General features: G+C 59.1%; 79 protein-coding genes, 1 tRNA gene and 1 pseudogene. 1 reads left to right on the top strand and 80 read right to left on the bottom strand.

The genetic code is table 11. The annotated features are described in order from the left end of the window. Positions 1 to 684: 684 nt before the first annotated feature. The 29 genes from IB265_RS33090 to IB265_RS32950 all read right to left on the bottom strand — a co-directional run bounded on the left by IB265_RS33090 (position 685) and on the right by IB265_RS32950 (position 12,374). Entirely contained in the window at positions 685 to 966 is a 282-nt protein-coding gene (locus IB265_RS33090; protein ID WP_192495897.1) for a hypothetical protein, read from the bottom strand. Beyond that, positions 963 to 1,217, bottom strand: a complete 255-nt coding sequence (locus IB265_RS33085) for a hypothetical protein (protein WP_192495896.1) — start codon at positions 1,215 to 1,217, stop codon at positions 963 to 965. The genes IB265_RS33090 and IB265_RS33085 overlap by 4 nt, the downstream gene beginning before the upstream one ends. A 184-nt stretch (positions 1,218 to 1,401) precedes the next feature. Then, the gene (locus IB265_RS33080) at positions 1,402 to 1,782 is read right to left on the bottom strand and encodes a hypothetical protein (protein WP_192495895.1); all 381 of its coding nucleotides are present in this window, start codon (positions 1,780 to 1,782) and stop codon (positions 1,402 to 1,404) included. Positions 1,783 to 1,904: 122 nt separating this feature from the next. Beyond that, positions 1,905 to 2,114, bottom strand: a complete 210-nt coding sequence (locus tag IB265_RS33075; RefSeq protein ID WP_192495894.1) for a hypothetical protein — start codon at positions 2,112 to 2,114, stop codon at positions 1,905 to 1,907. Then, positions 2,111 to 2,512 carry a hypothetical protein gene (locus tag IB265_RS33070; protein WP_192495893.1) on the bottom strand — a complete coding sequence of 134 codons (402 nt, stop codon included), beginning with the start codon at positions 2,510 to 2,512 and terminating at the stop codon, positions 2,111 to 2,113. Before IB265_RS33070 ends, IB265_RS33075 begins: the two co-directional genes overlap by 4 nt. After that, positions 2,512 to 2,964 carry a hypothetical protein gene (locus tag IB265_RS33065; RefSeq protein WP_192495892.1) on the bottom strand — a complete coding sequence of 151 codons (453 nt, stop codon included), beginning with the start codon at positions 2,962 to 2,964 and terminating at the stop codon, positions 2,512 to 2,514. The genes IB265_RS33070 and IB265_RS33065 overlap by 1 nt, the downstream gene beginning before the upstream one ends. Before the next feature lie 77 nt (positions 2,965 to 3,041). After that, positions 3,042 to 3,539, bottom strand: coding sequence for a hypothetical protein (locus IB265_RS33060; RefSeq protein WP_192495891.1), 498 nt, complete (start codon positions 3,537 to 3,539; stop codon positions 3,042 to 3,044). A gap of 98 nt (positions 3,540 to 3,637) precedes the next feature. Further along, positions 3,638 to 3,922, bottom strand: coding sequence for a hypothetical protein (locus IB265_RS33055; RefSeq protein WP_192495890.1), 285 nt, complete (start codon positions 3,920 to 3,922; stop codon positions 3,638 to 3,640). A 491-nt stretch (positions 3,923 to 4,413) separates the two neighbouring features. Further along, positions 4,414 to 4,806 carry a hypothetical protein gene (locus IB265_RS33050; protein WP_192495889.1) on the bottom strand — a complete coding sequence of 131 codons (393 nt, stop codon included), beginning with the start codon at positions 4,804 to 4,806 and terminating at the stop codon, positions 4,414 to 4,416. 218 nt (positions 4,807 to 5,024) lie between these two features. Beyond that, positions 5,025 to 5,213, bottom strand: coding sequence for a hypothetical protein (locus IB265_RS33045; protein ID WP_192495888.1), 189 nt, complete (start codon positions 5,211 to 5,213; stop codon positions 5,025 to 5,027). Beyond that, entirely contained in the window at positions 5,210 to 5,452 is a 243-nt protein-coding gene (locus IB265_RS33040; RefSeq protein WP_192495887.1) for a hypothetical protein, read from the bottom strand. The genes IB265_RS33045 and IB265_RS33040 overlap by 4 nt, the downstream gene beginning before the upstream one ends. A 2-nt stretch (positions 5,453 to 5,454) precedes the next feature. After that, a complete protein-coding gene (locus tag IB265_RS33035; protein WP_192495886.1) occupies positions 5,455 to 5,664 on the bottom strand; it encodes a hypothetical protein in 210 nt (69 codons plus the stop codon). After that, entirely contained in the window at positions 5,664 to 6,074 is a 411-nt protein-coding gene (locus IB265_RS33030; protein WP_192495885.1) for a hypothetical protein, read from the bottom strand. The genes IB265_RS33035 and IB265_RS33030 overlap by 1 nt, the downstream gene beginning before the upstream one ends. After that, positions 6,074 to 6,445, bottom strand: a complete 372-nt coding sequence (locus IB265_RS33025; RefSeq protein WP_192495884.1) for a hypothetical protein — start codon at positions 6,443 to 6,445, stop codon at positions 6,074 to 6,076. Before IB265_RS33025 ends, IB265_RS33030 begins: the two co-directional genes overlap by 1 nt. Before the next feature lie 14 nt (positions 6,446 to 6,459). Then, positions 6,460 to 6,873 carry a hypothetical protein gene (locus tag IB265_RS33020; protein ID WP_192495883.1) on the bottom strand — a complete coding sequence of 138 codons (414 nt, stop codon included), beginning with the start codon at positions 6,871 to 6,873 and terminating at the stop codon, positions 6,460 to 6,462. Between the two features lie 108 nt (positions 6,874 to 6,981). Continuing rightward, positions 6,982 to 7,533, bottom strand: coding sequence for a hypothetical protein (locus IB265_RS33015; protein WP_192495882.1), 552 nt, complete (start codon positions 7,531 to 7,533; stop codon positions 6,982 to 6,984). Continuing rightward, positions 7,530 to 8,084, bottom strand: coding sequence for an HD domain-containing protein (locus IB265_RS33010; protein ID WP_192495881.1), 555 nt, complete (start codon positions 8,082 to 8,084; stop codon positions 7,530 to 7,532). The genes IB265_RS33015 and IB265_RS33010 overlap by 4 nt, the downstream gene beginning before the upstream one ends. 43 nt (positions 8,085 to 8,127) lie before the next feature. Next, positions 8,128 to 8,385: a hypothetical protein gene (locus IB265_RS33005; RefSeq protein ID WP_192495880.1), complete on the bottom strand. Its 258-nt coding sequence runs from the start codon at positions 8,383 to 8,385 to the stop codon at positions 8,128 to 8,130. A gap of 1 nt (position 8,386) precedes the next feature. Further along, complete coding sequence (locus IB265_RS33000; RefSeq protein ID WP_192495879.1) at positions 8,387 to 8,701, bottom strand: hypothetical protein; 315 nt, start codon at positions 8,699 to 8,701, stop codon at positions 8,387 to 8,389. A gap of 2 nt (positions 8,702 to 8,703) precedes the next feature. Continuing rightward, positions 8,704 to 8,916, bottom strand: coding sequence for a hypothetical protein (locus IB265_RS32995; protein WP_192495878.1), 213 nt, complete (start codon positions 8,914 to 8,916; stop codon positions 8,704 to 8,706). Between the two features lie 93 nt (positions 8,917 to 9,009). Then, positions 9,010 to 9,357: a DUF3768 domain-containing protein gene (locus IB265_RS32990; RefSeq protein WP_192495877.1), complete on the bottom strand. Its 348-nt coding sequence runs from the start codon at positions 9,355 to 9,357 to the stop codon at positions 9,010 to 9,012. Then, the gene (locus IB265_RS32985; protein ID WP_192495876.1) at positions 9,357 to 9,584 is read right to left on the bottom strand and encodes a hypothetical protein; all 228 of its coding nucleotides are present in this window, start codon (positions 9,582 to 9,584) and stop codon (positions 9,357 to 9,359) included. The genes IB265_RS32990 and IB265_RS32985 overlap by 1 nt, the downstream gene beginning before the upstream one ends. After that, complete coding sequence (locus IB265_RS32980) at positions 9,584 to 10,288, bottom strand: hypothetical protein (protein ID WP_192495875.1); 705 nt, start codon at positions 10,286 to 10,288, stop codon at positions 9,584 to 9,586. Before IB265_RS32980 ends, IB265_RS32985 begins: the two co-directional genes overlap by 1 nt. Next, the gene (locus IB265_RS32975; RefSeq protein WP_192495874.1) at positions 10,285 to 10,521 is read right to left on the bottom strand and encodes a hypothetical protein; all 237 of its coding nucleotides are present in this window, start codon (positions 10,519 to 10,521) and stop codon (positions 10,285 to 10,287) included. The genes IB265_RS32980 and IB265_RS32975 overlap by 4 nt, the downstream gene beginning before the upstream one ends. Then, on the bottom strand, positions 10,518 to 10,823 hold the full coding sequence (locus IB265_RS32970) for a hypothetical protein (protein WP_192495873.1): 306 nt from the start codon (positions 10,821 to 10,823) through the stop codon (positions 10,518 to 10,520). Before IB265_RS32970 ends, IB265_RS32975 begins: the two co-directional genes overlap by 4 nt. A 58-nt stretch (positions 10,824 to 10,881) precedes the next feature. Continuing rightward, positions 10,882 to 11,139, bottom strand: a complete 258-nt coding sequence (locus IB265_RS32965) for a hypothetical protein (protein ID WP_192495872.1) — start codon at positions 11,137 to 11,139, stop codon at positions 10,882 to 10,884. A 1-nt stretch (position 11,140) separates the two neighbouring features. Continuing rightward, complete coding sequence (locus IB265_RS32960; RefSeq protein ID WP_192495871.1) at positions 11,141 to 11,452, bottom strand: hypothetical protein; 312 nt, start codon at positions 11,450 to 11,452, stop codon at positions 11,141 to 11,143. Between the two features lie 259 nt (positions 11,453 to 11,711). Beyond that, the gene (locus IB265_RS32955; protein ID WP_192495870.1) at positions 11,712 to 11,933 is read right to left on the bottom strand and encodes a hypothetical protein; all 222 of its coding nucleotides are present in this window, start codon (positions 11,931 to 11,933) and stop codon (positions 11,712 to 11,714) included. A 36-nt stretch (positions 11,934 to 11,969) separates the two neighbouring features. Then, a complete protein-coding gene (locus IB265_RS32950) occupies positions 11,970 to 12,374 on the bottom strand; it encodes a hypothetical protein (RefSeq protein WP_192495869.1) in 405 nt (134 codons plus the stop codon). 281 nt (positions 12,375 to 12,655) lie between these two features. Between IB265_RS32950 and IB265_RS32945 the strand changes: the two genes are divergently transcribed. After that, positions 12,656 to 12,862, top strand: coding sequence for a hypothetical protein (locus IB265_RS32945; protein ID WP_192495868.1), 207 nt, complete (start codon positions 12,656 to 12,658; stop codon positions 12,860 to 12,862). Here the strand turns inward: IB265_RS32945 and IB265_RS32940 are convergent. The 51 genes and pseudogenes from IB265_RS32940 to IB265_RS32690 form a co-directional block, all read right to left on the bottom strand. Continuing rightward, the gene (locus tag IB265_RS32940) at positions 12,817 to 13,125 is read right to left on the bottom strand and encodes a hypothetical protein (RefSeq protein WP_192495867.1); all 309 of its coding nucleotides are present in this window, start codon (positions 13,123 to 13,125) and stop codon (positions 12,817 to 12,819) included. The two genes, IB265_RS32945 and IB265_RS32940, sit on opposite strands and share 46 nt — an antisense overlap. A gap of 359 nt (positions 13,126 to 13,484) precedes the next feature. Then, positions 13,485 to 14,069, bottom strand: a complete 585-nt coding sequence (locus tag IB265_RS32935) for an NUDIX domain-containing protein (RefSeq protein ID WP_192495866.1) — start codon at positions 14,067 to 14,069, stop codon at positions 13,485 to 13,487. Positions 14,070 to 14,143: 74 nt separating this feature from the next. Beyond that, complete coding sequence (locus IB265_RS32930; RefSeq protein WP_192495865.1) at positions 14,144 to 14,998, bottom strand: SPFH domain-containing protein; 855 nt, start codon at positions 14,996 to 14,998, stop codon at positions 14,144 to 14,146. A 113-nt stretch (positions 14,999 to 15,111) separates the two neighbouring features. Then, complete coding sequence (locus IB265_RS32925) at positions 15,112 to 15,252, bottom strand: hypothetical protein (protein ID WP_192495864.1); 141 nt, start codon at positions 15,250 to 15,252, stop codon at positions 15,112 to 15,114. 77 nt (positions 15,253 to 15,329) lie between these two features. Beyond that, positions 15,330 to 16,775 (bottom strand): nicotinate phosphoribosyltransferase, encoded by a 1,446-nt coding sequence (locus tag IB265_RS32920; protein WP_192495863.1) that lies wholly within the window; start codon positions 16,773 to 16,775, stop codon positions 15,330 to 15,332. Between the two features lies 1 nt (position 16,776). Next, the gene (locus tag IB265_RS32915) at positions 16,777 to 17,814 is read right to left on the bottom strand and encodes an NUDIX domain-containing protein (RefSeq protein ID WP_192495862.1); all 1,038 of its coding nucleotides are present in this window, start codon (positions 17,812 to 17,814) and stop codon (positions 16,777 to 16,779) included. Then, entirely contained in the window at positions 17,814 to 18,005 is a 192-nt protein-coding gene (locus IB265_RS32910) for a hypothetical protein (protein ID WP_192495861.1), read from the bottom strand. The genes IB265_RS32915 and IB265_RS32910 overlap by 1 nt, the downstream gene beginning before the upstream one ends. 90 nt (positions 18,006 to 18,095) lie before the next feature. Then, entirely contained in the window at positions 18,096 to 18,506 is a 411-nt protein-coding gene (locus IB265_RS32905; RefSeq protein WP_192495860.1) for a hypothetical protein, read from the bottom strand. Positions 18,507 to 18,517: 11 nt separating this feature from the next. Further along, complete coding sequence (locus tag IB265_RS32900) at positions 18,518 to 20,521, bottom strand: hypothetical protein (RefSeq protein ID WP_192495859.1); 2,004 nt, start codon at positions 20,519 to 20,521, stop codon at positions 18,518 to 18,520. A gap of 111 nt (positions 20,522 to 20,632) precedes the next feature. Then, positions 20,633 to 21,487, bottom strand: coding sequence for a hypothetical protein (locus IB265_RS32895; protein WP_192495858.1), 855 nt, complete (start codon positions 21,485 to 21,487; stop codon positions 20,633 to 20,635). After that, entirely contained in the window at positions 21,488 to 21,802 is a 315-nt protein-coding gene (locus IB265_RS32890) for a hypothetical protein (RefSeq protein ID WP_192495857.1), read from the bottom strand. Next, the gene (locus IB265_RS32885; RefSeq protein ID WP_192495856.1) at positions 21,802 to 22,164 is read right to left on the bottom strand and encodes a hypothetical protein; all 363 of its coding nucleotides are present in this window, start codon (positions 22,162 to 22,164) and stop codon (positions 21,802 to 21,804) included. Before IB265_RS32885 ends, IB265_RS32890 begins: the two co-directional genes overlap by 1 nt. Further along, positions 22,161 to 22,595, bottom strand: a complete 435-nt coding sequence (locus IB265_RS32880) for a hypothetical protein (protein WP_192495855.1) — start codon at positions 22,593 to 22,595, stop codon at positions 22,161 to 22,163. The genes IB265_RS32885 and IB265_RS32880 overlap by 4 nt, the downstream gene beginning before the upstream one ends. Before the next feature lie 124 nt (positions 22,596 to 22,719). Then, a complete protein-coding gene (locus IB265_RS32875) occupies positions 22,720 to 23,508 on the bottom strand; it encodes a hypothetical protein (RefSeq protein ID WP_192495854.1) in 789 nt (262 codons plus the stop codon). Between the two features lie 79 nt (positions 23,509 to 23,587). Then, positions 23,588 to 24,154 (bottom strand): 3'-5' exonuclease, encoded by a 567-nt coding sequence (locus IB265_RS32870; protein ID WP_210334663.1) that lies wholly within the window; start codon positions 24,152 to 24,154, stop codon positions 23,588 to 23,590. Between the two features lie 145 nt (positions 24,155 to 24,299). Then, positions 24,300 to 24,845 (bottom strand): HNH endonuclease, encoded by a 546-nt coding sequence (locus IB265_RS32865; RefSeq protein WP_192495853.1) that lies wholly within the window; start codon positions 24,843 to 24,845, stop codon positions 24,300 to 24,302. Beyond that, entirely contained in the window at positions 24,842 to 25,138 is a 297-nt protein-coding gene (locus IB265_RS32860) for a hypothetical protein (RefSeq protein ID WP_192495852.1), read from the bottom strand. The genes IB265_RS32865 and IB265_RS32860 overlap by 4 nt, the downstream gene beginning before the upstream one ends. Continuing rightward, positions 25,098 to 25,349, bottom strand: coding sequence for a hypothetical protein (locus IB265_RS32855; RefSeq protein ID WP_192495851.1), 252 nt, complete (start codon positions 25,347 to 25,349; stop codon positions 25,098 to 25,100). Before IB265_RS32855 ends, IB265_RS32860 begins: the two co-directional genes overlap by 41 nt. Positions 25,350 to 25,382: 33 nt before the next feature. Further along, on the bottom strand, positions 25,383 to 26,060 hold the full coding sequence (locus tag IB265_RS32850; protein WP_192495850.1) for a hypothetical protein: 678 nt from the start codon (positions 26,058 to 26,060) through the stop codon (positions 25,383 to 25,385). 9 nt (positions 26,061 to 26,069) lie between these two features. Continuing rightward, the gene (locus IB265_RS32845; protein WP_192495849.1) at positions 26,070 to 26,681 is read right to left on the bottom strand and encodes an RNA ligase family protein; all 612 of its coding nucleotides are present in this window, start codon (positions 26,679 to 26,681) and stop codon (positions 26,070 to 26,072) included. 91 nt (positions 26,682 to 26,772) lie between these two features. After that, positions 26,773 to 28,323: a hypothetical protein gene (locus tag IB265_RS32840; protein WP_192495848.1), complete on the bottom strand. Its 1,551-nt coding sequence runs from the start codon at positions 28,321 to 28,323 to the stop codon at positions 26,773 to 26,775. Then, complete coding sequence (locus IB265_RS32835; protein ID WP_192495847.1) at positions 28,320 to 30,728, bottom strand: ATP-binding protein; 2,409 nt, start codon at positions 30,726 to 30,728, stop codon at positions 28,320 to 28,322. The genes IB265_RS32840 and IB265_RS32835 overlap by 4 nt, the downstream gene beginning before the upstream one ends. 90 nt (positions 30,729 to 30,818) lie before the next feature. Further along, positions 30,819 to 30,894: transfer RNA gene (locus tag IB265_RS32830), tRNA-Cys, on the bottom strand. Positions 30,895 to 31,319: 425 nt separating this feature from the next. Further along, positions 31,320 to 31,511 carry a hypothetical protein gene (locus IB265_RS32825; RefSeq protein ID WP_192495846.1) on the bottom strand — a complete coding sequence of 64 codons (192 nt, stop codon included), beginning with the start codon at positions 31,509 to 31,511 and terminating at the stop codon, positions 31,320 to 31,322. Positions 31,512 to 32,060: 549 nt separating this feature from the next. After that, positions 32,061 to 32,510, bottom strand: coding sequence for a hypothetical protein (locus IB265_RS32820; RefSeq protein WP_192495845.1), 450 nt, complete (start codon positions 32,508 to 32,510; stop codon positions 32,061 to 32,063). Positions 32,511 to 32,705: 195 nt separating this feature from the next. Then, positions 32,706 to 33,326 (bottom strand): AAA family ATPase, encoded by a 621-nt coding sequence (locus IB265_RS32815; protein ID WP_192495844.1) that lies wholly within the window; start codon positions 33,324 to 33,326, stop codon positions 32,706 to 32,708. A gap of 1 nt (position 33,327) precedes the next feature. Beyond that, complete coding sequence (dut, locus tag IB265_RS32810) at positions 33,328 to 33,789, bottom strand: dUTP diphosphatase (RefSeq protein ID WP_375293104.1); 462 nt, start codon at positions 33,787 to 33,789, stop codon at positions 33,328 to 33,330. Positions 33,790 to 33,801: 12 nt separating this feature from the next. After that, positions 33,802 to 33,993: a hypothetical protein gene (locus tag IB265_RS32805; protein WP_192495843.1), complete on the bottom strand. Its 192-nt coding sequence runs from the start codon at positions 33,991 to 33,993 to the stop codon at positions 33,802 to 33,804. Positions 33,994 to 34,001: 8 nt separating this feature from the next. Next, positions 34,002 to 34,256, bottom strand: coding sequence for a hypothetical protein (locus tag IB265_RS32800; RefSeq protein ID WP_192495842.1), 255 nt, complete (start codon positions 34,254 to 34,256; stop codon positions 34,002 to 34,004). Next, positions 34,253 to 35,254: an FAD-dependent thymidylate synthase gene (locus IB265_RS32795; RefSeq protein WP_210334662.1), complete on the bottom strand. Its 1,002-nt coding sequence runs from the start codon at positions 35,252 to 35,254 to the stop codon at positions 34,253 to 34,255. Before IB265_RS32795 ends, IB265_RS32800 begins: the two co-directional genes overlap by 4 nt. Before the next feature lie 90 nt (positions 35,255 to 35,344). Further along, a complete protein-coding gene (locus tag IB265_RS32790) occupies positions 35,345 to 35,563 on the bottom strand; it encodes a glutaredoxin domain-containing protein (RefSeq protein ID WP_192495841.1) in 219 nt (72 codons plus the stop codon). A gap of 3 nt (positions 35,564 to 35,566) precedes the next feature. Continuing rightward, complete coding sequence (locus IB265_RS32785; protein ID WP_192495840.1) at positions 35,567 to 37,249, bottom strand: ribonucleotide-diphosphate reductase subunit alpha; 1,683 nt, start codon at positions 37,247 to 37,249, stop codon at positions 35,567 to 35,569. 17 nt (positions 37,250 to 37,266) lie between these two features. After that, complete coding sequence (locus tag IB265_RS32780; protein ID WP_192495839.1) at positions 37,267 to 38,235, bottom strand: ribonucleotide-diphosphate reductase subunit beta; 969 nt, start codon at positions 38,233 to 38,235, stop codon at positions 37,267 to 37,269. A gap of 97 nt (positions 38,236 to 38,332) precedes the next feature. After that, a complete protein-coding gene (locus IB265_RS32775) occupies positions 38,333 to 38,905 on the bottom strand; it encodes a hypothetical protein (RefSeq protein WP_192495838.1) in 573 nt (190 codons plus the stop codon). Next, entirely contained in the window at positions 38,905 to 39,375 is a 471-nt protein-coding gene (locus IB265_RS32770; protein ID WP_192495837.1) for a hypothetical protein, read from the bottom strand. Before IB265_RS32770 ends, IB265_RS32775 begins: the two co-directional genes overlap by 1 nt. A 63-nt stretch (positions 39,376 to 39,438) precedes the next feature. Continuing rightward, positions 39,439 to 39,687, bottom strand: a complete 249-nt coding sequence (locus IB265_RS32765) for a hypothetical protein (RefSeq protein ID WP_192495836.1) — start codon at positions 39,685 to 39,687, stop codon at positions 39,439 to 39,441. Beyond that, positions 39,684 to 39,884: a hypothetical protein gene (locus IB265_RS32760; RefSeq protein ID WP_192495835.1), complete on the bottom strand. Its 201-nt coding sequence runs from the start codon at positions 39,882 to 39,884 to the stop codon at positions 39,684 to 39,686. Before IB265_RS32760 ends, IB265_RS32765 begins: the two co-directional genes overlap by 4 nt. Beyond that, positions 39,881 to 40,045 carry a hypothetical protein gene (locus IB265_RS32755; RefSeq protein WP_192495834.1) on the bottom strand — a complete coding sequence of 55 codons (165 nt, stop codon included), beginning with the start codon at positions 40,043 to 40,045 and terminating at the stop codon, positions 39,881 to 39,883. Before IB265_RS32755 ends, IB265_RS32760 begins: the two co-directional genes overlap by 4 nt. Continuing rightward, positions 40,042 to 40,422, bottom strand: a complete 381-nt coding sequence (locus tag IB265_RS32750; protein WP_192495833.1) for a hypothetical protein — start codon at positions 40,420 to 40,422, stop codon at positions 40,042 to 40,044. Before IB265_RS32750 ends, IB265_RS32755 begins: the two co-directional genes overlap by 4 nt. Continuing rightward, positions 40,419 to 40,631, bottom strand: a complete 213-nt coding sequence (locus IB265_RS32745; protein WP_192495832.1) for a hypothetical protein — start codon at positions 40,629 to 40,631, stop codon at positions 40,419 to 40,421. The genes IB265_RS32750 and IB265_RS32745 overlap by 4 nt, the downstream gene beginning before the upstream one ends. Then, complete coding sequence (locus IB265_RS32740) at positions 40,628 to 42,565, bottom strand: AAA family ATPase (RefSeq protein ID WP_192495831.1); 1,938 nt, start codon at positions 42,563 to 42,565, stop codon at positions 40,628 to 40,630. Before IB265_RS32740 ends, IB265_RS32745 begins: the two co-directional genes overlap by 4 nt. Further along, positions 42,562 to 42,786, bottom strand: a complete 225-nt coding sequence (locus tag IB265_RS32735) for a hypothetical protein (RefSeq protein ID WP_192495830.1) — start codon at positions 42,784 to 42,786, stop codon at positions 42,562 to 42,564. The genes IB265_RS32740 and IB265_RS32735 overlap by 4 nt, the downstream gene beginning before the upstream one ends. Continuing rightward, a complete protein-coding gene (locus IB265_RS32730) occupies positions 42,786 to 43,127 on the bottom strand; it encodes a hypothetical protein (RefSeq protein ID WP_192495829.1) in 342 nt (113 codons plus the stop codon). The genes IB265_RS32735 and IB265_RS32730 overlap by 1 nt, the downstream gene beginning before the upstream one ends. A 58-nt stretch (positions 43,128 to 43,185) precedes the next feature. Then, the gene (locus IB265_RS32725; RefSeq protein WP_192495828.1) at positions 43,186 to 44,277 is read right to left on the bottom strand and encodes a metallophosphoesterase; all 1,092 of its coding nucleotides are present in this window, start codon (positions 44,275 to 44,277) and stop codon (positions 43,186 to 43,188) included. A gap of 4 nt (positions 44,278 to 44,281) precedes the next feature. Then, on the bottom strand, positions 44,282 to 45,262 hold the full coding sequence (locus IB265_RS32720) for a hypothetical protein (RefSeq protein ID WP_192495827.1): 981 nt from the start codon (positions 45,260 to 45,262) through the stop codon (positions 44,282 to 44,284). An 88-nt stretch (positions 45,263 to 45,350) separates the two neighbouring features. Further along, on the bottom strand, positions 45,351 to 45,740 hold the full coding sequence (locus IB265_RS32715; RefSeq protein ID WP_192495826.1) for a hypothetical protein: 390 nt from the start codon (positions 45,738 to 45,740) through the stop codon (positions 45,351 to 45,353). Beyond that, positions 45,673 to 46,218, bottom strand: a complete 546-nt coding sequence (locus IB265_RS32710; RefSeq protein ID WP_192495825.1) for an ASCH domain-containing protein — start codon at positions 46,216 to 46,218, stop codon at positions 45,673 to 45,675. Before IB265_RS32710 ends, IB265_RS32715 begins: the two co-directional genes overlap by 68 nt. Before the next feature lie 68 nt (positions 46,219 to 46,286). Next, entirely contained in the window at positions 46,287 to 46,532 is a 246-nt protein-coding gene (locus IB265_RS32705; protein ID WP_192495824.1) for a hypothetical protein, read from the bottom strand. Continuing rightward, entirely contained in the window at positions 46,532 to 47,695 is a 1,164-nt protein-coding gene (locus IB265_RS32700) for a hypothetical protein (protein WP_192495823.1), read from the bottom strand. The genes IB265_RS32705 and IB265_RS32700 overlap by 1 nt, the downstream gene beginning before the upstream one ends. Positions 47,696 to 47,714: 19 nt before the next feature. Next, entirely contained in the window at positions 47,715 to 48,665 is a 951-nt protein-coding gene (locus IB265_RS32695) for a 5'-3' exonuclease H3TH domain-containing protein (RefSeq protein WP_192495822.1), read from the bottom strand. Between the two features lie 114 nt (positions 48,666 to 48,779). Then, a pseudogene (locus tag IB265_RS32690) lies at positions 48,780 to 49,778 on the bottom strand (hypothetical protein); the annotation flags it as partial.

Raw genomic sequence — 49,778 nt, 5'->3', positions numbered from 1 at the left:
GTGGAGAACCGCGGCGCGGCTTAACACCTCCTCCCGACGATTCCGACGATTGCGCTCTCCTGTCTCTCCCTATGGTGCGACGTTGCTCTCTATACGGCGTGACGGTGCGATAGCGCTCTCTACCCCTCTATGTGCGTTACCCTCTCTGTGGTGCGCTCTATGGGTAGGTGTCTGTCTGTCTCTCTATGGGTGATGGGTGCGAATATGTATTCACCCTTACCTGGTCGAGCGTTGGTGCCTTCTCTCATAGAAGCTCTGTGAGCGCGTGGGTTTGTTTGCGCGTCTCTGTGTTCATCTCTCTATGAGGGATCGCGTCAGTGACTCGCTCTGTTCGATTGTCAGCATCAGGTGAGCGCGTTCTTTGCTCGTCTGTTTGTCGAAAAAGTCGAAATCGGGTGTTTCTGTCAAGGAACTGACAACTTTCGGTAAAGGTCAGTCCCGGAAATGCTGGGTTTTGGTCAAGGTCGCACCTTTACATCGGTCTGGCCGGAATATGTGTTTATGGCCTGATTTCGCCTGGCCTGGCCGGGAATGTAAAGGTGCTGTCAACGTGTAGGTAAAGGTCGGTCTACAACCTTAAGGGTATGAGCGGGCGGATCCCGTTGCCCTTGGTTAGCTCTCTATCTACCTAGCTAGGTGTCTATGTGGCTACCCTTGAGCCTGGTTTAGGCAAAAGAAAAGGCGCTACGAGAGCGCCTTGGTTCTATCCTGGATGATCCGGTGAGTGCCGTCTGTCTCTATCACTTCTACCCTGTCGCAGTGAGCCAGGATGCCGGGTGATATGCCGCTTCTATCTTGACGGCCGAGATAAGGCCGTTTGTTGCGGTCGACGACGAGGTGAACCTTTACTCCTCTCTCCTTCAGGCCCCAGAGCTTCTCGATGATCCTTTGGGTCTTATGGGTCGGCGACGCGGTTGGTTCGGCCGGGATCTGGTCGTAAAGTTCGTGGAGCTGGTAGGTGTTCATATCTTCACCTCTTTGAAGAACTCGCCGGCTCGGTAGGCTCGTCGTGCCTCATCCTTGTCGTCCGGTTCGAGGAGCACGTCCTTCCTCACCGAGGCCGCGTCCTGGACCTCGTAATCTTCCGGGGTCATGGTGTCGTGGAGCGCGAAGGCTTTCATCGCTGCCTCCTTCCGGTCCTTAGCATAGAGCCGGATCGTGGTCGTGACGGTGAACAGCTCATCGTCCGGATTCATGCGGTCGTCGCGGTCTTGCATGGTTCAAGCCCTCCTTTTCCGTCCGAGGTGTATTCGACCATCTTTCCCTCCTTATCGAAGGTTATGCCGTAATGCCAGAATATCGAGGCTCTCATTGGCACCGAGGGACCACACCGGGAGCAGAACGTGCCGTGATTGTCCTCATAGAGGCTATCATCCTTGCTGCAGCCTGAGCAGACGATCTTCATGTCGCCTGCTCCTTTGCCGTAGCGAGGACATTGCTGAAATTCATGGCGTCGGTCTTGTTCAGATACCCGTCCTTGCGAAGGGCCGACGGAACATTGAGCTTCAACCACGTTTCGATCAGACGATGGTCCACGACCTGACTGGTCGGGTCGATGAACAGAATCTTGCATCCGTCCACCGTCGCCGTGAGGATGCTGATGCAGACGGGCATACCGGCGAGCGTGCCAACCGTCGGTCCATAGCCGTGACCGGTCGAGACCCAGGTCTTGCCGTTATCCCTCCACCTCTGCCACAGGCACATGGTTTCGAAGCTGTTCGCCTCTACGATGCCGGTTACGCCTTCGAGGTAGGTTTTTACCTCATCACTCGTCTTCGTCATGGCTTTCTCCTAGAAGCGAACGCAGTGACCGACGCGGCCCACGCGGTAGAGCGGCGTCCAGGCGCCGCGGATCTCGATACCCGACCACCAGAAGCCGTCAGGAAGGGCATAGGCTCGCCAGGTCACGTCGGCCTCCCTTCGCAGCAAGGGCAGGCGTCCCACCACTTGCCGTCGGCGTCATACTGCTGCATCGCCGTGGGTCCGGTGCTCTCCTTGTCCTCGAGGCACGGATCACCCTTGCAGAAGGCGCAAGTGCCGTCTGGACCTCGGGCATAGTCGGAGATGTGCGAAACCTCGCACTCGTAACCCATGATTTTGATCTTCTGGGTCATATCAGTTCCTTCTGTCCTGTGACGGCGTGCCAGTAGTCGAGGCGATCGCCGATTTGATAGCGGTGGAAGTGTAGGCGCGAGCAGATGCGCGCCATATCGTCGTTGCACCCGCAGAAATGCAGGAACTTGATCGGGATCCGCGGGGCAGGGTCGCCCTCAAGGATGATGCGGATCATCTCAGTGGCGTTGCCCTGGCGTGAGAAGTCGGGATGAATCCAGAACTTGGTGATGGTCAGCACCTGCGGCACTGCCGCAGCGTTACCGAGACGCCTGTCGCCGAAGGTGTAGACTAGGTTGAAGCGACTGTTGGATATATGGCCGCTGCGGCCGCGGTCGGCGCTCCAGAGGTAGAAGGAATCTTCGAGCGCCTTGATGATGCTAGGAGCCATCGCGCCCATCAGTGCGCTCCCTTCTTGCCCATGATCGAGCGGATGAACGCCGCGGGCTCGATCCAGAAATCGACGGGCAGTTTGTCGGTCATGCCGGCCGTGCCGTCGAGACGCGCATCCTCGTCCGCGTTCTTCTCGATGTTCATGTCGAGGAAATACTGGTCGCCCCTGAGTTCCAGGTTCCAGTAGAAGGAGTTGACCTGCTCCCTGACGTTGCCGAATGCCCACAGCACCTTGTCCTTCTGGACCTCGCCTTCGACCACTTCGATCTTATGCTGCCCGATCGTGTAGCGACCGCCGAAGCACCATTCGTGCTCGCCAAGGACATAGAGACGGTGCAGCGCCTCGATCAGTGGCTTGAGCTGCTCGGCGTAGGAGACGATGCGGACATGATACATGCTGTCGTCCATCGCCGCATTGATGTGGACGGACAGGCGAAGGTCGTTGGTCTGAAGGCTCATTAGATTGCTCGCTTTCTGCGTTGCTGATGATTTGTTTTAGCAACGCAGCGCTTGGAGTTCGGCAGGTGATGAGCGGATCAGATCGAGCGGCTGCGCTCCATCACGTCCTCAATGTTCTCGTCGCACATGCAGGGCTGCCGGCTGTCGGACAGGTGAACGCCGACTGCGAGGTGATTGCCGGCCGCGTCCTCGTAGATCCAGTAGCCCGAGTTGACGCCATTGCGGCGACGCCGGCGTGGCGCCTCCTTGATGAAGTCGCGGAGCTGGCGCTGCTGGTCCGGATTGACCTCGCCCTCGTGCTCAACGTCGATGATGGAATAGTAGCGATCCCAAAGCCGGCTCATCTGGTCACGGCTGATGATCATGTCCGGCGCCTGGCGCACCTGGTCGAAGGTCTTGCCGATCAGGCCCCAGATGATGCCCTCTTCCTCGGAGCCTTCACCGACAGGCTGAACGTCCTCGAAGCGCTCCATCGTGCGCTGCGCGGCCGTGCGGGCATCGGCGCCGTTCTGGATGGCGTCGAGGACAGCAACCACGAGTTCGTGCTGCTGGTTCGTGAGGTGCAAGGTCTTCATGGCGTTTCTCGTTCTCGCGTTGCTGATGATTTGTTTTAGCAAGCGCGCGCTTGGAGAGCGGCAGGTGACGAGTGGTGAAGACCAGGGCGGGATCCGCCCTACGCCAGCAGCTCCGACAGCCTGGTCCCGCCGTAGTCGGCGATCTGCTCTTCCGGGTCCATCGAGGCATCGTTCACGATGACGACCGAGCCCACACCGAAACCGGCAGCGTCGGTGATGCCGAGGTGCATGATGTCGCAGGCCTCAAGGGCTTCGAGCGCCTTACCCTTGTCCTTACCCTCATAGTCAGGCTCAGCCGGATCCTCGTAGAAGCATTTGAAGGACCAGCCCTCGGCTGTGCCATGAGCCAGCAGCTCCTTGAGGGTTTTGATCGGTGCGGGCATCGGTCTCTCCTTTGGCGATCGACAGGTGAATGCGGCGACGGATTCGAACCGTTTGCCAGCGGGCAGAGCAGGACCATGTGCGCACATTCTGCAGCCGCACCCATCTATCGATCGCAAATACCAAGTGTTCATTGATCTCGCACCGCGTGGTCCATCGGTTCACAACACGGGCTACATTCTTCACCACGAAGGGTGCGGATCGTGAGCACTCAAGCAGATCCCCTGACAACGGATGCAGTCGGTCGAGCCGAGCTATTCGAGGCATAGGGGTTGAGGTGTTTTCACCCAGATTAACCTGACGGTCGGGCGACAAATTCGGATCGTATGGCCGGGAGGTAGGGCGCTTAGCCTTGCCCATCTCCTATTTAGCGGTCCACCTACCGTATGTGAGTGACGGCATGTCTCAGCCGGGCTATTTGCGGTCGAGGTAGCCACCCTCGGATCTAACTCCAGGTCATTTGCTGCACTCCGGGTTGTCGGTTCTTCAGCGGTCAGATGTTGTCGAAATACGACAGGTTCGAAAGGCGAGTGACGATCGCGTCGAGAACGGCTTTGGCCTCGGCGAACGTGCCGAAGTAGGCGTATTCGCCGACAGTTTCAGCGCGCTCGATGCCGTCTTCGAGCCAAGACCACTCTACCTTCGAGCGATCGACTTCGACGGACCAGAAGGTTCCGGCGTCAGTCTGGTAGAGCCAGATGCCGAGGTAGACCGGATACATCACGGCTTCGAAGCGCGGCGAGCAATCGGCGTCGGCTTCAGGATTGGACACCTGGTTCTCAGCGGCCTTCAGGATCGCGGCGATCTCGGTGAGCGCGATCTGCTTGTCGGCTTCGAGCTGCGCTTTGCGCGCTTCGATGGCGTCAGAGGTGTTCGGATCGATCATTTTCGTCTCTCGCTTTGTGCGTTGCTGATGAACACGTTTTAACAATCGAGACGTTGGAATACGGCAGGTGATGAGCGAACTGACGCGGTTAACAAACGGTTGAAATTGTAGGTTAATTTTCTCTTAATGGCAGCAAAAAGCCCCATAGCTTCCACTACAGGGCTGTTTTATAGAACGGTGTTCTCACTAACGATAACCTTCAAGTATCGATAGTGATCTTATTCCCGCCGACTCCATTCAATTTCGTCGTCGGTCCACTGCCCGAAGCCGTCATGCCAGGCTTCCGCCTCGGCGCTGTCTGCGGGATAGGGACAGGGCTCGGTGTCTCCACCATCGCAATAGGATGCGGAGTTCATGCCTTCCTCATAGGGCGTGGTCGGCGTTTCGAACGGCTTCTGGTGGCTCATTCTACCTCTAGGTCAAAAGCTGCCCGTTCCTGAAAACGGGGACGACGGTTAGCCCGCTTCTCGCGGCGCTTGGTGTTCGGGTGACGGCCGTCACGATTGGCGCCGTCAAAGCCGTGAGCGCTCTCACGCCGCGGCATCTCACAGAAGAAGGGTTCGGTGTCGCCGAGACCGCGCCAGGTGCGCTCCATCGGCTGCGGTTTACCTGCGAACCACAGGACTGTGCGGCGCGTCCGGCTCATCCTCACTTCTCCTTCGTGGGCCGATAGTCGTTCTTGGTGAGGTATTCCGCGACCTCGACCTTTGTGCCGATGATCATGACCCGTCCGGTTTCAAGGACGATGACGACCGCGGGGTGACGCCAGTCGTTCGGATCAGCGCCGATCATGCATTCCATGTCTCGCCAGACACGACGACCGGCGCGAATGTCGCCCTCGTCCCATGTGACCTTCATCAGTCGACACTCCATAGTTCGACCAGCTGCTCGATGGTCCCGAACACCTCTTCAGTGCCCTCTTCGGTAATAACGGTCAGAAGATCGCTCTTCTTGATCCGCCCAAAACGCGCATGGCCTGACTTCTCCGTAATCCAGGGCTGCGATTTGACGGGCAGGGTGGATTGAGGCCACAGCCATGGCGAGGAGATCCTTTTCGCGTCATCGCGGGTCCGCGTCGCCCTGTAAGCCTCTTTGATATCCTTCCTGCGCTTGCCGCGCTTGTGCAGCTCCTCGGTCAGCCAGGTAACGGGATCCTCGGCGTGAAGGGCAAGCTCGGTCAGCTGCGAAACGTCAGCGGCCGAGAGGACGATAAATGGCACCAGTTCCGGATCCAGCTTCACCTGGCTCCAAGGTGACTTCTCGATCATCAGTGCGCCCTTCCTTCGATCGCCGTGCCCTGCGGCCGGTAGGAGTCGTCAATCGGAGCATTTGCCGCGGCCAGTTGCTCCATCATCAGCTTGCGCGTGCCAAAATCCCGAGGGCCGGGCAGGGTGATCTCGTCCGAATCCTCCTCGACGAACTCCGTCGGGTGATCCTGGAAGTAACGCTCGACCACTTCCTCGTCGGTCATGGCGTCGATTTCAGCCTGGCTCTTGGGCTTGTAGGAGCCGATCCACTCTTCCGGCCCGCCCTGCAGCTGGACGTAAGCGGCGAGCTTGTCGAGCAGTTCCTTCTTGGAAGCGCCGGCATAGAGGTTTCGGCCGTGCTTATGGGTGACGGCAGCGAGATACACCTTCATGAAAATCTCCTAATTTAGGCTGCGATGTGGCTTTCGCCTTCAAACCAGAGGACATCGCCAGTCTGGATGAGGCGCTCAAGAACCTCGATCATGTGATCGACGGGAATCCACTCAAGCGAGAGGCCGACGGGCAGATCGAAGAACAGGGCGTCGGCCTGCTCATCGCTCAGTCCGAGGTAGAGCTGGGCGACGTGCTCGATTTCGTCGGGGTCTTCCTGCGTTGCCTGCTCGAAGGGGCAGCCGGTCTCAAGGACGTAGGCGTGACCGCCTACGCAGGCGACCCAGGGCAGGTTCCTGCCCGAATGATCGGGAAGGCCCAACTCGGTCGGGTAGACATACACGCCCATGTTGAAACCTAGATCCTGCGTCTCAGGCAATTCGCCTTTGATCGACGCAATAACGCGCTGGATAGCCGGCACGTTCATCATCGCTGCGCTCCTCTCGAATACATCATTAGCTTGCATTTTAGTTTTAGCGCGTAACGTGTTGGAGTGCGGTAGGGTATGAGCGTGCGGATCTGGTCTGTGTCACAATCCTTAGAAGGCGCCGAAGGTTTCGAGCGACCCGAGCTGGTTCATCATGATCTGCTCGGACTCGATCTTCTCCTTCACCATGACCCGCTTGCAGGCGACCCGAATGATCGCGTTCCTCCAGTCGGTCTTGCCGTCAGCTGCGACGTAGATCTCCGCGGCGAAGTTCTTGAACTCCGGATCGGCCATGAACCTGTCGCGCACGGCCGTCGCCTCGTCGGTGCCAACCTGACAGGTCGCTAAGTGGCTGTGCATCTCGTAGTAGACCTCGACCCACGTTCGCGCGGGAGCCGCGGCGTCACCGACCTCACCGAAGCCGATCTGCACCGTGGGTGCTTTGTAGGGCACGACAATGCCGAGCGTGCGCAGGGTATTGCGCCAATGGGCGTAGGCCTGCGGGTAGTCCTCAAATGGCGTGTCGGCATAGTCGCCGCCCGGCTCGGCCAGCCGGACATAATATTCCTGGCCGGCCAGCGTGTCCTCGATCGATATGACCTGCAGGGTGGAGCGCCCGTCAGGGAGCGTCTCCACGTCGTAAACCATGATATCCTTCATCATGCGTAGCCCTTCTCAAGGCTGAGCGCCGCATTGCCGAGCTGCTCGTAGGTGAGCTGCCACAGAACGCGGTCAGCGCCACGCAGCACTTCGAGCGCCTGCGCCTTCTCCTTCAGGTAGAGCCTGGCGAAGTTCGGATCATACTTCACGATGGTCTTGGTGTTGTCGTAGAGATCCGCGACCTTGACCGTCTTCACCCAATCCGGGGCGTTCGACAGCTTGAGCAGGTTCAGTTCGAGCCGCTTGGCTCGGTTGCCCATCTCCTTCGGCACGTTCGTCAGATGCATGACGCCCATCGCAATCTCGCCACCGAAGATATCGGAGATCGTCGTGCTATCGACCTCGGTGTCTTCCACGACATCATGGAGCCAGGCGCAGCAGAGCATCTGCCAGGTGTGCGTCGGCACCGTCTCGACGATCGAGGCCACGGCTTCCGGATGAACGATGTAGGGCTCGCCTGTATACTTGCGGACCTGAGCGATCGCGCCGTGCGCGGCAGTGGCGAAGGCGCGTGCCATCTGCACTTTGTTGGCGCCTGCTTGAGAATAGCCCATGATGGCTCCTTTCGATGTTGCTTATATTCTTGTTTTACAGCGATCAGCGTTGGGATACGGGAGGATCGTTGCGGTTCTGCGCGATCAAGCCGACTGCTCTGGCCGCGCCCATAAGGTCACGCTTGACGTTCTTGGCATCGCGGTGATCAGAGGCGGTGCAGGCGCAGAAAACCTTTCGGGAGCCCTGTGGTCCGTTGATGATGATGACCAGGTGCGATCCGCCTGTGTGTTCGACTGTCGCGGAAGGACAGATTGTGTGGGCGAGCTTCAACAGTTCGCGTTTGCGCTTTTGGACACTCATGTCAGAATCTCGCGTAGTAAGGGTGATCTTGGTAGTGCGGCGCGCTTTCCACTGGCTCAGGGACCGCAAATGCGGCCTGGGCCATTTCATCGATAGCAGCGGCACTAAGCTCAGCGGCCCGCCTTTGCCGGGTCTCTTCCCGTCCGACGACCTGCGTGAATAGGTATTGGGCTCTTTCCGCGTTTCGCTCCTCGTCCTTCGATAGGTATTCGTTGGTCCGAGGTCGGTAGCGGTAGACGATCCAGGTGTTTTTCGATGGGTCGGGGTTTTTCATAACCCCGATCTCAACGTCACCAATCTTCACGCGGTTTTTCATGGCTAGGCCTGCCTGGTCTGACCGCGCTCCGGCTCCAGGTGTGCAACCAGGCGATAGGTATTGCCGTCAGACAGCTCCACCAGCACATCAGAGGTTGAGGAGGGGCCGTGGGCGCCGTTGAAGTGGCGCTTGGTGAAGCGTGTGTTCTTGGGAAAGAACTCATATTCGAGCGCGGCCTCAACCAGCTCGTCGAGAATGTTCTGGGGCGGTGCCATCAATGTCTCCTTGGTCTAAGTAAGCACTTACTTATTAGTTATAGCGCAAAGCACGACGGAGTGCGCTCGGCAATGAGCGCCACTTGTCGGAGCTTAGTAGTCGCTGGCGTAGAAGATCGACATGACCCGGATGGTCACGTTGGGATCCTCCGGGTGGTCCGACAGCACTTCCTCATTGAGGGCGTAGTAGTCGAACTTGAACATGAACTCCTCGTCATCGACGGTGATGCGGCCATAGTCGCGCTCACCGTGGGGATCATTGGCCTCGCTGAAGTCGGAGAAGTCCCTGATAGCGTCAAGGATCTTGGTCATCTTCAGACTGTCGCCGGTCTCCTCAATCAGCGCACCGGTTACGATGATCTTGCCGTTGCGCGCCTTGCGCCGCGTGCGCAGTTCGTCGTTCAGCTCCGCGATGCGGGCTTTCTTTTCGTCTTCGGTCATCAGAGATCCCCTCGTTCGCCGGTAACTTCGCGCATCTTGCGCTGGACTTCCTTCAGGCGCTCCTTGAGCACCGCTTCCTCCACCATCAGAGGACCGAGCTTCTCAAGCCGCTGGATCACACCGTTGGCGATCAGGCTATGCTCGAAGCTGCCCACACTGTCCTCGACCGCGGTCGAAAACTCGATACGGTGCTGCATCGAGACAGGTGCAAACTCATGGGCGGTCATCAAAATCCTCCAAACGAAGGCAGCGCCTTCAACTTCGCGTCATTCTCCGCGGCAACCAGGCGTGCTGTCTCGACCGCGATAATCGCTTCCAGCTCGGATTGCTCGCGGCGCTTCTTGATCCCTGCGATCGTCTGCAGGTGCATCGCCTTCGCACGAGCCTCGCCCTGGGTGCGGTTCTTGACCTGGATCCGCTTATGACCCTGCAGCACGAACCAATGCTTCTGCGTGCCTGCTGCGGGGTTAGGGTGGCGTGGATCCTTCTTGTCGAGCTTTTCCAGCACCAGGTAGGTGTCGGCATCCGGAAATTCCGCGTCCTTGAACGACGCCTTCACGTCGCTGAGGAAGATCCATTTGTCGCCGACCTCTTCCATCAGCGGCATACGCTTGGGCTGAAACTCAGCCCAGAGTGACCTCAGACCGTCAAACGACGCCTCATGATCGAAATGGATCTCTCCACTCCGAGCCGTCGTCGGGCGCAGCTTATCGGCCGTGATCGTGCCGGAGCCGATCTCGTCAAGGACGATCGTGTTCGCAGTCGTGCCGTGATAGCGCGGCGCAGCCGAGGTCGTGGTGAAGGGAGGCTGCACAAGCTGCATGTAAAGGTCTTGGAAGACCGACTTGCCGAAGGACCGAGCGGACACGATCGACAGTTCACGGGGCTCCCACCCGCCCTTCAGCTTGTCGTAGAGAGATTGGAACGTCACGCCGCTTTCTCCCAACGCGGGCTCACAGCCTCGATCGACTCCGTGCCGACCAGCACCGTCCAAATCTTATGGCTGATGCCGTCCTTGACCTCGATCTCGACCGTGCCGTTCGGAACGTCGATCGTGCCCAGGTTACCCTCAAAGGAGCGCCCGGACTTCATGTAGACGATGACCGGCCTGGTGTGCCGGCTCTTGCCCATCTCGGCGATCTGCTTAACCAGGCGCGAACTCATGCCCGACCTCCCTGCACGACCGACAGAGACGGCCGCTGACGCGCAGGACGCTGAACCGGCAGCGGCACAGGCTCATCAGCCAGAACCTTCTCCTGGGACTCGCTGACGGCCGCTACAGCCTCTTGAAGCGTGGCCGGCATGTCCGGCGTGCGGGACATCTGATAGACCGCCTCTTTCGGAATCTTGGCGAGGATGACGACGGCTCCGAGCTTCCGGGTCACGAGCTTGACGTTATCGCCGTCCTCTTCGAGGAGAAGCGTGCCGGCGCTGAGCGCCATATTCATCAACATGGGCAGAATCATTTCAGCCTCCTAAGTAACTGCTTACTTATGTTATAGCGCAAATGAGTTTGGAGCTGCATCAGGACGCGCGCGGCAACTCTTCTTCCCTCCTTGCGAGCCAGGCCGCAAAGGCAACGTCGGTATCGGCCCCGGCATACTGAATGGACTTCTGCACGCCGGCCATGAGCGCCGACCGCTCGTTCTCGGGGTAGTCGGCAAGGTTCTTGATGGGGCAGGGATCCTCGGGGTGGAGCTTGGCCCACTGCTTGCGCATCTCCGCGAGGAAGCCAGCGGTTGCAAACTCCAACCGCTGCCTGTTCGTGACGTTCGGCGCCATATCAGTGCCGCGTCTTCATAGCGGTGAGCGTGTCGAAATCCACAACGTCCGGATCGGACGCGATATCGAGCAACACCTTCATGAGCTTGGGATGACCGAGGGCGAAGACGAGTGCGAACAGCTTCTTGCCCTGCTCGATCATAGCGCGGTCTTCATCCGTCCAGGCCTCTTCCGGCTGATTGAGCCGATTGCGGTCATAACCGAAGGTCAGCGCCTGGACTGCACCATCTGCCTTAAGAACCAGCGCAACGTCGCCCGCGTCGATCGGGGCAGACGCATTGAGTTCGATGGCAGAGGTCAAAGCGTTGGTCATTGTATGCTCCTTGAGAACGGTCAAGCTCTTGCTTTCGCGTCATTTCGTTATGAATGAATTATAACAGGAGCAGAGCGGAAGCGCACACGTTCCACCAGAACGTTTACCTTAAGGACGACAAAGCCGTGCCTGCGGCACTTTAAACCTTTCGTATGTTCTTACGTTTGGATAGGAAACCCTTGGGAAGTAAAGCAGTATTGGACTACCGCATATGCCTACGCCAGATACGAAAAAGGCCCGACGGGGCGGGCCTTTTGTTTCAGAGATTGTCCAGGTCACGCCTGAACTTCTTGGGGTCAATCGGCGCGCACACATAGGTTTGCGAGATGATCTTGCGGCCCGTCACGTCGTCAACCAGCGAAGGTGGCATGTCCGTCATGGTCTTCACCCTGAACGCACAGTCCTCTTTGGTCGTGATGCCTTGCGCGACGACTCGGGTCTCGGGCGCATTGCCGCCCAGGACCAAGATCAGCGTCACCATGTATGCGATTTCCATATGCCTGCCTTGCCGGTTTGTTTAAGCTGCGGCCTTTATACCGAGCTGCCGGGTAACAGTCGAGACGGTGCAACCGAAAATGCGCCCGTCATGACAGCGCTTGATCTGCACCGTATACTTCGGCGCGTTCGGCTTGATGCCGACGATCTCGTAGGCCGTCCGGTCGATAACCACGGCCTTGCCGAACCAGTCCGGCTGCATTCCATACATCGCCGCGTAGCGCCTGAACGACGCCTCGGCGCTCGTCATACCGGAACCATTGTCACGCACAGAGACGGCGATCTTGATGTGCGGATTGTGGTCCCCATATAGCCCTCCACCGCACGACAGGTCGACGCCAAAATCGTCCGCAACCTTGCCTAGCGCCGCCTCGATGGCGCGCGACAGGCGGGTATGCTCGGCACGGGTAAACGAGGTGATTTTCATGAACGTTCTCCTTGTTGTAGCGGACGGCGCAATCCCTTGCGCACAAAGCGTTTCTAGTCATACTAATCACGAAAACGTGAGCGGTTTTCCACATAGCTATTTAGCTAATAATCCGCGCGAAATTCCCGTCACGCTCTTGTGTATTCGTGAGTTTATATATATCTGCAGCAAGCTTGGATTGCGGCAGGCTTTTTATCCCCAAAACATGAAACCCTTGACGGTATACAACCTAGGCGTAGGAATGTATTCCTATAGAACGTAACAGGAACAGAGAGAAGAAAATGACGCACTTGGATTTCACACACCACGCCTTGGATCTGCGCTCCGCAGTCATCGCTGCGATTGAGGTCTACATGGTTCGACAGGGGCTGGCGTTTAACCGTGTCAGTTTCATCGAGCAGAAGGAAACCGATCTGATCCAGCTCGGTAAAGAGGCGCTGTTTTACGGCGCGGAGGTGGTCCCAGAAGACCTGGCGTTGGCATCTTGACGCCACGCTTTAATCAGTTTTTCCTTTTCCTTCTGAACGAACGCAGCCTCGTAGCGAGGATGGCGCTCCCAGAATTTCAGCTTCTTCTCGCAGATCAAAAGCTCCTTCTCTACGGAGGCTCTCTCTTCGCGGGTTCCGCGTTTAGAAACGAACATTAGAAACAGGTAATTCGAAAAGTGTTCGAGGTATTTCATTGACCCGTTCATCTTCCAGACATCGATGTCCGCAAAGTTTCTCGGCGCAGTGTCGCTGTAGAAATACATGTCTGTCTCCGTCTTGTTGCTGACAGAGACATAATCTCATCTCAAAACTTGGAATTCGGCTGGTGATCAGTGGCTATTGACGATAGGCAGAGCGGCGCCTATCTTTGCGGAGTGGACCCAGGAGCGCTAACTCCCAGGTCCGTTTGCCTTACCCTACGAAATTAACCCGGACGGTCACTGACCAGCTCGTCCGGGTTTTCCGTATCTGCAAGGTGATGCCAAATGGTATCAACCACATGGGCATTCCTCCGTATCAAGAGCGAGGCACTCGCCGATGCTGACGCGGCCCATCCTCGCCAGCACGCCGGCTGGTCTCGGCGTATGCTGCTTTCGCTCGTGATTCGAAACTTATAGCAGCGTCAGTCCTGGTTGTCGGCAGGCATGAGCACGTTCTTGAAGGCGTTGAAGTAGCGATCGATCTGCTCGGCGTGCGTCGGAAATGCAATCTCCGCGGGATCCGGCGCCTTGGTAGCGAGCAGGATCTGCGAGACCTCGCCCGGCTGCGGCTTGATCTTCTCAACGTCGGTGACGACCTTGAACAGGTGCGCGCAGAACAGCAGATTCACCTTACCATCCTGGACCGTGACGACCTGGGTGATTGCCAGATCCTCCGCACGGATCTCGACGCCGGTTTCCTCAAGCACTTCACGCGCGCCAGCCTCCTGCCAGGTCTCGCCGAGACCCTGGTAGCCACCCGGAAGGGCAAGCTTGCCAAAGCCGTCTGCGAGCGCACGCCGGATCAAGAGCAGCCCACCGTTGACGTTGACCATCGGCACGACGACCGTGCCCGGGTTGTCGAAGCACTTGTCCAGCGCGGCCGCGACCTGTTGAACCGTGCGGCGCAGATCGCCATAGCCTTCGCCATACTTGTGCCAGTCGTCTGCGGTGCTGGCGTCTCCGAGGCCCTTCTTGAGGGTTGCTGCTGCGGTTTTGTAATTGGTCATGTCTTTCTCCATAGCCTCTAACCAGAAAAGGCGCCACAAGGGCGCCTTCTCCGTTTATGTCGCGGGATCCGCGGTTACTTGATGTTGACGAACGGGATAGCCGAGCCAGGCACGAAGCTCGTCGGCAGCTTACCGTCCCAGCGCTCGGCCTTCGTCAACTCGACCAGGTTGGGCGACTGAGCGAGAGCGTCGGACTTCGCCTTGATGGCAGAAGCTTCGGCTTCACCTACGGCGCGGATACCATCGGCACGAGCCCGTTCCTTCGCGAGATTGGAGTCCGCTGCAGCCTGGGCGGCAGCAACGTCGATCGCGTTCTGAATAACCGCCTTCTTCTGCTCCTCGCGCTTGGTGTTGGCCTGCATTTCAGCCATCGCACGATCCTCGGCCGCCTGTTCGACCGCATCGGAGAAGTTGATGTTCTCGATGTTGACGCCCTCGATCCGGATCAAACCATTGCCGAGCGTGCCGATCGCCTTGACCACCTCGTTGTTCAGACGCCCACGCTCGCGGATCGCGGTCTCAGCGGTGAACTGACCAAAGACGTTCTTGATCGCTTCCTTGATGTCGCGCTTGAGGAGACGATCCTCGAGCCCTTCAAGCGTCTGGAACTCGCGGTAAATCGAGGCGACTTCCTGATCCGTGCTGACGGCCGCGTAGTTGACCGAGAAGGTCACGGTCGCGGTCTGACGGTCGCCAGTGTAGACCGGCTCTTCCGGGAACTCGACGACCCGCGTGCGCAGCGAGATCGTGTTGGCGTGATCGATGAACGGCTTCTTCCAGTGGAAGCCGGCAGGCGAAACGCCGGCAATCTTGCCCTGGCTGACGACAACGGCGCGCTCGCCTTCATCGACGGTGTAGAACGACCCGCCGAAAATCGACAGAACGACGATGGCGACGAGTGCGCCGAGGATAAGGCCAATCTTGCCCATTTACTTCTTCTCTCCTTCAGAGTGGATCCGCTTGCGGATCAGTTCGAGCGCCTTGACGACGCCCATTGCGATGATGATGGCGACGATCAGAGCGCCAATTGCGTAGAGGACCATCAGAAAAACGTCCCGATCGCCTTTGCAGCCGTGACGATGGCGAACGCAGCCACGAACAGACCGGCGATGAGGATCGCACCGCGGTTGCCGTTGAATGCCTTGCCGTTCGAGTTCAGGGTGTTCATGTCTTCGGGACGCATCTGTTTGCCTCGCTCTGATTAAGTAATGAATTACTTATAACGCTGTTGTCGTTGGAGTGCGTGAGGGAGTGAGCGGCTTATGCAGCCGCTGCCTGCTCCTCCTCGGTGCGCTTCCTGACGACGTTGCAGAAGTTGACCAGCTGCAGGTGTGAGTAGGCCGTGAGTTCGTCCCAATACTCGGTCTGCAGCAGGCGGCCGTCCTTGTAGACGGTGCGAAGCTCGTTAATGAGATCGCCGAGATCCTCCTCGCGGATCGCTTCCAGCTCGCCGTCGTTGAGGACCACGGCCTGCCGGCCAGCCTTCGACGCCTTCGAGGGATCGGTCGCCGGCTTCTTCTGGACATCGACCCAGCCAGAGCCGAAGTCGATCGCGTTCGCCTTCATCGCGAACCGCATATCGTCGCGCATGTGGCCCTGCAGCAGCCCACCGCCCATACCAAAGGCAATGTTGTCGATCGAGAAGCCTTCAGCGACCAGCGCCGTCACCAGGCGGCCAATGGAGTCGCCATTCATGCCGTCGCCCTGGATGACGCCGACCTTCGGATTCAGAACCTTGTAGCCCTTCGAGTTCGTGGTCCCGCCGAAGATCTCCCAGAGCTTCTTGACGACCGCGACCGGCGTTGCGACGGGATCGCCACTGTCCGGACGAATGACGAGCTTGCCGTCGAGTTCGAGGATCTTCCCCTTCAGCCTGTCGCCGAAGATGTTCTCGATCGCATTGAACAGGTCGTAGCTGTCGGAGACGATCGAGAACAGGCCATGCCCGAACTCGTCCATCATGTTCTCGTAGGCTTCAGCTTCCTGCTCCTTGCCCCACGAGGTCATCGTGGAATGCTCGGATGCGGGGATCGAGAAGCCGGCCGTATCGCTCGGATAGTAGAAGCGGTCGATGAACTGCAGGGCTTCGAGCGTGTCCGTGCCCTTGAAGTTCAGAAGGTGAGCAGCACCACCGATGCCAGCGGACTCGCCAGACGATACGCCGCGCGCGCCGAAGTCGTGCAGCTTGAACGGGATCTGACCATCCGGATCGTCCGACGTGCGCTTCAGGGCGTCATAGATGATCGCCTTGGTGATAAAGGACAGCGTTGCGACAGAGGACGGATACCAGATGGCGCGCAACAGTGCCGTCTCGACAAAGCTCGTGAGCCACGGGAAGCGCGGATCGGTGTTGCGCACCTGGATCATCGGCGTGCCGCGCGGAACAATCGCACCTTCCGGCAGCGCCTGGATCTCGATCGGCAGGAAGCCGCGGTGTTCGTCCAGAATAATCGCCCAGTCGCTATCATTGAACGGCAGACCGTGACCTTCGAGCTGAGCAGCGGCCTCAAAGATCATATCTTCGGTGATCGGCTTCATCAGGTATTCCTTGATGAACGCCTGCAGGCCGAAGAACTGCGTGATCTGCTTCTTGTCGGAGCCGCGCCGCGCCTCGATGTAGGAGGACACGAACTGCGCACCATGCGGATACTGCAGAAAGTGGCTGTGCTTGTAGCTGTCCGTGGACAGAATGATGTTCTTGGTCATGTTACTCCCCGTTGAGAATGTTGGAAATGAGGGTGTGGTGATCCTCGTAGAAGCGGTCGGTGCCCAGCTCCTCGAAGTCGAACCAGGCCGCGTCAGAGGCGTCGTCGCCAGCTTCCGGCGTCTTGACCTCAACCTCGGCAGGAATGTCGAAGTGGAACACCGTCGAGGCGATGCGACCGCGCAGCGAGCGCTTCGGATTGTCGGCGAGCTGGAAGCCGGCGAGGTAGTCGGCGATATCCTGACCGTCGATCGAGGCTTCTTCCTTCAGCTCGCGGATCGCGGCATCGATGAAGCGCTCGCCCTCTTCGACAAAGCCGCCCGGCATGGCGAGCTGCCCGCGGCCGGCAGCCTTGCCGCGCGTGACGAGGAGAACCTTGCCGCGCCAGGTGATCAGCACGTCGGCTGCGAGGAACGGCCCCTTGCCATACTTCTTGGCATCGGTCTCGAGGTCATCCTTCCACTTCACCAGATCCTTGAACTCCTGGGTGAAGGAGAACTGCTTGAGCCATTCAACGACCGGCTTGGAGCAGGCGTCGTGCGGCAGGTGAGGGAGCCGGCGAAGGTAATCATCACGGATATCGGATGCGTTCAGCGTGCCGTGCTGAATGTCGATCTGGATCGAATCCCACTCCGGGAACATGTCCAGGTAGTAGGACGAGGCGTCCTTGCCGAAGCCGGCGAGCGCAACCTTGAAGTCGCGAATGCCGTGCAGGCGGATGCCGCCCTTGTTGCCGTGCGACAGGATGGCTTCAGTGACGCCCTTCTTGAGGTTGTCGCGCCAGTCGTGGTCATGCTCGTAGTCGTAGAGCGGGACGAGGACCATGCGCCCGGTCGACAGCTCATGCTGGAAGACGCGGGCAAACATCGCCTGGCGTTCGGCGAAGGAGAAGGGATTCTTCGGGTTCGCAGCCAACAGGCTCGACCCAACGACAACAATCAGGGTTTCGACCCGCTCAAGCGCGCCGCGGATGACGGCCTCATGACCGATATGGAGCGGCTGAAAGCGCCCGATGAAGATGCCGTAGTGGAAGTCACGCATCAGTGGATGCTCCTGGAATAGCGGTAGTTTCCGCTCTTGGTCTTGATGATGTCGCCGTCGATGCCTTCGATCGGCTCGGAGTAGAAGGTCTTGCCTTCCAGCGTCCCGCCGACGACCTGGCGAAACGAGCCAATGTCGAGAAAGCGCGCGTTGGTGATGGTCCCGAGAATGCGCTGAGTGCCTTCGCTCATGTCTGATCCTCTAAAGTAATGACTTACTTACTTTATAGCGCAAAAGAGTTTGGAAGCGCTCGCGGTTATGAGCGCTTCCAAGTGGTGGGATCAGCCGTCGGCGTTATCGATCTCCTGAAGCTGCTTCAGGATTTCCTCCCTCGACAGCGAGGCGAGCGCCTTGTCTTCCTGGATCGCAAGGGCTTCGACCAGCTTCTTGCGGCGCTCGGCGTCAGCGGCCCTCTTTTCAGCGGCCTTCTTCTCGGCGATCTTGGTCGCAATGACCGACTTCACCACGTCCAACTTCTCCGACAGCAGCGTCTTCGCCGGATCGGCGCTCTCAGCGACGAAGCTTTCGTCCTCGGCCGACTTCAGCTCATTGGCGATGGTCTTCGCCACGATGTTGAGGTTGAAGGAGTTGTTCGAGGTCAGGGGAAGATCCCACAGCTGTTCGGTGGTCAGTTCACCGCGGTTGGAGGAATAGCGGAACTTCTTGCGCGAAGCGGTTTCAAAAATGGACATGGTTGCTCTCCTTAGAAGCTGATTTCGTATGCGCGGGTGGCCTTGTCGCCTTCGACGACGACGGTAGCCTTGTCCTTGCGGGTGGATGAGAAGCCGACGCCGGACAACTGTTCGGTCGAAGGCGCGCACTTGGTCTTGGCGCCGAGCACCTCGAAGACCTTGCGGTGAGGTTCGAATTCACCCTTCAGGTATTCGTTGTAGAAGCCGCGCACCTGGTCGGGGTTGATGCAGTCCTTCAGGATGAAGAACCAATGCTTGTTGCCGATCTCCTGACCGTCCCAATGGTTCGGGGACGCCATCAGCGTGTTGACCGGCACGAGCTGCTCGGTGGTGACGCCCCACTTGCCCTGCGAGAACGAACCGCCCTGAACGCCATCGCCGGGCTTGATCGCAACGATAGCGCGATCCTTCACGGTGATTTCGAGCGCCTTGACCATATTCTTCGAACCGACGGCCCGGTCGTAGGTGAAGCGATGGATCGCGCCCATGCATTCCACCTCAAGCTCGAAGCCGACATCGATGTTTTCGCGCTTGGTGAAGTTGTGAACCCCAACACGGTAGACGCCATCGTAGACATCGCGACCGTTGAAGACGACGTTCTCGACCGCCTTACGGCTGGACGGCGAGACGTTCATGTCAACGTCCTGGTGGCCCTGCTTGTCGCCGTAGAAGATCTCCGCACCACCCGGCCAGTGGACGTGAATATCGAGGTCGTCGTAGTTGAACCAGCCAAGGCTGATGCGGAAGTCTGCCTTCACGTTGCCACCCGCAGCCTTGACGCGCTCCTTCAGGCTGTCGGTCACATCGCCGTCGTAGGACCAGGCGAACTGGTTGTCCCACTTGAACAGCTTGCCGGCGTCGGGATCGACGGGCGCGGTCAGCGACATGAAGTTCGCCATGTGCTTGTTCTGCACCAGCACCTTGATCCCGCGAGCATTCGGAACGACGTTCTCGAAGAACTCGTCCACGGTGATCGGCATTGCCTTCTTGATATCGACCGGCGTCGACTTCGCCGAGGTCATCAGCAGACCGGTCAGGCCGTCCTTCATCTGCGGAGCGACCGAGTTGTCCACGAACAGCACGTTGTTGACCGACACGTCGGAGAGCTTGGCGAAGCGGCGCTCAACCGCGGACTCGAGGCCCAGCTCCTTCAACTTGTCGACCGCCTGCTCGATCATCTTCGGCGTGATCAGCGACGTGGTGCGCTTGTAGTTCTCCGGCGCGACCTTCTTCTCGAAGGACCGGACGGCTGCTTCCAGCTCGACGCCGGCAGACAGGTCATCGACCAGCGTGCCGATCACGGTGTTGCGGAACAGCGCAGCCGGATTGTTGTAGTTGAGCCACAGGAAGACGGCCTTGTCGGCTTCCGGCGCCCGGCGCGGGTATTCCATCGAGAGCTTCTTGAAGGCTTCAACGGCGCGCTTGTGCTCAGCGCCGCGATAAAGGGCGTTGCCCTCGATCAGCTCAAGCACCTGCTCGATGTTGCCAATGGACAGCGTTTCGAGGCCGCGACGGAAGACACCGAGGTTGGTCGTCGCCTTGCCGCGATCAGCATCCGGCGTGGAAGAACGATGACGATCGGCGATCGATGCCTGGAAGTGGGTGAAGCGATGCGTTACGCCGTCGATGATCTCGTGATTGGGAGCATGACCAATGGAGCGCTCGACCGTGCGGAACAGCGACTTGACGGCGCGGCTCTTGACCCGCTCATCGAGTGCCTTGGCGACAACATCGTAGGGATACGGCAGCGCGTTCGCCGGGAAGGACCAGATCGTCTGGATGCGGCCGCCTTCCAGGCTGACAACGTGACCGACATTGCGGATGAACGCCCGGTCGTAGGAGCCGTCGTGTTCGGTGCGAACGCGGAAGATCGGGTTGGTGCCTTCCGGGAAGGAGGCGAGGTAGAGGTCGAACATCTCGTCGCGCTCAACGTCCACGACATACAGCTCCTTGTCGGAGAGAATGTCGAACTTCTCCTTCACGGCTTTTGCGAACTGCGGAAACTTGTCGGTCATGCGGGTCTTTACTCCGTTAAAAGTCACAGTTAGAGAGGGCGCTGACTGCGCCAACTCTCTGAATTCGTTATGTTTATTGTTTAGCAGACGCTCAGTTGGAGCGCGGCAGGGTTACGCGTCATCCTCGTCGTCGCGCTTGAATTCCTGCGCGACCTGCCAGTCGCGGAAGGACAACTGCGTCTGATCGAGGGCAACTTCTGCCTTCCACCGATCGAGCGGAAAGTCCTTGTCCATCTCGTCCCAATTCCAACCGTCGTCACGCTGCTCCTCATGCCGACGCTTCGAGGTCATCAGGACCATCGTGTAGAACTGGATGAGAGCCGGAGCTCCACCGTGCTGCGGACCCTTCACTTCCGGCACGATCTTCTTGCGGAGTTCGTGCTGCGCCTGGTTCATGATAAAGGCGCGCTTCCAGCAGGTGATGAAGGCCTCGATCTTGGCGTCGGTCGCTTCCTCGTCACGGGTCTCGCCCTTCTTGACGTAGAGGATTTCTTCGAACACCTGCTTGGCGTCGTCGAAGGTCTCGCGGCGCTGCAGGAGCCGGTCGAGATCCATCATCGTCTTCCAGTAATCCTTGTCCTCGTAGCGCTGAAGCGGCTTCAGCTTCTCGACGGTCTCGCGGATCACCTTCTCATGCTTGGTAATAGCATCGCCGAGCGTCTTGCCATCGATCGACCATTGAATCTTCAGCGAGGTCAGGAAGTCGAACACCTCGGCGTCGAGGTAGACAGGATGACCGCGCTTGTCTTCGCGGGGGCGCCAGTTGTCGCCCTTCTTGAGGCCAAACAGCGGCGAGTCTTCCAGGAGGTCGACGCCACCGTAATCATCGTAGGCGCCGAGGACAGGCGGCACGAAGATTGCCATGTCGTTTCCGAACCGCTCATTGCCGATTAGGGCGACGTAAATCTTGGTCTTGTGCGGAATGTCGATCCCGGAGATCGCGCAGCTTTCGTTCCAGCAACCCATTTAAAAACCCCTCATGACGAAACTCGGATGGAAAAACATTGGAGAGACAGGCGGACGGTCGGCGGGAATTGCCACCTTCGGCACGACGCGGATGCGGTAGGCGCAGCGAATAAAACCTTCGCGGTTAAACACCTGCTCTTTGGCAGTTTGAATCGCGTCCTTGCGCGTCGGCCATTTGTTGCCGTAGCGCCGAGACTGCGTGACCGTCCCGAAATTCTCCTCGTAGACGTTGACGTAGAAGCCGCGCTCGGGCTGCGAGATGCCCGCGAAATCACTGCGCGTCTCGTTGCCATATAGGATGGTGCGACCGGCCATTACGCAGCCACCTCGTCGGGCTCATCCCAGGTTTCGGCAAAGCGGCAGTTCGACGGCATGTGTTCGAACATCGGGCGGATCTGCTCGCGCTTGTAGCCGGCGAGACCGCAGCCGATCGGCGTGACGTAGAAGGTCAGGTCCGGACGGGACTCGGCGAAGCGGATGAACTCGATCACCGAGCGCTCGATCTCGACCAGGCCACGGGTGCGGATCCGCTCATCCTTGGTCGGAATGCCATAGGACTCGCCCTGCAAGCCTTCGCCCTGGAAGAGAACAGCGCCCTTCTGTTTCAGGGCGTAGAGCGCTGCACCAGCGCCGTGACGACCGGCGAGGTTGGAGCCAAATACGAAAATGTCGGTCATGCGGCTTCCTTTTGCTGTTCGGGCTCAAACAGGTCGATGTAGTCGGACATCTCCTGCTGCAGCTCCTGGATGAGTTGGTCGTATTTCGCCGGCTTGAGGGCCGACACCCGACGAGCCTTGAGGTCCGTGATCCGCGCCAGGTAGAAGCGCAGATTAGCCTCGTGGTCGTGGTCGATATGAAGGTTCGGAACCTCGAACATGCGCAGGCCAGCAGCCTGTGCGGCTCTGCGGATCGATCCGCGATGCGCCGAAGTGGAGACGCTGTATTTCATGGAGTTGATAAGCAGCACGGTCTGACGGCCGACCTTCACCTTACGGGCGATAGCAACACCCCAGGAGTGCGCCCAGTTGTCGGTGAAGGAGAAGCTGCCGGCTATGTAGGAGCCGCCCGTGCTGTGGACATAGCCCTCTGCAAGATCCATGTGGGTCACTGAAAACTCCTGCGATAAGTAATCTCTTACTTATCGTTATAGCGCTGATGATTTTGGAGTGCGGCAGGTAATGAGCGGACGACGAGCACAGGAAACTCGTCGTCCGCAGCTGCGTAGCCGTCGGTTAGCTTGCGGCAGGAGCCGGCAGGCTACGCAGACGTTCGGCAAGCTTGCTGTCCGAACGAAGGGTGAGCGTCTGTCCGGAGCGCGTGGCAATCCCGACAGTCGCAAAGAGGTTCATGATCTGGCCCGACTGCGAGCGGGCAGTGCCCTCGCCAAGACCGGATGCCTTGTAAGCACCAACGACATCGGCAGAAGTCATCGAGCCCTTGGACTCAAGCACACCGAAGGCGATCATGACGTAGGTGGACGGCGCCTTACCGGCAGAGAGGGCGGTGAAGAGGTTCTCGAACTTCTCCGCGATCTTCACCTGGCCGGGCTTGAGCGCCATCGTGGCAGCGCGGGCGGCTGCCAGGTCATCAGCCGACATCGAGGCGGGATCGCCATTCAGAACGAAGAACTCGTCGGCGACCTTGGAGATATCGCGCGGCGTGCGAGCAGCACCGGTCGAGGCAGATGCCGCCCTCGGTGCGCGTGCGCCCTTGGTCTTCGCGGCAGTGGGTGCCGGAAGTTCGGTCGTCTCGATCGCCGAAGAGGTCTGCTCGGCGTATGCCTCGTTCTTGGCGATTGCCAGGTCGAGGTCAGCCAGGTCGTCAGCGCCAAGCTCCACCTGGGTTTCTTCCTGGATCACGGACTCGTCCTCGGCCGCGGCTTCAAACTCCGGACCAACCTCGTCGTCGAGGATCACGTCCTCCTCGGTCGTGGCTTCAAGGTCGAAGTCGGCGAGAACGGCGTCGAGCGATGCGAGGTCGGCTTCGTGTGGCATGGTATTCATTGCTGCTGCGGTCGGCATTGCTTCACTCCTTGCTAAGTGATTGCGTTACTTGATGAATTCGTTGTAACGCAATCACTCTTGGAACGCGGCAGGATTGTTACGCAGCGAGCTTCAATCCTTCGAGTTCCGGCATGGAGAAGAAGTTCCAGTCGAGGCCCTTCAGGTAGCAGTCCATCATCACGTCAACGTCGTAGGCTGCAGAGTGTGCCTTCGACGGGTCGTAATCGACGCCGCAAGCGAAAGCCAACTCACCAAGACGCGGCTTCTTGCCGTCCGCGGTCGCCCAAACGCCATCAAGCATCGTATCGATCCACGGCTTATCCGTGAGCGTCAGCCCGATCCGGCGCATCTCCATCTCGGCGAACGGCTTATCGAAGCCATTGCCATTATGAGCGACGACAAAATCGCAACGGTTGAGGATCTGGTTGATGGTGGGAGCGACCGTATCCCAGATGGGCATACCGATCAGGTCGCCGGCTGAGATACCATGAACGCGCTGTGCGTCCGCGGAGATCGAGCGCTGCGGATCAATCCGCTGCTCGTAGCTCCAAATCTTCGTTCCACCGCGGTAGAGGCCAATATAGGCTTCGATGATGCGGTGATCCGGTTCGAGCTTGCCCGTCGTCTCCCAATCGAGACCGGCGATAATCGGAATGTGGGTCACTTAGCGCTCCAATCGTAAAGGTCGTCGTGGCGCAGATGGCAACGCCGACAAAGTTGCGGCTGCATGTCCCAGCCAAATTCGAAATCGTGCCCGCTAATGTCCTTGCAGGGACGTGGGATTCGGAGGAGCTGGAGAAGCTTGCGGATCATAGATGCTTCCAGGTCTTGCGATTGAGGACGTTGATGATGGTCGAGCGCGAGACGCCGTATTCCTCGGCGAGCTGCTCGGGCGTGTTATCGTTCGCAGCCGCCCGGATCTTCACCACCTGGTCAGCGCTGAGCTTCGCATTGGAATTGGAAGAGCCGCGACCGGTCTTCAGACCCGTGCGATGGGCGTGCTTCTCGTTGTCGGAGCCGGAAGACCATTCAAGATTGGACTTCGCGTTGTTCTCCTTGTTGCCGTCGATGTGGTTCACCTGCGGCAGATTGAGAGGGTTCGGGTGGAAGCGCCAGGCGACGACACGATTGGTCAGGATCGACTTCGTGTGACCCATGAAGGTCATGTTGAAGTAGACGCGGCCCGACTTCTTTTGGACCTGCTGAGTAACGATCGAATAGCCCTTGGAGCGATCGACGTTACCTTGCGCGTCAGCCTTGTTCGCCCGGTGGATCGTGCCGTCTTCGGAGACGATCAGATACGCCTTACGAAGTGCGGCCTTGATCCACGCATCCTTGGGGAACTTCTTACTCACAGATGCTTGTCCTTGTGGAACTCTGAGAACATCTGGCCGTCCTTAACCTGGACCTGCATCGTGCCAACACCAGCGGCTGGATACATGCGAACAATCATCCGCGAGAGCCAGGCTAGAATGGCGAGCTTGCGCATGGCGCGCTTGGCGATCCGGTAGTCTTCGGCCGTCAGCATGACCGACTGACAGTCCGGACATTCCTTGCCGATCAGACCCTTGTGCAGGCGATCAACGTCTTCCATGTAGTGACAGGCATCACAGGCCAGCTTTTGCTGCCTTGCGCTTTGCGGCTTCATCTCTCAGTTCCTTCTCGATATTCGCCAGCATTGCGCTGATGTCACGCGGCGCCAGGCCGCTTGTGGAGTCGTAGACAGAGACGACGATCAGGTAGAATTCCTTCAGGGTGATCCTGCCGGCGTCGTATGCGGTCATCCATTTTTCGATGACCTCAGAAGTCTTGCGGCCCAGCTCCTGTCCTAAGCTGGGCCAATCATCCGCTTCAGCCATTGCAAGCTCCGTTAAAGTAAGTGCTTACTTCACTTATAGCACAACAGAAGACGGCAATGCGTGGTAGTTAGGCCGGCGACGAATGGCGTCTTCATAGGCCATCAGGAAGTATTCCTTGGCCTGGTAGGCGCCCATCATCTCGATCTCGTAGGGTGCGACCAGGCTGTTGTCGTGCAGCCTGCCCGACTCCCACTCCTCGCGTGCGTCCTTGGGCACGATCTGCTGCGCCTCGGCTGCACAGACGGCCTCGTCGGCAATCTTGACCTCCTTCGGAAGCGGGAAGATCAGACCGAACCGCTGAGCGACCGCCCATTCGGCGCGATCCTCAAGCGGCTTGTAGACCGCATAGACCTCGGGCTTATGCTTGATCGGCCGGATCATGTCGGACAGCAGGTATTCCGGCGCGTCGTGCAGCAGGGTCTCAAGCTCAAGGTCAGGGCGCTTCAGGTGCTCGACCATGAACTTTGCACACAGGACCGAATGTTCAGCGACGGAGAACGAGATCCGGCTCTTGAACTTCTTGTGCTGCGTGGCGCCGTTCCAGCGGTTGTTGCAGGCGAGATGATGCGCAACAACCTCGATGTCGATCTCTTCCGGACGCGGGTCGAACGGCCAGATCTTCCGACCGTTGGACGAGTGCATGTAAGGACCGCGCGAGGCGACAGCGGGAGCCGGCGTCGGGGCGTAATCGGTTCGCATAACCTGGGTCATGGGATCTCCTTACGCTGCAACTTCGGTTGCAGCGTTGTCGTTGACCGGTGCGGACTTCCACTTGCCGTCGGAGTGCTCGTAGGTCTCCTTCAGCAGGATCCGCGGACCCGGCAGATAGATGATGATGCCTTCGGGACGCATGAAGCCCGGAGCGGCGCGGGATCCGCCCTCTGCCAACTCACGCATGACGCGCTCGACCGCAGCGCGCGTGAATTCGCCAGCGTAGAGAACCGGAACGGCGCTCATGCACGACGGGCGAACAGCGGCGTCGGACCAGCGACCAGTGTTGAACAGCGAGAAGCGCTTGTCGGAACCGGTCAGGCCATAGGCGCGCTGGATGCCGGAGCCCCACCATTCGCCGAAGTGCTGGCCGTCGCCGAGCTTGGCTGCGATTTCTTCCTCGTTCTCCTCGATGTAACGGGCGAAGCCGTAGTTGTCGGTGAGCTTGCCGGGCTGGATCCAGCGCTGACGCGAGCCGACGCCAACGATCTTGCCGTCTTCGATCAGGATCTGACCGTTCGAGCCGTCAAGCTTCTCGGTGATGACGCAGCCGAAGCCCTGCTTGGCGCGGGAGATCTTCTGGAAGCTTTCGAACTCGCGTTCCGGGATGGTGATGGTCATGCAATATCTCCGTTAAAGTAAGTGCTTACTTAACTTATAGCGCGCAATGCGACGGAAGACATCACATTGCGCGCAGGGTTATCGAGTGGGATCAGCCGTTGGGCTTCAGACCGTTCTTGTCGAACAGCTTCTTCAGGGTCTTGCGGCAAATCTTCAGCTCGGCCTCGATGGCGCGGTTCGACTTGCCTTCAGCGTGCAGGACCAGAGCGAGCGTGTGCTTCTCGGGCATCGGCTCAGGGCCGTCATACGCCTTCTTCTTGGGCGCGGCCTTCTTGGGCTCGACGACCTTCTCGGTCTTCACCGGCTTGGCAGCTGCCTTCTTCGGCGCAGGCGGAGTCACAGGCGCAGGTTCGGCCTTTGCGGGCTGCGAGAGTGCGGCCGAGTAGTCACCGCTCTCAGCGGCCTTCTGTGCGGCCGTGCGCTGCTCGACGATCGCCTTATCCGCACGCTGACGCAGATCCTTGATCGAGACGTTGCCAGCTTCCTCACTATCGAGGGCGTGAACCACCTTCGCGACCGGAACAGCCGGGATCGGAAGCTTTGCGGCACCGGCAACCGCAGTGGTCGAGACATTCTCGCCCTGTGCAGCGCCAATAACGACCCGCTCGGTGATCGCGACGTGATTGCCGGCAATGACGTTGGCGAGAAGCAACGCGCTTTCGCTGTCCGTCGTCATCGGCTTGTTCTCACGAACCTTGTCGGCGCCGTCCTTCGGAAGCTTGGCGACGATGTGGTAGCCGGCGACACGCATCTTGTCGGGCTCGTTGTAAGGAACCGCGATCACGTCTTCGGGCGCGATCTTGACCAGCATGATCGTATCGCCGTGGAACGACTTGACGTAGCCGCGACGGGCGATGTGCAGACCAGTCGAGCACTGCGTCCGGCGTGACGGATCGACCTTATCGATCGGCATCGAGACGTGCGCGCCGACACGCTGGCGAACCTTGCGGGTGTGCGGATCAGTGAAGACCTCGTTGCCTTCGGCGTAGAGCATCTTGTAGGCGACGATCGAGCCGTCGGCCGCGATCGGCAGATCGCCCTTCTTCATGAAGTTCAGCAGCTCCTGGACCGAGTGACCGCGATCCTTGCTGACGGATGCGATGCGCTCCATGAACTTCGTGAAGCCTTCATGGCTTTCGAAGGCGGCGTATTCCATCTGCTTTTCGAGGCGCTGAACGTTCGGCACCATCTTCTCGCCGGCCGGCGTCTGGACGACCGCGACGGTGATTTCGTCGTCGTCCTTCAGGAGCTTGCCGCTGTCGTCGCGCAGCGTGTCGCGCAGAGCTTCAGAAGCCGTCACGGGATCGGCCGTCTCAGCTGCTTCGACCGGCTTCGGACGGTCCATCTGACCGATGACTTCCGTCGTGTAGTCCTTCTCGGCTTCGCGGCCGATGAACTTCTTGACGGTCGTCTTGAAGAAGCGGATGAGGCCCTTCGTCTGCTGCTCGATCCGCTTCTCGATGGAGAAGCTTTCGAGGTCGATCTCAACGATCTCCTTGCGGGCGAGGGCTTCGACCGTGGCGTCAAGGATCATGCGCGTGCGCGCCGAGTCCTTCACCAGGTTCAATTCCTCGCCATCTTCGAGGTAAAAGGTAATGCCATTCTGCGATGCAATGGCACCGGCTACGCGAACCTTGCTCATGCTGCCTCCTTCTGGGCGTCAGTGGTATTGTCGTTGTTCGGGGATACGGTCTTCGCCTTGCGTTCGTGGCGAGCCTTGAGCCACTTCAGCAATGCGAGGGTTTCGTCGAAGTCGTAGACGGCGCGGCTACGATCGGGACTGAAGTTGCCGTCGGACAGAACCTTCAGGAAGGAAAAGCGCTCGTCTGCCGTCTTGGCATCGAGGCATGTATCCTTGAACTCGCCCTTGGCGATCCTGCGGACTTCTTCCCAGACGGTCTGATAGTCGCGATACTTCTTCGTGCCGTAGTTGTAGCGATCCTGCATCACCTGCATCAGGAACTCGGCCTTCTCCGTCGCCTCGTTGGTAACGATCTTGGCGTCGGGGAAGAAGAATTGCGCGAAGCGGATATCCTCCATGATCAGGTCTCGCGCCATGTGCGAGACCGACCGGTAATGACCGGAGCTGATCAACTCGCCCTTCCTGCAAAGGTAGGCGAAGGCGACTTCGCGATTGCTGGCGATAGCCTTCAGCTCATCAATCAGCGCCACCTCGATATCGCGAGAGCCCATCATCTTGAGCTTAGCTTCAGCCTTGACGGTGTTTGCGAGCGCGATCTCGCCGAAAAACTTCCCGAAGTCTTCGCGGCGATCAAAGAAGCGCAGGTCGATATCGAGCCTTTCAAGGCCACCGCGAACGTTCATGTAGAACTTCGGCGCCGTCGGCAGCGTCTTCTTCTCGGCGATCCGATACCTGCCGTTGGCGCCGTGCTTCACTTCGGAGAAGGCGTAGAACAGGCCCTTCTCGACCTTCTCGCCGCGCTTGGGCTTCTTGCGCTCCGGGAACGGCAGGAATTCGGTGTCGAACTTGAAGTGCTTGGACAGCTCCTCGATCTTAGCGCGCAGCTCAGCCGTCATCTTCTTGACGACAAACACCGTCGTCAGATCCTTCGAGTGCCGCAGCTGCGAGTTATTGGCATAGCGGTTCATGAGAACCTTGAGGGCGTCACGCTGCGTCGGCGAGATCAGGATCTGCTGACCGACCGGGCGCGAGCCGTTGTAAGCGTCCATTGCGCCCAGCTTGTCGCGCTGATAGGTCGCCTGGTGGTCGTAGACCATCAGGTCCGAAAGCAGGTTCAGCTTCGAAGCCATGCGCAGGACCAGGCGCCGCGTGTGGCGATAGATTTCGCACTCCTGCTCGCGGTGGATGCCGTAATAGCCGTGAACCAGCGGCTTACCACCCATGCGCCGGAACGTGCGCCGGCTATCGCGGAACTTCTTCTGCAGGCCGGCGAGCAGAACGCGCTGGCGCTGATCACGGGTCGTGAAGAGGTTCGGCTGCGCCAGCGCGATCGCCTGGGCGATCTGCTTACGGTCCTGGATATTCGAGCCGCCGTAGGCGCTGACCGTCTCTTCGGTCATCGACAGGTTGATCTGATGGCGCTGAATACCCTTGACCCGCGACTTGATGTGATCGCGAACAGCCTTTTCGCCGTCATGCTTGAGCGACGAAGTGAACGCCTTCAGAAGCCGGACGCAGGTCTCGATCGTCTTGTCCGAGTAGGAGAGGGACTCGCGGGAGGGCGTGACACCGACAGAGTTAGCCGGCGCCAGCAAGATCACACGGTTTTCGCCGAGATAGTTGGCGATATGGCGCGTCTGCTTGGTGATCTCGGCGTGCGTCGTGGTCAGCGGATAAAGAACCGTGCCGTAGAGGACATAGACGACGCTTTCGTTCAGCTCGCCATAGCCCTGACGACGCATCAGCATGTAGCCGAGCTTGCGCGACGGTTCGTAGTCGATCGTGTCGAGGAGCACGTCGTTCAGCTTGGCCTTGATGCCGCCCTGGCGAACAACAGCCTTGATGTGGTTTTCGAAGTTCTGGCGATCGGTAGCGTTCCGGATCGGGATCGAGACCGTGATGCCGGTTGCCTTCGTCGGCGTCTGGACCATCGGACGCATGTCCGGCTTGCCGTCAGTCTCGGCGCCACCGCGCGAGACGGCGTAGACCGTGCGAAGACCTTCGAAAGCGGACGTGACCGAGAAGTGGTCGGAGTAGGCGAAAGGTGCCTTCGAGCCGAGACCGAATCCACCAGTTTCCTTCTCACTCTTGACCTTGGTCGAAGCGCCGTAGATGCAGTAGATCGGACGCATACGCTCGGGCGCGATGCCAGGACCGAAGTCCTTGATGACCAGCTCCTCGTTGGTGAGCTTGATCTCAATCGGCAGATCGGTCTGATCGGTGATGATGTGCGCGTCCCAGGCGTTACAGATCACTTCGCGGGCGACGGCGCGGACCTTATCGCGATAGAGCGTGTCGGAGAGAACCGTGAAGAACTCTGCGGACTCGGACATGCCGAAGGCTTCAGCCTTGCCACCACCGATGACGGCGTGCGTGTCGAGTTCTTTGATGTTTGAAACCTGCATCGTTGCTGCCTCTTCTAAGTAATCACTTACTTATGATGTTATAGCTGACGACACGTTGGAGTGCGTCAGGTTATGCGCGGGAAGAAAGATTGGAGTGCCGGACAGGACTCGAACCTGCATTGTCGGATTTGCAATCCGATGGCTGGACCAGTTCACCCACCGGCACTCAGTGTCCGTCTTTCCGGACTGTCAGACCTCCCCGTTACCTCGGCGGGGCACTCCCTACGGGCTTTCACCCTGTCACGGATTCGAACCGCGTCTTTCACTCGATCTCGGTCAACGAGCCGGAGTCGCGCCGGCCTGCTCATACTGCCCATTCGGGCGAAACTGGCGCTCACAGGGGACTCGAACCCCTAGCCGGTTGGCCTGCAGCTCACGCTGCTCCGACTGCTTCCACGTCACCTGACAGCTATCCATCCCATATCCGGAATCTGCGGACGGCATCGCCTGGAAGCCAGAGCTTGCGCGGGTCTCTCCCCGCTTGTCACGCCTACCCTGACGTTTGGGCCTCTGGCTCTGCTAATCGTGTTCCAGCGGGTTGTATCCTCCCGCCCGTAATAGCGATTGCGCCCAGAGGGTGCCTGTTTGGAGCTAGATCGCTCCGAGGAGTTCGCCGTTCTGATCCTTCTCGACCTTCACGCAATCGACGTGAACCGTGTAACGGTCGCCGGAGTGATATCCGCCATACCAGGACATGATAGGCGCGACGGCTTCGGTCTCGACCTTCAGAATGACGGTCTTCGGCGTTGCATCGCTATTCGTGAACTTCAACTCGCGGATCATCACACTCTCCTACTCATTTCAGTGGCGCTGAGCGCCTATACCCCTCTGGCGACTAACCAGTGATATCCGTGCTGTCACACACGGCCAGGGCTCCTAGTCACTCAGCGCCGAAACACAGGCCCGGCCACCCCTTCGTCGCTGGGGCTTCAGGTCTTTCAACCTGTGGCGTCCGACTTGCGCGCTGTCTCTCAAGCGTGGTCGGCGGGCATTCTCGAAGACCGGCTCACGAATGGCCGTCTCGGCGACATAACTCTGTGCGGGCTCCCATACGGTGGGCCTATTATCCGGACTTATCGCATACACAGCCGGCGCGGAGGAGGTGGGAGAAAGGAAACAAACCCACCTCGGTAGTTCTGAATTGGATGAGGCCCCGTCGAGGAGTCCAACCTGCGATCTCCAACCTTCAGGGAAGGCGCTTTGGCCTAAGCTACCAGGGCCATAGCGTCGGAAAGGGTGGAGAGCCGGCGCTGTCAAGGCAGCGTCAGTGCTCGGCTGCACGCCGGCTCTCCTAAGTGACGCTCCCGACGGACGAGCGTCACTTATTCGCGATTAGCGGCGGGCCTGCCGGACATCGAGGGTGAAGACCTGCGGATGAATGAAGTGGATCAGGTCGTTGGGAATACCGCGCGACTTGAGGACTTCGATAGCGCCGAGCTTCTCGCCTTCCTTGTGGCCGTAGTAGACATCGTTCGCCTTCTTAGCGACTTCGCGGATCTCTTCGACGGTCAGGTCGGCGTTGGTGTCGATCGACTTGCCGACGGAGACGGCTTCTTCGAGCTTCTTGCGGCGCTCGCCCAAGCGCTTCACTTCGGCATCGAGGCCCTCGATTTCCCGCGAGACGCCGGACACGAAGCTGTCGAGGCACTGCAGCGCGTAGGTCTTTTCGCGGACGCGGCGTTCTTCAGCGACCTTCGCGGCGAGTTCTTCGCGTGCGGCGCGGACAGAAGCCAGCGTCGGCTCGACTACAACGACGGCGGTCGAGGTGGATTCGGTATTCATTAAATGCTCTCCTGGCTTTCAGTTCAAAAACGGGGTCAGACACCACACGACAAAGAGGAAGGAGGCGACGAGGACCGTCTGTGCGAAACGATAACCGATCATCGTCGTCTCTTGCTCTCTTGAAGTATGTGCTTACTTACATTTGCTGTTATAGCGCTGCACGAATTGGAGTGCAGCAGGTTATGAGCGGGAAGATCAGTGAATGTGAGCCGAGCTGGCCCGCTCCTTGCAGATGTCGTCCATACGGTGAACCAGCGTGTCGTGGATCGTCTCGACACGGCCTTCCAGATCCGACTGACGGACGATCATGTAGTTCAGGCGCCCGTGGAGCCTGGACATGCAGCCCTGCATGATCAGCTGCGTGTGGGTCTGGTAGGCGCGGTTGTCAGCCGGCCGGGTTTCCTTGATCTCGTAATGGTCGAGCTGACCAAGGACGAAAACATAGTCGTAGAGCTTCACCGTGGTTTCGAGGCACAGATCCACATACTCATCGATCGCGACGATCTCCTCGGCCGAAAGCCGCATATGCGAGTGCATATCGATCTCCCCGAGCATATAGCCGACGAGATCGATAGGCGTCCGGTCGACAATCAGCGGCCGTTCTGCCTTGGCGATCATGGTGACATGATCTTCCAGGAGCGCGAACTGCAGCTTGATTCGATCCTGCAGGCTCATGGGAGCCACGGGATCATACCCGTGGCGCCTGGCGATTTCAGTGATCGAGCCCGACATGTAGGTAATGCCGAGTTCGTCAGCGACCCGCTTTCCAAGCGTGGTCTTTCCAGTGCCGGCCGAGCCGGTCAGGCCGAAGAGCATCTTACTTACCCGTCGAGCCGAAGCCGTTCTCACCGCGGCTCGTGTCATCGAGGGACTCGGCGATGGTGAACACGCCGCGGATGACCGGAGCAATCACCATCTGTGCGATCCGCTCGCCCTTCTTGAGAATAATACCCCGATCGCCAGTGTTGAGCAGGATCACCTTGATCTCGCCGCGGTAGTCGCTGTCGATCGTGCCAGGTGCATTGACGACGGTCAGGCCGTGCTTGGCTGCAAGACCCGAACGCGGACGAACCTGGGCTTCCGTGCCAGGGTTCAGTTCAATGGCAACGCCGGTATCAACGATGAGGCGTTCGCCGGGCATGATGGTCCGTTCTTCGCCTTCGAAGACGGCGTAGAGATCGGCGCCGGCCGCTTCTTCCGAGCCGTAGGTCGGAACCTTGGCTTCAGGATGGAGCAGCTGGATCCGGATCTGCTGCGCTTCAGTCATGGATGCACCCATATTAGTTTCTCCTTACTTGAGGCCCAGCACTTCTGCTGCGTGGTGGGCGAGATATGATTCAATGAACTTCCGCGCAGCGGTGTCAGCCGCTGCACGATCGGGGAAAGGACCGCGCCAGATTGCGGTCTCGTCGCCTGCGGGAAAACGGAAGATCCAGGTCTCGGCGCTTTCCTGCACTTCGTAGGCGAGGTTTAAATCGGCCATATCGGCTCCTACTTCTTCTTCTGGTAGACGCGAACCCTGCTGATGTAGCTGGGCTTCTGCCTTGCGGTCTTGGCGAGCGGCTTTGACTTCTTCTTCTTGTCGAAGAAGTCCTCGACCTCCGGGAACAGGTTGTCGCAGAAGGCGTCGGACATGCCGGCAGCTTCGCATTCATCCTCGTCGGCGAAGGTGCGGCTGGACTGAGGCGGCTTGCAACCGGCCAGCACAAGCGCCGCGATCAGCGCAACAGCGGTCAGGGTCTTCATGCTGCGATGTCCTTGATGTATTCGCCGGCCAGGGTCTTGCGGAACTGGATCCAGCCGGGACCGAGGTTGCCGGCGAGTTCCGGGTTGTTGAATTCGTTGCCGCTCTTGACGGTCTCCCACTGAGAGAGGTCGCCTGCTTCGAACGTCTTGACCTGAGTCCGGTAGGTGGACAGCGAGTCCGGCGTGGCCTGGTGCTCAGTCGGCGAGGCGTGAAGCGGCGACGAACCTACGAGGAGGTCGTAGCGCTCCAGCTCGCGCTCGATCGAGGCGTCACCATCGAACGGCGCGTAGGAGATGCGGGCTGAGCGAGCGACGGACAACTTCTTGCCGATCTCCAGACCAGCTTCCCAGCTCGGCTTGATACCCTGGCGAACAAGGTATTCGTGGATCGCGGCCCACGAGCCGTCTTCCTGCGTCACATAGGGCGTGTGCCACTGGCCCTGCATGAGAACCTGATACTGAACGTTCGCGAGTGCTTCGCGCACCAGAACCGCGAGGTCGTGGAAGTGCGGCTCGGCGTCTTCGTGGTCGCGCAGGTGCAGGAAGTTCGCCCAGCTCGTCGAGGAGATCATCGTGTGCTTCCAGGTGTAGGGCGCGATAATGCGGTTTGCGATCTGCTTGTGGTAGTGAGAATCCGCGTAGCGCTCTGCCCAATCTGCGGCGCTGTTTGCGGCCATCCGCCAGGCTTCCTCGCGATCGAGGCTCTCACCGCTGCTAAGGCGGATCAGCTCGTTGCATTCCTCGTCGGCCTGCATACCGCGCTGGTTCTTGCCCCAATGCCACGGCACGAAAGGATCCTCGCGCACTTCCTTGACCATCGTGGCGACCGGAACGGCGCGCATCGAGCGGGCGTTACGCGAGAACACCCGGTGCGTCATCACCTCGCCGTGGATGATGTCCGGGTAGTGCAAGTGCATGGTGATCAGCGGCAGCGCCGTCGAGTTGGCTGCCTTGGACGCCAAGATCACCTTGGCGAACATACGTTCCTTGCCTGACATAAAGTCTCCTGTTGAAGTAAGTGCTTACTTAAGTTATAGCGCGATCGTCTCGGGAGCGCACAAAAAGAGAGTGGGGCCGAAGCCCCACTTTCAAACTTCCAGATACTGTTCGAGGTCGTCAAAACCTCCGATGCGCACCCCATCGTGGAAGATCTGCGGGAAGGTCGTGTATCCCGCATCCTTAAACCGCTGGACCTTTTCAGGCGTGTCGTGATCCGACACGCTGAAGGAGATATTGTTGCTCTTGAGGAGCGCCTTTGCCTTGGTGCAATAGTTGCAGCCCGGCTTCGTCATCATCACCCAGCTCATGGATTACGCCTCGCACGCTACGCACGAAGCGTTGGCACGGGCCAGCTCCTGTGCCTTGTTCATTCCCTTGCGGTAGTAGGCCGACTTCGAGCCGCCCTTCCAAAGTGCGACCAGAATGTCGATGTCGTCCTTCATCGTGGCTTCAGGCGGAAGCTGGACGTTGAAGGAGATGCCCTGGTCGATGAACGGCGTGCGGTCGTTGTTCTGACGCACGAGTTCCATCTGGTCGATATCGACCCAAGGCTTGTAGACCTCCTTCTGACGCTCGCTCAGGAAGTCCAGATGGCTGACGCGGCCGCCCGATGCGAGGATCGACTGCCAGACCGCAGTGGTGTTCATGCCGAGCCGGTCGAGCAGGGCGACGAACTGCGGATTGTAGTTCGTGAATACACCCTTGGCGTTGTCGTTCTCGAAGACCACAGCTTCCCACGGCTCGATGGACTGCGAGACCTGGCCGCAGATGATCGAGGACGAGGTGGTCGGCGCGATCGCATTGACCGTCAGGTTGCGGTAGCCAGTGCCCTTGAGACCTTCCGGCTCGCCAAAGATGATCGCCAGGTCGCGGGATGCGGCGTGGGACTCGTCACGGAGATACTGGTGGATCTCGATGTTGAGGTCGCGGGCCTCCTGCGACTCGATCGGGATTTCCTTCGACTGCAGGAAGGAGTGCCAGCCGAGCGTTCCGAGGCCAAGCGCACGCCAGCGAACAGCGAAGCGCCGCGCGTCAGCCATGAGCCGCTTGCCTTCGGTCTTGCGAATGTATTCGCTCATGACGGCATCGAGGAAATAGATCATTTCCCGGACGAAGGTCGTGCCCTTCCATTCCTCGTAATAGAGGGCGTTGACCGACGACAGATCGCAGACGAAGCTTTCATCCGGGCCGGACGGCAGCATGATCTCGGTGCAGAGGTTCGAAGCGTAGATCAAAAGACCAAGGCGCTTGAGGACTTCCGGCCGGGCGTTGTTCGCATTGTCGCGGAACACGATGTAGGGGAAGCCCGTCTCGCGCCGCTTGTTGCGGATCTTCGCCATGAGCTTGCGCTTCGGGCCACCCTTCGGCTCAGCCAGCATGGCGTTCATCCAGTCATCGCCAATGACGACGCCGAACGACAGGTGCTGGATCGGGTGATGCACGCCTTCGGTCGTCGACCGCATCTGCATCCAACGGTCGATGTCTTCATGCTCGATGTCGAGGTAGACGGCACAGTTGCCGCGGCGCACGTTCGACTGCGAGACGACCTGGACCTGCTCCTGCGGCAGGCGTGCGAAGTGAACCGGACCTTCCGACGTTCCACCGCCCGAGATCTTCGAGCCGAACGGACGCAGCTTACCCATGTAGAGCGACGTGCCGGCGCCTTCCTTGGTCATCGCGCCGATTTCGGCGTTCTTGAACAGGATGGAGTCCATGTCGTCTTCCATGAAGCTGCCGTTGCAGCTGATGGGCAGACCGCGATCCGTGCCGAAGTTCGACCAGATCGGCGAGGCAGGCGAGACCCAGCCACGGCGCATACCGTAGCGGACCATCGGCAGTTCGAAGCCAAGCTCCTTTTCAGCCGCATCAACCAGGTCTTCGGCGCGGTCGATCGCCGCCTGCTTCAGATCTTCCTTGGCGATGCCTTCCCGCAAATATCCGCGGGAGAGGGTCTTCAACGCGATATCGTTGAAGTGTTCCCAATCAGGGCGCATTCCTATTTCCTTTCTGATTAAAAGTCGTCGTCGGCAGGCTGATCGGCCTGCTGGTAGCTGGTGGGCTCGGAGTGGAAGAAATCGACCTTGGCAGGAGCGAGCAGCCCTTCGGTCATCCAGAAGGTTTCGGCCTTTTCAGCCTCGGAAACCTCGAACATCGGCGTGTAGCCAATGCCGACGAGGGACTCGTTCAGGCGCTGGGCGACATAGCTCTTGAGGATTGAGGCGTTGAGCTTCGGCCGGTCATAGTCACCGAGCATCCAGTCGATGAGATCAGCTTCCGCTTCCAGCGCGACCTGGCATTCTTCGCGGACCTTGGCTTCCAGCTCGGCGTCGAACAGCTCCGGATATTCCTGGCGCAGCGTGTTGATGATCTTCATGCCGGCCTGGGCATGGAGCATCTCCTCGTTGCGGGTGTATTTCACCTGCTGAGCGGCGTCCTTGAAGCGGTTCTCGAACCGGTTGAACCAGAGGACGATATAGAACTGGCTGAAAAGGCTGACGTTCTCCACGAACAGCGTGAAGAGGATCAGGGAGTAGACGAACTGCTTGCGGTCGTCGTCCGTGAACGCCTTTTCGGTGTGCTTGGTGAGATACTTCACGCGACCAGCAATCGCCGGAACGTGCATGTTCTCCTTGAACACGTTGATCAGCCCGAGCTTCTTGAGGAGCTTCTCATATGCGTTGTTATGGATGACCTCGATGTAGGCCATCGTGATGCCAAGGTCGGACATCGAGGGATGCTGCAGCTTGCGGCCGAGCAGACCCCAATATTCCTTCACCTTGACCTCAATCTGCGCGATCGCCGCGAGGCAGCGCTTGATGATCAGGCGTTCCTGGTCGGTCAGGTGCAATTCATAGTCGGTGACATCGCTGTCGAAGGTGAACTTCTTGGCAGTCCAGAAGCCATCCTGCATGGCCTCAATGAAGTCCTGAGCCCACGGATAAAGGTCGGGGAGACGCTCGACCTGGCGTTCAAAAAGCATGGCGATACTCGTTAGTTGGGAGTTGGTTGAACCCATCACGAGGATGGGTTCGCATAATAGATAAGTAAGTAATTACTTACTAGCCTTGACAAATAAATTATGCAGCCATCGGCATGGAGCGCAGGATCGCCAGCGTCTGCTGGAACGACGGCGTATGGATGCCGGCTTCCATGATCGCCACGGCGTCGGCCAGGTGCTCGTTGTCCTTCGTCGGCACGGTCTCGCCCTTGAGCTTGCGGACGCGCCAAGGGGCGAGGGGATAACGATTAAAAGCCCACTCGATCATCTCGTCCTTGGATGCGGTCTTGGTGCCGACCGCGCCCATCTTCGTCTCAGACGGCGAGACCTCGATGCCCGGAATATTGATCCCTGCGTAGGTGCCAATGACGATGCCGAAGCCGAGAACAGCGTTATAGTCCTGACCGCCCGACGGAACTTCGTAGAAGGTGGTCGTGACGCCGAGCAGGGCCGCGTGAACGCCCTTCCGCAGCTCGATAGCGCGTGCCAGGTTGTCGGATGACGCCCGGACGGACTTGTTCTTCGACTTCTCGGTCTTGACCAGCACCAGCTCCTTGATTTCGAGGCGCAGCGTGTCGAGATCGAGCCAGGCCGTCGCAACGCCGAAGTTGCGAAGGGATCCGTCGAGGCCCGCAATGAGGATCTTGCCCATTAAAATGCTCCAAAGAGTTCGTTGTTTTGGAGCGCCATTTCGGTCTGCTTCTTTTCCAACTCTTCGGCCTGGGCCTTGGCGTCGAGCCGTCCCTTGACGATCGACTTGATGACGGCCGCTGCGTTCTCACCTTCGACATTGAAGGCAGTGGCAATCGCGCCACCGATCAACGGGAAGCAATCATCCAGCTCCTTCGGGTTGCGCTCGATCCACTTGTATTCCTGCGCATCTTCCGGCGAGAGGCCGAAGATGATCCGGCCCTGCGCGCCAACATAGGAATATTCGAGCTGGAACAACCAGGTCGGCATCAGCGTCTTCTGCCGGATACGGCCGTCTTCATACTTGACGACGGACATCGGCGTGCCTTCGACCTCGTAGAATTCGCCCTTGAGCTTTTCCACGATCTCGGCTCCGACCTCTTCCATAATGCGCTTGGTATCGGGATGAAGTTCTACCCGTGCCTTCGGCATCTTTATCTCCTTGAATTGAGTAAGTGCTTACTTACTATATAGCGTGAATTTCACGGGATAGCACTAGATCTTGTGTCGATGCTTCACTTTTGGGCGGTTCGCGCTTCTGAACGCGGGATCCGCCGCTACCTCGAGGATCTGGTCGAGCTGACGATTGCCGCAGACAGCGCGGATTGCCTCTAGCAAAATGTCGTAATCCCGGCGCAGCTCCTTTGTGCGCCGGGTATCCTTCTGGACGAACTGCATGGACGGGATGCTGATCGTGGCGGATAGAATTGACGAGCCGGTGATGAAGGTGGTGGTGCCGGTCAAAGCATCTTTCCTAAAAGCACGAGTCCGACAATGGCGCCGATCGCCCAGATCAGGAGAACAGGAACGACAACAAAAGGAATTGATTCCAGCCCCTGCTTGCGGGTGAGGTAAGCTGCGATCGGAACCCAGAGATAGCCACCCACGAAGATGCAGACGATGTAGATGGCCGACGCGCCGACGATTTCGAGCCCGGTCACTTGCGGGTATCCTTCAAAAGAACACCCTTGAGGCTGAAGTTCTGGTCGATGACCGCTCCTTGAACCTCTCTCCAATCTCCTTTGTATTCCCCGCCTTCAAAATAGACGGGAAGATCGGACGGGGCCATTTTCAAGACCTTGATCAATTCGGCGACGGTCATGACAATGCCGCTTCAAGCGTGATCCGGGCCTCGTGCAGGCACTTCTCCTTTTGCGTGCCCTTAAACCAACCCCACACATTGATCTTCTCAACGAACCGGCTGTCGTCGTTCCACCAGGTTTCGAACTGCTCATCGGTCCACGCGTAAGTGTCCTGCTTGATCCGCTTTTCGAGCGCCTTGGCTGCGCGCTCGACCATCTCGTCGGTGATCCGGGTCAGGCGCTCGTTCCAGCCCTTTCCGTGACCCCATTCTTCGCCGGTCTCCAGCGAGCAACCGCAGTTGTCGCAACGATAGATCGTGGATTGTCGGCGATCACCGATGCGTTCGATGCGCGCCTCGCAGGCACAGAAGGGGCAGGGATCCAGCGCCACGCTCATGCTGCCGCTCCAATCTTCTCATTGGCAAATTCATCAGTGAGCCAATAGCGCTTGGCGATACCGTGCGGTGAGGCGTAGCCAGGCTCAGAGCGGCCGATCACCTTGCGGGTTCCGACGATCTCCCAAATCGCATGGTCGGGTTCGCAGCGAGGATGAACGTTCTCGGGGCCAATGTGCTTAAAGAAGACTTCCTTCGTTACCTCCCTCATGCTGCCATCTCCGTGATCTTCGTCGTCTTGTTGGCGAGCTTCTCGACCAGGAGAACCTGCTTGATGTGGTCGCGCAGCTCGTTATGGCTGATCACGAACACCGAGCCGCGCTCGCGGGCCTTTTCCTCGAGGATCTGCATCAACCGCTCCAGACCGGAGCTGTCGAGCGCGTCATCGATTTCGTCGCCAATCCACAGGTCGATCGGCTTCGTGGCGCGGGTCGCTACGAGATCCTGCAGAGCGAGCGCCGTCGCGATCCTGACCTTGCGCTTCTCACCGCCCGACAGAGCCTTGTAGTTGTCACCACCGGTCGCGTTGGTCACGTCGATCGTGAACTTCTCCTTCAAGACGCCCTTGGCATCCGGAGTGAGCGTCGTCCAGGTCGCTTCGATGTTGCCGTCCGACAGGATCGTCAGATACTTCGCCGACTGCGAATTGAGGAACGGCGTCACGTCATCGAGGATGGTCGCGCGCACGCCGGCAGGCCCGTAGATCTTCACAACCTCGGCATTCAGCGCCACGTCCTCTTCCTGCACGATCACGGCCGCGTCGGCGTCGGTGAGCTTCTTCTCTGCCACCTCGGCCTGCTTGGTGAGCCGCTCGATCGACGGCTTGTGCGGATTGGTCTCTGCCTGCACCGCGACCAACTGATCGCGCAGGTTCTTCGCCTGATTGACGTAGTTCTGCTGCGACCTGAGCAGATCGTTGTAGGACGCAAGCTGCCGCTCATATACAGAGCGCTGGGCTACGACCGCAGTGATATCAGTCATCGACGCTGCGAAATCATCCCGAGCGCGCTGGGCGTCGTTTACAGCGACTTCCTGAGCGCTGTATTTATCCTCTGCCTCGGTGATCGCCTTTTCGTAGGCGTCAACATAGGACTGCTTGTCGGCCTTCGCCGCGGCAAGCTCCTTATCGGTCAAGGGACGGCCGCAGGACGTGCAAGGGCAGCCGACCTGATGCTCGACATTCGCCAAAGCCGTTCGCGCGCGGGTGAGCGCGCTATTGTGCATGACGACCTCGTTGGAATAGGCGCCGAGATAGACCTTGGTGTCGGACAGAACCTTGTCGAGCGCCGCAAGTCCGGCGTTCTCGTCGCCGACCAGCGCGATCTTGGCATCGCAGTCGGCGATTGCCGCTTCGATTGCAGCCTTGTCGATCGCGGCCACATCGGCGTTCAGCTTCTTGATGACCGGAAGCAGCGGCGTGATGGATGCCTTAATGTCGGCTTCGCGCACACCCCTGTCCGTCTCCCACTGCGCGAGTGCTGCCGTGGTGCTGACAAGCTGGTTCTTGATAAAGTCCAGCTCGTTGCGGGCGAGCTGCGCGGCTGCGCGCTGCGTGACGAGAACCTTCTCGCTGTCGTTCAGCGTCTTGGACGCAGCCTTGTAGGCGCCTTCCAGCACCGAGGCGCCGGACGCTTCTTCGATGATAACCTTCAGGTTCTTGTCGGTCATCGCCGGCAGATCAGGCATCTTCTCCTGACCGGCGTAGATCGAGGCCGCGAACACGTCGAGGGAGCAGCCGATGATCTTGTTCGCCTCAAGCTGCGTCAGCGCGTCCTTGCCCTTCGTCAGTTCCGTTTCCTTGAAACCGTCGAACTGCTTCAGGGTGAAGGTGTTCTTGCCCGTCTTATGCTTGCGATGGCGCGTGGCCGTGTAGGTCATGTGCCCGTCGATGACGGTCGACTTGACGAACGTGTCCTTCTTGGCGTCACGGTTGATCACCGCATCGCCAGAGATGCCGCGGGCCGTTTCGCCGAACCAGCACCATTCGAGCGCCTCGGCGATGGACGACTTTCCGACGCCGTTGCTGTCAGCCGACGTGTCGGCGTGGTTCTGGCCCTGGATAAGGACCAAGCCGCGATCGGCAAGCGACACCTTGGCATGGGTAATCGCCATGAACTGATTGATTTCGAGTTCGGGGAACTTCACTTTTTCATTCCTTTGATCAGCTCCGTTTGGAGCGCTGACGCTTTGGCGAGCCGACGCAGGACGTATCGAACGTCTTCCATGTCGGACACCTGATCGATGAGATAGTCGAGCGGCAGACGGTCTTTGGCCTCAAGCGCCTCAAACTCGATCTGGTTTTGGCGCTCCCGCTCCTCCTCCTGGTTGCGACGGCGTTCATCGCGGGAGCGCCAATCCCTAGCCATCACTTCACGCCGGCATTGATCGCAGCGGCGAGATCGCCGGTCCTGGCTGCATTGCCGACGGACGACTTCGGCGCCGACTTCGGAGCTGCCTTCTTCGCGGCCGGCGTGGAGCCGCGGAAATCGGTGCGCTGCTTGCGGCTTTCGACCGGACGCTTCGTCGCGTCGGAGTAGTAGGGCTCGATGCGCCAGTTGCCGAACTTCTTGTAGCCCTGGCAGGTGGACAGCGGCAGCGCGTGAAGGGTCTGCGGATAGTCCATCGTGTATTCGCCAGTCTTCACGCCTTTATCGTTGAACTGGCTCACGACCTGCTTGGTCGTGAAATGCACCGTATACAGCTGCATCGTCGTTTCCTCTTAAATATCAATGCTTTGATGCTATCGCATCAGCGAATGGAGTTCGTCAGGCTTCTTCGAAGACTGCGCGGCTATCGTCGAGGATCGTCTGAGCGCGTGCCTTCAGCTTGGCCTTGTCGATCGAAGCGGGAATATCCTTCTTGCCGTCGATGTAGTTGGCGACGGACTGATCGAGCGTGACGCCCTTAACGGGACTCGCCGACCGGACAGCGACGGTGGACTTCGGAACTTCGATCGAGACACCGAGAGCGCCCCACTTGCGGAACTGGTCGCGAAGCTCGTTGATCTCGGTCTGCGTCATCGTCGGGCCGCGGAACCGGACGTAGTTGCCCTTGCATTCGAGCTCCATGTCCAGCTCATCGAGGCCGGTCAGGTCTGCGAACTTCGGCGCCTGGGTGTCGTGGAAGGTCACAGCGTCAGCGTCGGTGTCGACGATGAGGAAGCCGGCGCGGGTGCCAACGTCGCCCCAATTGTGATGCGTCGTTGCGCCGATCGAGACGACCTTGCCGCCCGGAAAGATGACGTGATTGTGGTAGTGGCCGGCATAGACGCGCTTGAAGCCGTAAGCAGCCAGGTCAGCGTCGGTCAGGCCATGCGCCGGCATACCGGAGAGAACACCGTCGATACCTGCGTGAATGAAGACATGCATGTCGGCGTGGGCCGGATGCGCCGACAGGTCGCCGAGATCCTCGTGGAGATCCGCAAGCTTGTTACGCCACGGCACGAAGCCGAACCACTCGTCGCCGATCTGGAAGGCCGCGACCTCGTTGTAGCACTTGAAGACGCCACCCGCGATGGAGATCTGGGTCAGGTTCTCGATCTGCGAGGACAGCTTGCGACTATCGGCAGACTTCAGATCGTGGTTGCCCGGGATGGCGTGAATGTCGATCCCGAAATCGAGGATATCCTCGATCGTCTCGCGCAGCGGGTTCAAAACCTCGGGGTCGATCGAGCCGCGCGTGTGGAAGATATCGCCCGCGATGAAGATCGTGGAGCCGCCTTCCATCTTCACAGCGCGCGCCGTGCGGCGCAGCTCGTCCAGGATCAGACGAAGCCTGGTGTTGACGCCGGTCGTGTCGGTCCCGGAATAGACGGTCGAACCGTAGGCGTGGATATCTGCGATAACTGCGAACTTCATCGGTTTAAGCCTTTGCGTTCTGGGTCTTGGGGCAGTAGCCCGAGATCTTCGTCACCTTGACGGAAACGCCCTTCGGCGTGACGGCGTAGTTCTCTCCGCGCAATGCGCGATCGCCGCAGGAGATCGTCTTGCCGGCCAGTTCGAGCGTCCGAGAAAAGCCACCGCGACCCTTAGCCTGACGCAGGATGAGATCCGTCAGGGCGTATGCGGGATCACACTCGTTCGGCGTCTTCACGCCCGTATTTTCGTTCAGAGCCTTGAGGAACGGCTTGATCTTGTCGCCGTGCTTGCGCAGCAGCATGATCGCGCCGGCAATGACGCCCACCCGGAAGATCGAAGAAACAGGCATGATCGCGTCGAGCGTGGCAATCTCAGCCTTAAACTCCTCGGCATTCTTGTAGAGATCGGTGCTTTCACCACCGACAGACCGAGAGGCGACCTGCAAAGCAGTCGCGAAGCTATACTTTGCCAGCGCCTCGCTCGTCACCGTGATGCCAGCCTGGCGAAGTGCGCCAGAAAGCTTGTCGGGCGTGGTTTCGACGGCTGACTTGTTGTCGAAGTGAGTGTAAAGCTCCAACAAGTCATCCATCGTTTCGCAGTGATAAACGTCAGCCTTAACATTGGACGGGGCCTTGAGCAGGCCGCGGTCCCAAGCCAGCGAGCGCGTGTGACCGTCGAGCTTGAACTTCGTTCCGTCCAGAACCGCGACGTTTACGCGGCTATGAACAGGCGAGGGAGCCGAGAGGTGCTTCTTCAGCGCCAGCTTCAGATGTCGCTCGGTATCGCGCTGACGGGGATGCTCCTTAATCGCCACAAAAGCAGAAACCGTCATCGTTTCCTGCGTGACGACGATGCGGTCGAGAAGATCCAACTCCTCGAACGCTTCGAGCGCGGCCTCAAGCGTCGCAATATCGTCCGGGACCGAACCGATCGTGACGGCCGCTGACGCGGCGATAGAAGCAGACGAGTTTTCAATGTTCCGCATTTCAGACCTCTCGCTAAGTAAGTGCTTACTGATTTCTTACGTTATAGCGAATGACGCATTGGGATGCGTCAGGGTATGCGCGGATTGTTCAGAGCTTTGCGAAGCCAGGCTTGATGATGAAATACTTGAAGCTCAGATAGTGCTGGCGAGCACCGCCCTCGCTTTCAAAGTTCAGGAACTGGAAGCAGGCCGGGTTCATGTAATTGTCAAGCGTCGTAATGTATTGATCGCCACCGACATGTCGCTCCACGATCGACACCCACTTCACCTTGCGCAGACGCAGCTCCAAGAGGTGATCGTGGTCGATTGCCCAGCACGCCACTCCATCGACAATAGCTTGTGAGATGGAGGGGCGGCCGCAGCAGAAGATCTCATCGTGCCACTTGCGGGCAATGTAGATCAGATCTCCATTAGCAAACTTGGAAGTGTGCCCGACGACGGAGCGCGTCTTCGTGGCGTGATAAAACTTCTCGATCACGCCCTTCCACTTGCGCTCCGTCCCGCGCTTGATCTTCCGCTTCGTCATTGGGTAGAACTCCATGCCATTCATAGAGCCCCTGTGCGCCTCGGATCGGGATCGGATTATCGAGCGTGATGCGCGGTTCAAGGCGCCAGGCGTAGTTGCCAAGCTCCCAATGTCCGTATGCCTTCTCTTCCTCGGAGACCTCATCCATGAATTCCTCAGTCATGAGGAGGCATTCATCGATCGTGACGGTCCCAAGCAGATAGCCGCAAGGCAGTTCTTCGAGAGGAGGCATTCCGGTTCCGGCATAGAACGTCGTGAACCGTTCGTCGTCAAAGTAGGCGCGCTGAACCGGCTTCAAACCCTTGGTGGACGCAATACCGATGGTTTGACCAATGATTGAAGCCGGAGCAGGCCAGGTGCGTGTTTCAAAAGTCTTGAAGCCCTTCACCGCTAACGAGGCGAAGGGCTGCCAGATGGAAATTACTTTCATGTTTCGCCCGACTTGCTGTGTTTCTTTCACAAGATACTTATAGCAAGTCGGGCGAGGGGAGACAGCGATTAGGTCAAGCTTGCACGCTGTTCATTGAGGGCCGCGATCTTGGCGTCGATAGCGGCAAGCTGATCAGCCTTGCGGCCAGCGACGGCCTCATTGAGCTGGTCGACCATCTTCGGCGCGGCCGCGGCAAGGCCCTCCTTCAGGGCCGCCTCGTCTTCGAAGGTGATCTCGGAGCGAATGCCGAGACCGGCGATTTCCAGCGTCAGAACAGCGGCGTTCTTCTGCATCGCACTGAGGAAGAGGCTCATTACGCAGCTTCCTCGGTCAGGCCCTTCGACTTCGCAGCCTTGGCCTCTGCCTTCGCGAGCACCGATGCGATATCCGTCACGCCAGCATCGCCGGTCACGTCAGCAACCGCGTCATCAGTGATAATCGGCGCAGCGTATTCGGCCGGAAGCAGATCCTTGAGCTTCTGGAAGCCGTCGGGCTCCTTCATCAGCTTGTCGGAGAGCTGGCCGGCGTAATACTTCTTGCCTTCCCACTCGATGTAGGCGCCAGCCTCCTTGAGGATCTTCTCGCCCTTGAGGAACTCGATCATCGACCGATGGAAGTTGAAGCGCGCCTGGCCTTCTTCCGTGTAGTCGAGGATGAACGACGCAGCCTGGAACGGGCGGGAGACCTTGTTCTTGGTCATGCGCGCGGTGATCTGCGAGCCGGTGACTTCGGCCTCTTCGCCCTTACCCTTCTGGATCTTCTTGATGCCGAGCGAGATACGGGTCGAGTAGACGTAGCGCGGGGTCTTGCCGCCCGGCGTGGTCTCAGGGTTGCCGTAGATGACGCCGATGTTCAGGCGGATCTGGTTGAGAAAGATGGCGCAGATGTTGAGGTCGTCGCAGAGCTGGGCGAATGCCGGCATGTTGGCCGACGTTGCGCGTGCAAGCGCCGTGTTGTCGTGCATCGAGCGCTGACCGAGCGGCTTCGGCTTGCCGGTCTTCGGATCGTAGTAGACCGAGTTCGGGATCATGAACGGCAAGGAGTCGAAGACCCAGCAGATCGGCGCTTCCGGCTTGATCAGCTTCTTGTCGCGGATCATCATCGCCACCTCGACGCAGAGCGCCAGGCTTTCTTCGAAGGTATTCGGCTTGCGGTAAAGGAACCGGCCGGGATGCGGATCGAGACCCATGCCTTCGGCCAGGTGCTGCTGGAACGACCGCTCGTGGTCGGCGAACGCGGCATAACCGCCTGCCTTCTGAGCCGAGATCATGCACATGGTCGCGATCGCCGTCTTGCCTGCGGATTCAGGCCCGTAGATTTCGATGATGCGGCCGGATGCAAGGCCACCGTCCCAGCGCGACGACAGGGCGTGATTGAGGGGCGGATAGCCGGTGTCGAGGAAATACTTCACGCTGGACAGCTCGTCGTGGACTGCCAATCCACCGAGGGCCTTTGCGATATCGTCGGGACTGCTCATAACTTCTCCTTCGTAGTGATTAGGCTGCGAGCGCCAGGGGCTGCTCGCGGAATGCGGGGAATACGGAGCACCACTCGTCGAAGTCCTTGGTGATGGACTTGAAGAGGAGCAGGTCGCAGAACTGCCGGAACTTGTCCTTGTCAGCCGTGCCCTTAGTGACCTGCAGGTTCTGTGGCGCGGGACGCGCCGTGGTGCGCAGATCCATAAGATCGATGTTGCGGCTGAAGGTGATCGCCTTATCCTCGTTCTCGATGAGGTCGCGATACTTCTTGGGCAGCTTCTTCAGGTCGATCGTCTTTTCGAGGATCACCTGACTAGAGAAACTGGCGAACGTGCCGTATTGCTTGATGAAATCGACAGCGCCCTTCTGGCCGATGCCACCGACGCCGGCTACGTTGTCGCCCATGTCGCCAGCGAGAGCCTTGACCTCTACGAACTGGCGAACGGTCGCAACACCGGTGAACTCCTCGAAGTTCTTCACGGTGACCAGACGATCGTTATTCGGATCCATCCAGACGACGCCCGGACCTACGAGCTGCAGCCAATCCTTGTCGCCAGTGACGAGAATGATCTTCGAGCCGTTCTTGGTGTAACGGTCGGTCAGGATGGCGCCGAGGTCGTCGGCTTCCATGTTCAAAGCCCAGACCTGGGGAATACCGAGAAACCCGAGAGCCTTCTTGATGTAGGGAACCTGACGCTTGTAGGCGTCCTTCATCTCCTGCATCCGGATTTCGTTCTTGGTTTCCTTCTTCTCGCGATTGTCCTTGTAGGCAGCGAACATGAGCTTGCGCCACGACGCGCCATCCCAGAGGACGACCGGCTGATAATTCTGAAAGCTGGCGATGTGCGAGCGAAGACCGCGCAGCACGCCATAGATAGCCTGAACCTGGATCTCACCGATCGCGAGCGGCTTAGAATTGTTGTAGAAATGCCCGATGGAGTTGCCATCGATCAGCGAATAGTTCGTCATTGGGAAGCCTCTTAAAAGAGAAGGCGACGACACAGTGCGGCCGTGTCGTCGCTAAGCCTCATCCGCGACGATGAGGCACCAGGCAGGAGAGGGGGCGCCTGCCTGGTATTGGCATCACACGAGGTTATCGAGTTCTGCGAGGATCGCGTCCTGTTCGGAAACAGGCAGCGAGGAGATGCCGGCAGTGGGAGCAGCCGAAGCGGCCTCTACCGGAGCAGCGGACAGAGCAGCCAGCTCTGCTTCTGCTTCCTGCTGACGACGCAGGATTTCAGCGCGCTTCGCAGCGAGCGGGTCTTCTGCCGGAGCAGCAGCCTGTTCGGCAGCAGCTGCGGCCTGAGCGGCAGCGGCAGCAGCGACTGCAGCCTTGCGGGCGGCTTCAGCAGCGACGGCAGCGGCGTCATCGACGCTTGCGCCAGCGACAGCGGCAGCCGGCGAAGCCAGAGCAGCAGTCGGAGTGCGAGCACCAGCAGCACCAGAAGGACCGGTCAGAGCCGGAACAGCGACACCGGCAATCTGCGCGATGGCGTTGAGCGCCTTCTGTTCTTCACCGCGGAAGTAGTTCTGCGCGATGAAGGCGTGCAGGTCGATCGTGCGGCCGAGAACGTCAGCAGCGATCGGCTTCGACGGAGCCGGCGAGACGGCAACGTCATACTTGGTGTTGATGCCCTTGCCGGTCTTGGTGATGATGATGTCAACACCAGTGAGCGGATGGGTGATGTCCTGACCGGCATCGTCGTAGATGTTGATCAGATCCATGACCTTGCCGAAGGTGGTCGGCGTCAGTTCGAGCGGCTGCGGATCGTCGCCCATCGAGGCGTCAAGCACGTTGATGATAACGGACTTGTTCGGCTTCCAATCCTGGTAGAGTTCCTTGGACTCTTCGTCCATCGCAGAATTGATCGCCATTTCGATCGCCGTGTTCAGCGGAGAAGGCTGCTGGTAAACGGTGTCGCAGTCGCCAACGACGACGAGCGGCTTGCCGTTCTTATCGGCCTTGATCCAGTGGACGCCGAGATCGGCCCAATACTGACCGGAAGCCGGAACCCAAGGAGCCTGGGCGGGCGTCGGTGCGAGCAGACGGTAGGTGTTGCGACCGTCCTTGGGCTTGATGGT

The sequence above is a fragment of the Ensifer sp. ENS10 genome (assembly GCF_014852025.1).
GTDB lineage: Bacteria > Pseudomonadota > Alphaproteobacteria > Rhizobiales > Rhizobiaceae > Ensifer.
This window is presented reverse-complemented; position numbering and strand designations above follow the sequence as displayed.

Bases quoted from the DNA above. Each gene is read 5' to 3' on its own strand.
- IB265_RS32940 (WP_192495867.1), bottom strand. From the start codon at position 13,125: ATGTATTTCTACAGCGACACTGCGCCGAGAAACTTTGCGGACATCGAT.
- dut (WP_375293104.1), bottom strand. From the start codon at position 33,789: ATGGGTGCATCCATGACTGAAGCGCAGCAGATCCGGATCCAGCTGCTC.
- IB265_RS32955 (WP_192495870.1), bottom strand. From the start codon at position 11,933: ATGGTGACGCTGATCTTGGTCCTGGGCGGCAATGCGCCCGAGACCCGA.
- IB265_RS32895 (WP_192495858.1), bottom strand. From the start codon at position 21,487: ATGGGTTGCTGGAACGAAAGCTGCGCGATCTCCGGGATCGACATTCCG.
- IB265_RS32920 (WP_192495863.1), bottom strand. From the start codon at position 16,775: ATGACCAAGAACATCATTCTGTCCACGGACAGCTACAAGCACAGCCAC.
- IB265_RS32725 (WP_192495828.1), bottom strand. From the start codon at position 44,277: ATGAAGTTCGCAGTTATCGCAGATATCCACGCCTACGGTTCGACCGTC.
- IB265_RS33080 (WP_192495895.1), bottom strand. From the start codon at position 1,782: ATGACGAAGACGAGTGATGAGGTAAAAACCTACCTCGAAGGCGTAACC.
- IB265_RS33025 (WP_192495884.1), bottom strand. From the start codon at position 6,445: ATGAAGGTGTATCTCGCTGCCGTCACCCATAAGCACGGCCGAAACCTC.
- IB265_RS32805 (WP_192495843.1), bottom strand. From the start codon at position 33,993: ATGGCCGATTTAAACCTCGCCTACGAAGTGCAGGAAAGCGCCGAGACC.
- IB265_RS33070 (WP_192495893.1), bottom strand. From the start codon at position 2,512: ATGGGCGCGATGGCTCCTAGCATCATCAAGGCGCTCGAAGATTCCTTC.
- IB265_RS33020 (WP_192495883.1), bottom strand. From the start codon at position 6,873: ATGATGAACGTGCCGGCTATCCAGCGCGTTATTGCGTCGATCAAAGGC.
- IB265_RS32970 (WP_192495873.1), bottom strand. From the start codon at position 10,823: ATGATTCTGCCCATGTTGATGAATATGGCGCTCAGCGCCGGCACGCTT.
- IB265_RS32800 (WP_192495842.1), bottom strand. From the start codon at position 34,256: ATGAAGACCCTGACCGCTGTTGCGCTGATCGCGGCGCTTGTGCTGGCC.
- IB265_RS32735 (WP_192495830.1), bottom strand. From the start codon at position 42,786: ATGGCTAGGGATTGGCGCTCCCGCGATGAACGCCGTCGCAACCAGGAG.
- IB265_RS32785 (WP_192495840.1), bottom strand. From the start codon at position 37,249: ATGCGCCCTGATTGGGAACACTTCAACGATATCGCGTTGAAGACCCTC.
- IB265_RS33050 (WP_192495889.1), bottom strand. From the start codon at position 4,806: ATGATCGATCCGAACACCTCTGACGCCATCGAAGCGCGCAAAGCGCAG.
- IB265_RS33065 (WP_192495892.1), bottom strand. From the start codon at position 2,964: ATGAGCCTTCAGACCAACGACCTTCGCCTGTCCGTCCACATCAATGCG.
- IB265_RS32845 (WP_192495849.1), bottom strand. From the start codon at position 26,681: ATGACCATCACCATCCCGGAACGCGAGTTCGAAAGCTTCCAGAAGATC.
- IB265_RS32935 (WP_192495866.1), bottom strand. From the start codon at position 14,069: ATGACCAATTACAAAACCGCAGCAGCAACCCTCAAGAAGGGCCTCGGA.
- IB265_RS32780 (WP_192495839.1), bottom strand. From the start codon at position 38,235: ATGCTTTTTGAACGCCAGGTCGAGCGTCTCCCCGACCTTTATCCGTGG.
- IB265_RS33030 (WP_192495885.1), bottom strand. From the start codon at position 6,074: ATGATCGAGAAGTCACCTTGGAGCCAGGTGAAGCTGGATCCGGAACTG.
- IB265_RS32705 (WP_192495824.1), bottom strand. From the start codon at position 46,532: ATGAGCCTCTTCCTCAGTGCGATGCAGAAGAACGCCGCTGTTCTGACG.
- IB265_RS32860 (WP_192495852.1), bottom strand. From the start codon at position 25,138: ATGAAGCCGCAAAGCGCAAGGCAGCAAAAGCTGGCCTGTGATGCCTGT.
- IB265_RS32855 (WP_192495851.1), bottom strand. From the start codon at position 25,349: ATGGCTGAAGCGGATGATTGGCCCAGCTTAGGACAGGAGCTGGGCCGC.
- IB265_RS32770 (WP_192495837.1), bottom strand. From the start codon at position 39,375: ATGCCGAAGGCACGGGTAGAACTTCATCCCGATACCAAGCGCATTATG.
- IB265_RS32960 (WP_192495871.1), bottom strand. From the start codon at position 11,452: ATGACCAACGCTTTGACCTCTGCCATCGAACTCAATGCGTCTGCCCCG.
- IB265_RS32720 (WP_192495827.1), bottom strand. From the start codon at position 45,262: ATGCGGAACATTGAAAACTCGTCTGCTTCTATCGCCGCGTCAGCGGCC.
- IB265_RS32900 (WP_192495859.1), bottom strand. From the start codon at position 20,521: ATGACCGACAAGTTTCCGCAGTTCGCAAAAGCCGTGAAGGAGAAGTTC.
- IB265_RS33040 (WP_192495887.1), bottom strand. From the start codon at position 5,452: ATGAGCCGGACGCGCCGCACAGTCCTGTGGTTCGCAGGTAAACCGCAG.
- IB265_RS33060 (WP_192495891.1), bottom strand. From the start codon at position 3,539: ATGAAGACCTTGCACCTCACGAACCAGCAGCACGAACTCGTGGTTGCT.
- IB265_RS32790 (WP_192495841.1), bottom strand. From the start codon at position 35,563: ATGAGCTGGGTGATGATGACGAAGCCGGGCTGCAACTATTGCACCAAG.
- IB265_RS32965 (WP_192495872.1), bottom strand. From the start codon at position 11,139: ATGGCGCCGAACGTCACGAACAGGCAGCGGTTGGAGTTTGCAACCGCT.
- IB265_RS32730 (WP_192495829.1), bottom strand. From the start codon at position 43,127: ATGCAGCTGTATACGGTGCATTTCACGACCAAGCAGGTCGTGAGCCAG.
- IB265_RS32975 (WP_192495874.1), bottom strand. From the start codon at position 10,521: ATGAGTTCGCGCCTGGTTAAGCAGATCGCCGAGATGGGCAAGAGCCGG.
- IB265_RS32825 (WP_192495846.1), bottom strand. From the start codon at position 31,511: ATGATCCGCGAGTTGAAGTTCACGAATAGCGATGCAACGCCGAAGACC.
- IB265_RS32930 (WP_192495865.1), bottom strand. From the start codon at position 14,998: ATGGGCAAGATTGGCCTTATCCTCGGCGCACTCGTCGCCATCGTCGTT.
- IB265_RS32905 (WP_192495860.1), bottom strand. From the start codon at position 18,506: ATGTCCATTTTTGAAACCGCTTCGCGCAAGAAGTTCCGCTATTCCTCC.
- IB265_RS32985 (WP_192495876.1), bottom strand. From the start codon at position 9,584: ATGACCGCCCATGAGTTTGCACCTGTCTCGATGCAGCACCGTATCGAG.
- IB265_RS32945 (WP_192495868.1), top strand. From the start codon at position 12,656: ATGACGCACTTGGATTTCACACACCACGCCTTGGATCTGCGCTCCGCA.
- IB265_RS33085 (WP_192495896.1), bottom strand. From the start codon at position 1,217: ATGCAAGACCGCGACGACCGCATGAATCCGGACGATGAGCTGTTCACC.
- IB265_RS33000 (WP_192495879.1), bottom strand. From the start codon at position 8,701: ATGAAAAACCGCGTGAAGATTGGTGACGTTGAGATCGGGGTTATGAAA.
- IB265_RS32910 (WP_192495861.1), bottom strand. From the start codon at position 18,005: ATGAGCGAAGGCACTCAGCGCATTCTCGGGACCATCACCAACGCGCGC.
- IB265_RS32710 (WP_192495825.1), bottom strand. From the start codon at position 46,218: ATGAAAGTAATTTCCATCTGGCAGCCCTTCGCCTCGTTAGCGGTGAAG.
- IB265_RS32995 (WP_192495878.1), bottom strand. From the start codon at position 8,916: ATGGCACCGCCCCAGAACATTCTCGACGAGCTGGTTGAGGCCGCGCTC.
- IB265_RS33045 (WP_192495888.1), bottom strand. From the start codon at position 5,213: ATGAGCCACCAGAAGCCGTTCGAAACGCCGACCACGCCCTATGAGGAA.
- IB265_RS32990 (WP_192495877.1), bottom strand. From the start codon at position 9,357: ATGACCGAAGACGAAAAGAAAGCCCGCATCGCGGAGCTGAACGACGAA.
- IB265_RS32820 (WP_192495845.1), bottom strand. From the start codon at position 32,510: ATGAATACCGAATCCACCTCGACCGCCGTCGTTGTAGTCGAGCCGACG.
- IB265_RS32745 (WP_192495832.1), bottom strand. From the start codon at position 40,631: ATGAGGGAGGTAACGAAGGAAGTCTTCTTTAAGCACATTGGCCCCGAG.
- IB265_RS33015 (WP_192495882.1), bottom strand. From the start codon at position 7,533: ATGATGAAGGATATCATGGTTTACGACGTGGAGACGCTCCCTGACGGG.
- IB265_RS33090 (WP_192495897.1), bottom strand. From the start codon at position 966: ATGAACACCTACCAGCTCCACGAACTTTACGACCAGATCCCGGCCGAA.
- IB265_RS32815 (WP_192495844.1), bottom strand. From the start codon at position 33,326: ATGCTCTTCGGCCTGACCGGCTCGGCCGGCACTGGAAAGACCACGCTT.
- IB265_RS33005 (WP_192495880.1), bottom strand. From the start codon at position 8,385: ATGAGTGTCCAAAAGCGCAAACGCGAACTGTTGAAGCTCGCCCACACA.
- IB265_RS32925 (WP_192495864.1), bottom strand. From the start codon at position 15,252: ATGCGTCCCGAAGACATGAACACCCTGAACTCGAACGGCAAGGCATTC.
- IB265_RS32885 (WP_192495856.1), bottom strand. From the start codon at position 22,164: ATGACCGACATTTTCGTATTTGGCTCCAACCTCGCCGGTCGTCACGGC.
- IB265_RS32835 (WP_192495847.1), bottom strand. From the start codon at position 30,728: ATGCAGGTTTCAAACATCAAAGAACTCGACACGCACGCCGTCATCGGT.
- IB265_RS32750 (WP_192495833.1), bottom strand. From the start codon at position 40,422: ATGAGCGTGGCGCTGGATCCCTGCCCCTTCTGTGCCTGCGAGGCGCGC.
- IB265_RS32840 (WP_192495848.1), bottom strand. From the start codon at position 28,323: ATGAGCAAGGTTCGCGTAGCCGGTGCCATTGCATCGCAGAATGGCATT.
- IB265_RS33010 (WP_192495881.1), bottom strand. From the start codon at position 8,084: ATGGGCTATTCTCAAGCAGGCGCCAACAAAGTGCAGATGGCACGCGCC.
- IB265_RS32775 (WP_192495838.1), bottom strand. From the start codon at position 38,905: ATGGGCAAGATCCTCATTGCGGGCCTCGACGGATCCCTTCGCAACTTC.
- IB265_RS32755 (WP_192495834.1), bottom strand. From the start codon at position 40,045: ATGACCGTCGCCGAATTGATCAAGGTCTTGAAAATGGCCCCGTCCGAT.
- IB265_RS32700 (WP_192495823.1), bottom strand. From the start codon at position 47,695: ATGAGCAGTCCCGACGATATCGCAAAGGCCCTCGGTGGATTGGCAGTC.
- IB265_RS33035 (WP_192495886.1), bottom strand. From the start codon at position 5,664: ATGAAGGTCACATGGGACGAGGGCGACATTCGCGCCGGTCGTCGTGTC.
- IB265_RS32850 (WP_192495850.1), bottom strand. From the start codon at position 26,060: ATGACCCAGGTTATGCGAACCGATTACGCCCCGACGCCGGCTCCCGCT.
- IB265_RS33055 (WP_192495890.1), bottom strand. From the start codon at position 3,922: ATGCCCGCACCGATCAAAACCCTCAAGGAGCTGCTGGCTCATGGCACA.
- IB265_RS32890 (WP_192495857.1), bottom strand. From the start codon at position 21,802: ATGGCCGGTCGCACCATCCTATATGGCAACGAGACGCGCAGTGATTTC.
- IB265_RS32950 (WP_192495869.1), bottom strand. From the start codon at position 12,374: ATGAAAATCACCTCGTTTACCCGTGCCGAGCATACCCGCCTGTCGCGC.
- IB265_RS32795 (WP_210334662.1), bottom strand. From the start codon at position 35,254: ATGTCAGGCAAGGAACGTATGTTCGCCAAGGTGATCTTGGCGTCCAAG.
- IB265_RS32695 (WP_192495822.1), bottom strand. From the start codon at position 48,665: ATGACGAACTATTCGCTGATCGATGGCAACTCCATCGGGCATTTCTAC.
- IB265_RS32915 (WP_192495862.1), bottom strand. From the start codon at position 17,814: ATGCGTGACTTCCACTACGGCATCTTCATCGGGCGCTTTCAGCCGCTC.
- IB265_RS32875 (WP_192495854.1), bottom strand. From the start codon at position 23,508: ATGCCGACCGCAGCAGCAATGAATACCATGCCACACGAAGCCGACCTC.
- IB265_RS33075 (WP_192495894.1), bottom strand. From the start codon at position 2,114: ATGACCCAGAAGATCAAAATCATGGGTTACGAGTGCGAGGTTTCGCAC.